At 66.3% G+C, this 55,806-nt stretch carries 53 protein-coding genes (2 of these 53 only partly in view); 15 read left to right on the top strand and 38 right to left on the bottom strand.

The features are described from left to right. The 4 genes in view from ABIC90_RS13795 to mtgA are tightly spaced (at most 49 nt apart) and all read left to right on the top strand, a layout consistent with a single transcriptional unit that may run on beyond the window. A protein-coding gene (locus tag ABIC90_RS13795) for a ribonuclease catalytic domain-containing protein (RefSeq protein ID WP_354354683.1) crosses the window boundary here: on the top strand, window positions 1-1,828 show its 3' portion. It extends 239 nt beyond the left edge of the window; only the last 1,828 of its 2,067 coding nucleotides appear in the window; the start codon falls outside the window, past its left edge; its stop codon occupies window positions 1,826-1,828. Between the two features lie 49 nt (window positions 1,829-1,877). After that, window positions 1,878-2,729 (top strand): energy transducer TonB, encoded by an 852-nt coding sequence (locus tag ABIC90_RS13790; protein WP_354354681.1) that lies wholly within the window; start codon window positions 1,878-1,880, stop codon window positions 2,727-2,729. Between the two features lie 17 nt (window positions 2,730-2,746). After that, window positions 2,747-3,604: a shikimate dehydrogenase gene (gene aroE / locus ABIC90_RS13785; protein WP_354354679.1), complete on the top strand. Its 858-nt coding sequence runs from the start codon at window positions 2,747-2,749 to the stop codon at window positions 3,602-3,604. Continuing rightward, complete coding sequence (gene mtgA, locus ABIC90_RS13780; RefSeq protein WP_354354677.1) at window positions 3,601-4,344, top strand: monofunctional biosynthetic peptidoglycan transglycosylase; 744 nt, start codon at window positions 3,601-3,603, stop codon at window positions 4,342-4,344. Before aroE ends, mtgA begins: the two co-directional genes overlap by 4 nt. Here mtgA and ABIC90_RS13775 read toward each other — a convergent pair. After that, complete coding sequence (locus tag ABIC90_RS13775; RefSeq protein ID WP_354354676.1) at window positions 4,310-4,726, bottom strand: DUF2809 domain-containing protein; 417 nt, start codon at window positions 4,724-4,726, stop codon at window positions 4,310-4,312. The two genes, mtgA and ABIC90_RS13775, sit on opposite strands and share 35 nt — an antisense overlap. An 8-nt stretch (window positions 4,727-4,734) precedes the next feature. On the opposite strand from ABIC90_RS13775, the gene ABIC90_RS13770 reads away from it, so the two are divergent. The 3 genes from ABIC90_RS13770 to ruvC are packed head-to-tail and all read left to right on the top strand — an operon-like array spanning window position 4,735 to window position 7,152. Continuing rightward, window positions 4,735-5,604 (top strand): lysophospholipid acyltransferase family protein, encoded by an 870-nt coding sequence (locus ABIC90_RS13770; protein ID WP_354354675.1) that lies wholly within the window; start codon window positions 4,735-4,737, stop codon window positions 5,602-5,604. Between the two features lie 4 nt (window positions 5,605-5,608). Next, on the top strand, window positions 5,609-6,598 hold the full coding sequence (locus tag ABIC90_RS13765; protein WP_354354674.1) for a phosphatidate cytidylyltransferase: 990 nt from the start codon (window positions 5,609-5,611) through the stop codon (window positions 6,596-6,598). Window positions 6,599-6,603: 5 nt separating this feature from the next. Beyond that, window positions 6,604-7,152 carry a crossover junction endodeoxyribonuclease RuvC gene (gene ruvC / locus ABIC90_RS13760; RefSeq protein WP_354354673.1) on the top strand — a complete coding sequence of 183 codons (549 nt, stop codon included), beginning with the start codon at window positions 6,604-6,606 and terminating at the stop codon, window positions 7,150-7,152. 22 nt (window positions 7,153-7,174) lie between these two features. Here ruvC and ABIC90_RS13755 read toward each other — a convergent pair whose 3' ends face one another. The 21 genes from ABIC90_RS13755 to dksA form a co-directional block, all read right to left on the bottom strand. Beyond that, a complete protein-coding gene (locus ABIC90_RS13755; protein ID WP_172839926.1) occupies window positions 7,175-7,351 on the bottom strand; it encodes a hypothetical protein in 177 nt (58 codons plus the stop codon). 15 nt (window positions 7,352-7,366) lie between these two features. After that, on the bottom strand, window positions 7,367-8,290 hold the full coding sequence (lpxC, locus tag ABIC90_RS13750) for a UDP-3-O-acyl-N-acetylglucosamine deacetylase (RefSeq protein ID WP_354354672.1): 924 nt from the start codon (window positions 8,288-8,290) through the stop codon (window positions 7,367-7,369). Window positions 8,291-8,491: 201 nt separating this feature from the next. Continuing rightward, window positions 8,492-9,712 carry a cell division protein FtsZ gene (gene ftsZ / locus ABIC90_RS13745; RefSeq protein WP_354354671.1) on the bottom strand — a complete coding sequence of 407 codons (1,221 nt, stop codon included), beginning with the start codon at window positions 9,710-9,712 and terminating at the stop codon, window positions 8,492-8,494. A 170-nt stretch (window positions 9,713-9,882) separates the two neighbouring features. Further along, window positions 9,883-11,112, bottom strand: coding sequence for a cell division protein FtsA (gene ftsA, locus ABIC90_RS13740; RefSeq protein ID WP_013539446.1), 1,230 nt, complete (start codon window positions 11,110-11,112; stop codon window positions 9,883-9,885). A gap of 30 nt (window positions 11,113-11,142) precedes the next feature. After that, complete coding sequence (locus tag ABIC90_RS13735) at window positions 11,143-11,931, bottom strand: cell division protein FtsQ/DivIB (protein ID WP_354354670.1); 789 nt, start codon at window positions 11,929-11,931, stop codon at window positions 11,143-11,145. Between the two features lie 2 nt (window positions 11,932-11,933). Continuing rightward, entirely contained in the window at window positions 11,934-12,905 is a 972-nt protein-coding gene (locus ABIC90_RS13730) for a D-alanine--D-alanine ligase (RefSeq protein ID WP_354354669.1), read from the bottom strand. Then, complete coding sequence (murC, locus tag ABIC90_RS13725) at window positions 12,902-14,371, bottom strand: UDP-N-acetylmuramate--L-alanine ligase (protein WP_354354668.1); 1,470 nt, start codon at window positions 14,369-14,371, stop codon at window positions 12,902-12,904. The genes ABIC90_RS13730 and murC overlap by 4 nt, the downstream gene beginning before the upstream one ends. After that, complete coding sequence (gene murG / locus ABIC90_RS13720) at window positions 14,368-15,546, bottom strand: undecaprenyldiphospho-muramoylpentapeptide beta-N-acetylglucosaminyltransferase (protein WP_436318210.1); 1,179 nt, start codon at window positions 15,544-15,546, stop codon at window positions 14,368-14,370. Before murG ends, murC begins: the two co-directional genes overlap by 4 nt. Further along, the gene (gene ftsW, locus ABIC90_RS13715) at window positions 15,509-16,807 is read right to left on the bottom strand and encodes a putative lipid II flippase FtsW (protein ID WP_354354666.1); all 1,299 of its coding nucleotides are present in this window, start codon (window positions 16,805-16,807) and stop codon (window positions 15,509-15,511) included. The genes murG and ftsW overlap by 38 nt, the downstream gene beginning before the upstream one ends. After that, window positions 16,804-18,981 carry a UDP-N-acetylmuramoyl-L-alanine--D-glutamate ligase gene (gene murD, locus ABIC90_RS13710; RefSeq protein ID WP_354354665.1) on the bottom strand — a complete coding sequence of 726 codons (2,178 nt, stop codon included), beginning with the start codon at window positions 18,979-18,981 and terminating at the stop codon, window positions 16,804-16,806. The genes ftsW and murD overlap by 4 nt, the downstream gene beginning before the upstream one ends. Before the next feature lie 10 nt (window positions 18,982-18,991). Further along, the gene (gene mraY / locus ABIC90_RS13705; RefSeq protein WP_354354664.1) at window positions 18,992-20,170 is read right to left on the bottom strand and encodes a phospho-N-acetylmuramoyl-pentapeptide-transferase; all 1,179 of its coding nucleotides are present in this window, start codon (window positions 20,168-20,170) and stop codon (window positions 18,992-18,994) included. A gap of 22 nt (window positions 20,171-20,192) precedes the next feature. Next, the gene (locus ABIC90_RS13700; protein ID WP_354354663.1) at window positions 20,193-21,632 is read right to left on the bottom strand and encodes a UDP-N-acetylmuramoyl-tripeptide--D-alanyl-D-alanine ligase; all 1,440 of its coding nucleotides are present in this window, start codon (window positions 21,630-21,632) and stop codon (window positions 20,193-20,195) included. 55 nt (window positions 21,633-21,687) lie between these two features. Then, window positions 21,688-23,244 (bottom strand): UDP-N-acetylmuramoyl-L-alanyl-D-glutamate--2,6-diaminopimelate ligase, encoded by a 1,557-nt coding sequence (locus ABIC90_RS13695; protein ID WP_354354662.1) that lies wholly within the window; start codon window positions 23,242-23,244, stop codon window positions 21,688-21,690. 2 nt (window positions 23,245-23,246) lie between these two features. Next, window positions 23,247-25,001, bottom strand: coding sequence for a peptidoglycan D,D-transpeptidase FtsI family protein (locus ABIC90_RS13690; protein ID WP_354354661.1), 1,755 nt, complete (start codon window positions 24,999-25,001; stop codon window positions 23,247-23,249). Next, window positions 24,998-25,360: a cell division protein FtsL gene (gene ftsL / locus ABIC90_RS13685; RefSeq protein WP_354354660.1), complete on the bottom strand. Its 363-nt coding sequence runs from the start codon at window positions 25,358-25,360 to the stop codon at window positions 24,998-25,000. The genes ABIC90_RS13690 and ftsL overlap by 4 nt, the downstream gene beginning before the upstream one ends. Window position 25,361: 1 nt before the next feature. Beyond that, entirely contained in the window at window positions 25,362-26,285 is a 924-nt protein-coding gene (rsmH, locus tag ABIC90_RS13680; RefSeq protein ID WP_354354659.1) for a 16S rRNA (cytosine(1402)-N(4))-methyltransferase RsmH, read from the bottom strand. Between the two features lie 8 nt (window positions 26,286-26,293). Continuing rightward, window positions 26,294-26,722 (bottom strand): division/cell wall cluster transcriptional repressor MraZ, encoded by a 429-nt coding sequence (gene mraZ / locus ABIC90_RS13675; protein WP_354354763.1) that lies wholly within the window; start codon window positions 26,720-26,722, stop codon window positions 26,294-26,296. A 272-nt stretch (window positions 26,723-26,994) separates the two neighbouring features. Next, window positions 26,995-28,323, bottom strand: coding sequence for an ATP-dependent protease ATPase subunit HslU (gene hslU / locus ABIC90_RS13670; protein ID WP_354354658.1), 1,329 nt, complete (start codon window positions 28,321-28,323; stop codon window positions 26,995-26,997). 2 nt (window positions 28,324-28,325) lie between these two features. Beyond that, the gene (gene hslV / locus ABIC90_RS13665; protein ID WP_026283873.1) at window positions 28,326-28,871 is read right to left on the bottom strand and encodes an ATP-dependent protease subunit HslV; all 546 of its coding nucleotides are present in this window, start codon (window positions 28,869-28,871) and stop codon (window positions 28,326-28,328) included. Between the two features lie 55 nt (window positions 28,872-28,926). Next, window positions 28,927-30,594, bottom strand: coding sequence for an STAS domain-containing protein (locus ABIC90_RS13660; protein ID WP_354354657.1), 1,668 nt, complete (start codon window positions 30,592-30,594; stop codon window positions 28,927-28,929). Window positions 30,595-30,643: 49 nt separating this feature from the next. Beyond that, window positions 30,644-31,618, bottom strand: coding sequence for an RNA polymerase-binding protein DksA (gene dksA / locus ABIC90_RS13655; protein ID WP_354354656.1), 975 nt, complete (start codon window positions 31,616-31,618; stop codon window positions 30,644-30,646). A 382-nt stretch (window positions 31,619-32,000) separates the two neighbouring features. Between dksA and ABIC90_RS13650 the strand changes: the two genes are divergently transcribed. Further along, window positions 32,001-33,512, top strand: coding sequence for a YdgA family protein (locus tag ABIC90_RS13650; RefSeq protein WP_354354655.1), 1,512 nt, complete (start codon window positions 32,001-32,003; stop codon window positions 33,510-33,512). Between the two features lie 73 nt (window positions 33,513-33,585). Here the strand turns inward: ABIC90_RS13650 and ABIC90_RS13645 are convergent, their stop codons facing one another. The 6 genes from ABIC90_RS13645 to dapF all read right to left on the bottom strand — a co-directional run bounded on the left by ABIC90_RS13645 (window position 33,586) and on the right by dapF (window position 39,145). Further along, window positions 33,586-34,644: a CobW family GTP-binding protein gene (locus tag ABIC90_RS13645; RefSeq protein ID WP_354354654.1), complete on the bottom strand. Its 1,059-nt coding sequence runs from the start codon at window positions 34,642-34,644 to the stop codon at window positions 33,586-33,588. Between the two features lie 95 nt (window positions 34,645-34,739). Beyond that, window positions 34,740-35,972, bottom strand: a complete 1,233-nt coding sequence (locus ABIC90_RS13640) for a class I SAM-dependent rRNA methyltransferase (protein WP_354354653.1) — start codon at window positions 35,970-35,972, stop codon at window positions 34,740-34,742. Between the two features lie 9 nt (window positions 35,973-35,981). Then, window positions 35,982-36,962, bottom strand: coding sequence for a tyrosine recombinase XerC (locus ABIC90_RS13635; RefSeq protein ID WP_354354652.1), 981 nt, complete (start codon window positions 36,960-36,962; stop codon window positions 35,982-35,984). Further along, window positions 36,937-37,572 carry a YdcF family protein gene (locus ABIC90_RS13630; protein ID WP_354354651.1) on the bottom strand — a complete coding sequence of 212 codons (636 nt, stop codon included), beginning with the start codon at window positions 37,570-37,572 and terminating at the stop codon, window positions 36,937-36,939. The genes ABIC90_RS13635 and ABIC90_RS13630 overlap by 26 nt, the downstream gene beginning before the upstream one ends. Continuing rightward, complete coding sequence (locus tag ABIC90_RS13625) at window positions 37,569-38,264, bottom strand: DUF484 family protein (RefSeq protein WP_354354650.1); 696 nt, start codon at window positions 38,262-38,264, stop codon at window positions 37,569-37,571. Before ABIC90_RS13625 ends, ABIC90_RS13630 begins: the two co-directional genes overlap by 4 nt. Further along, a complete protein-coding gene (gene dapF / locus ABIC90_RS13620; protein WP_354354649.1) occupies window positions 38,261-39,145 on the bottom strand; it encodes a diaminopimelate epimerase in 885 nt (294 codons plus the stop codon). The genes ABIC90_RS13625 and dapF overlap by 4 nt, the downstream gene beginning before the upstream one ends. A gap of 132 nt (window positions 39,146-39,277) precedes the next feature. Here dapF and ABIC90_RS13615 point away from each other — a divergent pair, with 132 nt between their 5' ends. Then, window positions 39,278-40,549: a putative Na+/H+ antiporter gene (locus tag ABIC90_RS13615; protein ID WP_354354648.1), complete on the top strand. Its 1,272-nt coding sequence runs from the start codon at window positions 39,278-39,280 to the stop codon at window positions 40,547-40,549. A 34-nt stretch (window positions 40,550-40,583) separates the two neighbouring features. Here ABIC90_RS13615 and ABIC90_RS13610 read toward each other — a convergent pair whose 3' ends face one another. From ABIC90_RS13610 to ABIC90_RS13600, 3 genes are all read right to left on the bottom strand, one after another. Next, a complete protein-coding gene (locus tag ABIC90_RS13610; RefSeq protein ID WP_354354647.1) occupies window positions 40,584-41,333 on the bottom strand; it encodes an anti-sigma factor in 750 nt (249 codons plus the stop codon). Next, complete coding sequence (locus ABIC90_RS13605; RefSeq protein ID WP_354354646.1) at window positions 41,330-41,899, bottom strand: sigma-70 family RNA polymerase sigma factor; 570 nt, start codon at window positions 41,897-41,899, stop codon at window positions 41,330-41,332. Before ABIC90_RS13605 ends, ABIC90_RS13610 begins: the two co-directional genes overlap by 4 nt. A 75-nt stretch (window positions 41,900-41,974) precedes the next feature. Then, window positions 41,975-42,532 (bottom strand): DUF3455 domain-containing protein, encoded by a 558-nt coding sequence (locus ABIC90_RS13600; RefSeq protein WP_354354645.1) that lies wholly within the window; start codon window positions 42,530-42,532, stop codon window positions 41,975-41,977. 250 nt (window positions 42,533-42,782) lie between these two features. Here ABIC90_RS13600 and ABIC90_RS13595 point away from each other — a divergent pair, with 250 nt between their 5' ends. Together ABIC90_RS13595 and ABIC90_RS13590 are read left to right on the top strand one after the other, a co-directional pair. Then, window positions 42,783-43,817 carry a M35 family metallo-endopeptidase gene (locus ABIC90_RS13595; RefSeq protein ID WP_354354644.1) on the top strand — a complete coding sequence of 345 codons (1,035 nt, stop codon included), beginning with the start codon at window positions 42,783-42,785 and terminating at the stop codon, window positions 43,815-43,817. After that, entirely contained in the window at window positions 43,814-44,281 is a 468-nt protein-coding gene (locus ABIC90_RS13590; protein WP_354354643.1) for a hypothetical protein, read from the top strand. The genes ABIC90_RS13595 and ABIC90_RS13590 overlap by 4 nt, the downstream gene beginning before the upstream one ends. On the opposite strand, the gene ABIC90_RS13585 is transcribed toward ABIC90_RS13590, so the two are convergent. From ABIC90_RS13585 to ABIC90_RS13570, 4 genes are all read right to left on the bottom strand, one after another. After that, window positions 44,269-46,452 carry a hypothetical protein gene (locus ABIC90_RS13585; protein WP_354354642.1) on the bottom strand — a complete coding sequence of 728 codons (2,184 nt, stop codon included), beginning with the start codon at window positions 46,450-46,452 and terminating at the stop codon, window positions 44,269-44,271. The genes ABIC90_RS13590 and ABIC90_RS13585 overlap by 13 nt on opposite strands. Before the next feature lie 445 nt (window positions 46,453-46,897). Further along, entirely contained in the window at window positions 46,898-47,215 is a 318-nt protein-coding gene (locus tag ABIC90_RS13580) for a hypothetical protein (protein ID WP_354354641.1), read from the bottom strand. Between the two features lie 298 nt (window positions 47,216-47,513). Continuing rightward, window positions 47,514-49,250: an RNA-directed DNA polymerase gene (locus tag ABIC90_RS13575; RefSeq protein ID WP_354354640.1), complete on the bottom strand. Its 1,737-nt coding sequence runs from the start codon at window positions 49,248-49,250 to the stop codon at window positions 47,514-47,516. Beyond that, entirely contained in the window at window positions 49,247-50,224 is a 978-nt protein-coding gene (locus ABIC90_RS13570) for a hypothetical protein (RefSeq protein ID WP_354354639.1), read from the bottom strand. The genes ABIC90_RS13575 and ABIC90_RS13570 overlap by 4 nt, the downstream gene beginning before the upstream one ends. 257 nt (window positions 50,225-50,481) lie before the next feature. On the opposite strand from ABIC90_RS13570, the gene ABIC90_RS13565 reads away from it, so the two are divergent. The 4 genes from ABIC90_RS13565 (at window position 50,482) to ABIC90_RS13550 (ending at window position 54,261) form a co-directional block, all read left to right on the top strand. After that, window positions 50,482-51,735, top strand: a complete 1,254-nt coding sequence (locus tag ABIC90_RS13565; protein WP_354354638.1) for an MFS transporter — start codon at window positions 50,482-50,484, stop codon at window positions 51,733-51,735. A gap of 31 nt (window positions 51,736-51,766) precedes the next feature. Further along, entirely contained in the window at window positions 51,767-52,591 is an 825-nt protein-coding gene (gene dkgB / locus ABIC90_RS13560; protein ID WP_354354637.1) for a 2,5-didehydrogluconate reductase DkgB, read from the top strand. 127 nt (window positions 52,592-52,718) lie between these two features. After that, window positions 52,719-53,924, top strand: coding sequence for a PAS domain-containing sensor histidine kinase (locus ABIC90_RS13555; protein WP_354354636.1), 1,206 nt, complete (start codon window positions 52,719-52,721; stop codon window positions 53,922-53,924). Window positions 53,925-54,081: 157 nt separating this feature from the next. After that, on the top strand, window positions 54,082-54,261 hold the full coding sequence (locus ABIC90_RS13550) for a hypothetical protein (RefSeq protein WP_354354635.1): 180 nt from the start codon (window positions 54,082-54,084) through the stop codon (window positions 54,259-54,261). Between the two features lie 30 nt (window positions 54,262-54,291). Here ABIC90_RS13550 and ABIC90_RS13545 read toward each other — a convergent pair whose 3' ends face one another. The 3 genes from ABIC90_RS13545 to ABIC90_RS13535 form a co-directional block, all read right to left on the bottom strand. Then, on the bottom strand, window positions 54,292-54,627 hold the full coding sequence (locus tag ABIC90_RS13545; protein ID WP_354354634.1) for a hypothetical protein: 336 nt from the start codon (window positions 54,625-54,627) through the stop codon (window positions 54,292-54,294). Between the two features lie 56 nt (window positions 54,628-54,683). Continuing rightward, window positions 54,684-55,199 carry an RICIN domain-containing protein gene (locus ABIC90_RS13540; RefSeq protein ID WP_354354633.1) on the bottom strand — a complete coding sequence of 172 codons (516 nt, stop codon included), beginning with the start codon at window positions 55,197-55,199 and terminating at the stop codon, window positions 54,684-54,686. 94 nt (window positions 55,200-55,293) lie between these two features. After that, a protein-coding gene (locus ABIC90_RS13535; RefSeq protein ID WP_354354632.1) for a patatin-like phospholipase family protein crosses the window boundary here: on the bottom strand, window positions 55,294-55,806 show its 3' portion. Its footprint extends 519 nt past the window's final position; only the last 513 of its 1,032 coding nucleotides appear in the window; its start codon lies beyond the right edge, outside the window; its stop codon occupies window positions 55,294-55,296.

The following is a 55,806-nucleotide window of genomic DNA, read 5'->3' as shown; positions in this document are numbered from 1 at the left end:
CGCCGACCTGGCCGCCGACTATTTCAGCGACAAGCCGTCGCTGGCCCAGCAGGCCGCCGCGCTGTTCGCGCTGTTCGAGGCGCCGCACTACTTTCGCCGCGCGGGCAAGGGGCGCTTCAAGAAGGCGCCGGCCGAGATCGTGCAGCAGGCGCTCGCCGCCATCGAGAAGAAGAAAGCCGTGCAGGCGCAGATCGTCGAATGGGCCGGGCAGTTGGCCGAGGGCGTGTGCCCGGCGCCGATCCGCGAGCAGCTCTACAAGATCCTGTTCAAGCCCGACAAGAACGCCCCCGAATACAAGGCCGTGGTCGACGCCGCGCGCGCCACGCAGCGTCCGCCGCTCGACCTGCTGGAGCGGGCCGGCGCCATCGATTCGCCCTACCAGTTCCACTGGCGGCGCTTCCTGTTCGAGAACTTCCCCAAGGGCACGGGCTTTCCCGCGCTCACCGCGCCGGCCATCGCCGACGACCTGCCGCTGGCCGCCGAGGTGCAGGCCTTCTCGATCGACGATTCGCAGACCACCGAAATCGACGATGCGCTCTCGGTGCAGGGCCTGGGCACAGGCACCGTCACCGTCGGCATCCACATCGCCGCACCCGCCCTGGCGCTCACGCCCGGCAGTGCCATCGACAACGTGGCGCGTGCGCGCATGTCCACGGTCTACATGCCGGGCTACAAGATCACCATGCTGCCGGCCGAGGTGGTGGACACCTACACGCTGCTCGAAGGCGGCGACCGGCCCGCGGTGTCGCTCTACGCGCGCTTCGACGAAGCCACGCTGGAGCTGCAAGCCACCGAGACCAAACTCGAGCGCGTGCCCATCGTCGCCAACCTGCGCCACGACCAGCTCGACACCGTCGTCACGCAGCCCTGGCTCGAAGACGCCGCATTCACGAGCGACCACACGCCCGACGCCGCCGCGAAGCTGCGCGCCCCGCTCTCCTTCCTGTTCCGCCTGGCCAAGCAGCTGAAGGCGCAGCGCGAAGTGGTGCGCGGCAAGCCCGAGAACTTCAACCGGCCCGACTACAACTTCCGCCTCGTCGGCAACGACGGCAACGAGCCCACCGGCAACGAGCAGGTGCAGATCGGCACGCGCCAGCGTGGCGCACCGCTGGACCTGATCGTGTCCGAGGCCATGATCCTGGCCAACAGCAGCTGGGGCAGCTGGCTCGGCGAACTGGGCGTGCCCGGGCTCTACCGCAGCCAGGCGAGCATGGCGCCCGGCGTCAAGGTGCGCATGGGGACGCGCGCATTGCCGCATGCGGGCCTGGGCGTGAAGAGCTACGCGTGGAGCACCTCGCCGCTGCGCCGCTACACCGACCTGGTGAACCAGTGGCAGATCATCGCGGCCGCCCGCCACGGCAAGACCGCGGCGCTGGCCGCGCCCTTCAAGCCGAAGGACGCCGACCTGTTCTCGATCCTCTCGGGCTTCGATGCGGCCTATGCAACGTACAACGGCTACCAGGGCGGCATGGAACGCTTCTGGACGCTCAAGTACCTGCAGCAGCAAGGCATCACCGAGCTCGAGGCCACGGTCATCAAGGACATCCCCAACGGCGCGCTGGTGCGTGCCGATGCGCTGCCGCTGGTGTTCCCGGTAGCCGGCCAGCAGGAGCGCGGTGCGCGCCTGCGCGTGAAGCTCGGCGAGATCGACGAGATCGCGCTCGACGTGAGCGGCACCGTGCTCGAACGCCTGGACACGCCGAAGGCCGATGCCTCCGCCGAGGACGAGAGCGGCGAGGACGAAGAAGAAGTCGCCGGCCCGATCGCCATTGCCGTCGACCTGAGCGACAGCGAGGCCGCGCCGGAAAACACACCCGCACCTGCATGAACTCCGGCGAGACGTCCGGAGAAGTGCGCCCCCTGGAGGAGTTTCGAGAATGAACTTCAAGGACCTCAGCACGCTGCAGATTGCCCTGGGCGTGTCGGTCATTGCGCATGCCGCGCTGCTGGCGGTGCGCTTCGTCGATCCCGAGTCTTTCAATCGCGCGTTCACCGACACGCCGCTCGAGGTGATCCTGGTCAACAGCAAGACCAAGGAGCGGCCCGATGCGAATGCCAGGCTCATGGCGCAAACCTCGCTCGCCGGCGGCGGCGACCTGGACAAGGGGCGCGCCACCAGCCCGCTGCCACCGTCCAGCTTCACCTCGGTGGGCGACTCCTTCGAGGACGCACGCAAACAGGTCGACGCCCTGCAGGCTGAGCAGATGCAGATGATCACGCAGCTCAAGCGCGAGATCGCCGCCATGCCGGTGCGCGATCCGCGCAAGGCGGGCGATCCGACCGCCGCCGCCGCGCAGGAAGAAAAGCGCCGCCAGATGGTCGAGCTGCTGGCCCAGATCGAGCGCCGCGTGAACGAAGAGAACTCGCGTCCCAAAAAGCGCTACATCAGCCCTTCCACGCGCGAAGTCGCCTTTGCCGTCTATGTGGACACCATGCTGCGCCGCGTCGAGGCACGCGCGGCCGAAAACTTTCCGGAGCTGGCCGGCAAGAAGCTCTACGGCGAACTCAAGATGACGATGACCGTGAACTTCGACGGCAACGTGCTGGACACCGTCATCGACCAGAGTTCGGGCAACATCGCGCTCGACCGCCGGGCGCAGGCCATCGTCGCGAGCACCGGCAACTTCGGCAAGTTCACGCCCGCCATGCGCCGCGAGCAAGCGGACCAGATGGTGATCCAGGGCACCTTCCACTTCGCGCGCGACGGCACGATGGAAATCACGCAATAACGACAAGGGCGCCCACCATGGACCTCTACTGCGTCATGGGCAACCCGGTGGAGCACAGCCGCTCGCCGCGCATCCACGCCCGCTTTGCCGAACTCTGCGGCCACAGGCTCGACTACAGCCGGCGGCTGATTCCGCTCGGCGCTTTCGCCGAAGGCATTGCCGCATTCCGCCGCGAGGCCGCCGAACGCGGCGACACGGCGCGCGGCTGCAACATCACCGTGCCCTTCAAGTTCGAAGCTGCCGCCCTGGCGCAGCACACCAGCGAGCGCGCCCTGCTGGCGCAGGCGGTCAACACGCTGCGCTTCGAGGCCGACGGGGGCATCCACGCCGACAACACCGACGGCGTCGGCCTGGTCAACGACATCGTGCGCAACGCGGGCGTGCCGCTCGCGGGCAAGGAGCTGCTGCTGATCGGTGCCGGCGGTGCCGCGGCCGGCGTGCTCGGCCCGCTGCTCGATGCGGGCGCGGCGCGCATCGTGGTGGCCAATCGCACGGTCGACAAGGCCGTCGCCGTGGTGCGCCGCCATGCCGCGCTGGCGCTGCGCCACGGCGCCACGCTCGAAGCCTGGGCGCTCGACGAGGTGCCGGGCAGCTTCGACGTGGTGGTCAACGCCACCGCCTCCAGCCTCGCCGGCGATGCCGTGCCCGTGAGCGCGCAGGTGCTGCGCCCCGGCGCGCTGGCCGTGGACATGATGTACGGCCCCGCCGCCGCCGGCTTCATGGCCTGGGCGCAAGCGCATGGCGCGGTGCCGCGCGACGGCCTGGGCATGCTGGTCGAACAGGCGGCCGAGTCCTTCGAGATCTGGCGCGGCGTGCGCCCGCCGTCCGCACAGGTGCTGGCCGAATTGCGGGCTTTGCTCGCCACCGGCGCATGAAAGCCGCGCTGCGTCTGATCGCCTGCCTGTTCGTGGCCGGCCTCGCGCTCGAACTGTTCTTCGTGGCGCGCATCGCCGCCATGGCAGTGATCGATCCGCAAAGCACCGCCTTCCAGCGCTCCGAGGCCTGGCAGATTGCGACCCACCAGGGCGGCGAGCGCGGCTGGCGCCAGGAATGGGTGCCGTATGCGCAGATCAACGACACGCTCAAGCGTGCGGTCATCGCCAGCGAAGACGCCGGCTTCGTCGATCACAACGGCGTGGAGTGGGAAGCCATCGAGCGCGCGCGACAACGCAACGCCAAGGCCGAGGAGCTGGCGGCCAAGCGCGCGGCCCGCGCCGTGGCGCGCGGCAAGCCGATGCAGCCGGTGCGCCTGCGCGGCGGCTCCACCATCACGCAGCAACTGGCAAAGAACCTGCTGCTCTCGGGCGAACGCACGATGCTGCGCAAGGGCCAGGAGCTGGTGCTTGCGACGCTGCTCGAGGTGTTCCTCGACAAGCGGCGCATCCTGGAGATCTACCTGAACAACGTCGAATGGGGCGAAGGCGTGTTCGGTGCCGAAGCGGCCTCGCAGTACTACTTCAAGAAGCCGGCTTCGCGCCTGAGCGCCAACGAGGCCGCGCGCCTCGCGGTGATGCTGCCGAGCCCCAAGTTCTTCGAGCGCCGGCCGGGCTCGCCCTACCTCGGCAACAGGTCGGCCACGGTCATGGTGCGGATGTCGTCGGCCGAGCTGCCCTGATCCTGCTGCCTAGCGCTTCGATGGCCAGCACGGCCGCGAAGCCGATGGTGTAGGCCACCACGTCCCACCAGTCGGCCGTGCTCCCTAGCACGATGCGCAAGGCGCGGTTCGGAATATGCAGGTGCCAGGCCGAAGCGAGGAACTGGCCCAGCTCCACCACGTAGCCCACGCCGAGTGCAGCCAATGCCAGCGGCAGCATGCGCGCGGCAACGAAGGTCTTGAAGACGACGTAGACCCACATCACCGCCAGCACATCGCCGAGAAAACTTCGCACCCAGCCCCATCGCGCGCCGACGGTGGCCAGCAGCAAGAGCACAAGGAACAGGGCCACCGCCCACGCCAGAGAAAGAGGATCGAGACGCCATCGCATGGCCCGTATCATCGCGCCCTATGCTGGCTAAGCTCACAGGTTGGTTGTTGTTGGGAATCGTCCGGTTGCTCACTGGCGCGCAGGCGCGCTGGTACGGCTGCCCACCGAAGGCCGAGCAGCGCATCTATTTCGCCAACCACCAGAGCCACGCCGACCTCGTGATGATCTGGGCGGCCCTGCCCGAAGAATTGCGCAGCATCACGCGGCCCATCGCGGCGCGCGACTACTGGGCCAACACGCCGTTCAAGCGCTGGATCACGACCGAGGTGTTCAACGCGGTGTATGTGGAGCGCGCGGCCACGGCGCCCGGCGCACCTGTGACGTCCGCGCCGGTGCAGGCAGAGGCAGCGCCTGCATCCGCTGCAGTCGGTGCGCAGACCGAGCGCATCGAGCCTTCGATGGAGCCCCTGCTGCCCCTCGCGCCGCCCCTTGCCCAGGCGCCTGCGGAGCCGGTGAACGAAATGCAGGGCGTGCTCGACCTGCCCGCGCCGCCACTTCCCCCGCCGCCCGTTGAACCGCCGCCCATTGCAGAGCCGGAGGCGCCAGCCGCGGCCGCAGCGCCCGCCATCGACCCGCTGGCACCGCTGGTCGAGGCGCTGCGCAGCGGCGACTCGATCATCATCTTCCCCGAAGGCACGCGCGGCCACACCGGCGAGCCGCAAAAGTTCAAGTCGGGCCTCTACACGCTCGCGACGATGTTTCCCGACGTGGTGCTCGTGCCGGCCTGGATCGACAACGTGCAGCGCGTCATGCCCAAGGGCGAGATCGTGCCGGTGCCCATTCTTTGCTCCGTCACCTTCGGCGCGCCGCTGCGCGTCGAGGAAGGCGAGGAGCGCCGCCCCTTCCTCGATCGCGCGCGTGCCGCGGTGATCGCATTGCGCGACGTCTGACGACATGAACCAGTTCCTGCGCAGCCTCACCCCGACCCAGCAGGTCGCGGCCCTCTTTCTCATCGTCTTCGGCCTGCTGGTGATCATCAGCACCGCCGCCTTCTTCCTGAGCTTCAGGGAAAAGCGCAACCCGGTGCACGACGCCGCCTGGCAGGCCGAACTCGCGCATTACCGCGCGCTGCTGGGCACCACCTGGTTCATGGTGCTGGTCTTCTGGATCGGCTGGGCGCTGGGCGAAACGGTGGCCACCGTGCTCTTTGCGCTGATCTCGTTCTTCGCGCTGCGCGAATTCATCACGCTCTCGCCCACGCGGCGCGGGGACCACCGCAGCCTGATCCTCGCGTTCTTCGTGGTGCTGCCGATCCAGTTCTGGCTGGTGGCGACCGCGCGCTTCGACCTGTTCACCGTGTTCATCCCGGTCTACGTGTTCCTTGCGATCCCGGTGGCGAGCGCGCTGGCCAACGACCCGAGCCATTTCCTCGAGCGCAACGCCAAGCTGCAGTGGGGCATCATGGTCTGCGTCTACGGCATGAGCCATGTGCCGGCGCTGCTGCTGCTGAGCTTTCCGGGCTACGAGGGCAAGAGCGCGTTCCTCGTGTTCTTCCTGGTGTTCGTGGTGCAGACCTCGGTGCTGGTGCAGCACCTCATCTCGCGGCGCACGCAGCGCACGCCCTTCGCACCCAACGTGAGCCGCAGCTTCAACTGGACCAGCTGGGGCATCGGCATCGCGGTGGCCAGCCTGGTGGGCGCGCTGTTCTCGTTCATCACGCCGTTCAAGTTCGGGCAGGCGCTCGCGGTCTCGGTCATCGCCTGCATCGCGGGCTCGATGGGGCACCTGGTGATGAAGGCGCTCAAGCGCGACCGGGGCATTCCGAACTGGGGCCAGAAGGGCGTGGGCGTGACCGGCGCGAATGGGCTGCTCGATCGCGTCGATGCGCTGTGCTTTGCCGCACCCATCTTCTTCCACTCCATCCGCTGGTACTTCAACGCCTGACAGACATGCGCATCCTCGGCATCGACCCCGGCTTGACGACCACCGGCTTCGGCGTGGTGGATGCCGACGGCCATGCGCTGCGCTACGTGGCCAGCGGCACCATCAGCACCCGGCACCTGGGCACCGGCAACCTGCCGGCGCGCCTGAAGGTGCTGTTCGACGGCATCGCGGAAGTCGCGGCGCGCTACCAGCCCGATGCGTCGGCGGTCGAGATCATCTTCGTCAACGTCAACCCGCAGTCGACGCTGTTGCTCGGGCAGGCGCGCGGCGCATGCGTGACCTCATTGGTGAACTGCAAGCTGTCGGTGGCCGAATACACGGCGCTGCAGATGAAGAAGGCGGTGGCGGGCCACGGCCAGGCCGCCAAGGCGCAGGTGCAGGAGATGGTCAAGCGCCTGCTCGACCTGCCGGGCCTGCCGGGCGCGGATGCGGCGGATGCGCTGGGCATTGCGATCACGCATGCGCAGGTGGGGCGGTCGATGGCGCGGCTCGCGCAGGCGGCGGAACTCTCCAGGAGCCACGCCGGCACCTACCGGCAAGGGCGTTCGCGCTGAGGCCTCCGGAAAAAGAAAAGCCTCAGGCAACGCGCTCCGCGATCAACACCGCGAAGAAGCCGAATGCCGCGAGCAGCGTCCACTTGAGCACGATCCAGCCGAAGCGGCGGTACTTGACCTGCCCCGTGCCCGCGTAGAACGCAAAGGACACGCCGGCCACCAGCAACAGCAGCAGGATGGCCCAGCGAAAAAGAAGCATCTTTGGAGCGCCGGCCTACCAGGCCCGCGCCACTTCGCCGAAACCGCGCGGTGCGCGCTTTTCGTCCTCGAAGGTCACGACCTCGTAGGCGTCGCTGTTGGCCAGCAGTTCGCGCAGCAGCTTGTTGTTGAGCGCATGGCCCGAGCGGAACGCGGTGTAGGCCGCCAGCAGCGGCTTGCCGATGATGTAGAGGTCGCCCATCGCATCGAGGATCTTGTGCTTCACGAACTCGTCGTCGTAGCGCAGGCCGCCGGCATTGAGCACCTTGGTGTCGTCCATCACGATGGCGTTGTCCAGGCCACCGCCGAGGGCCAGGCCCTTGCTGCGCATGTACTCGACTTCCTTGGTGAAGCCGAAGGTGCGCGCGCGCGCGATGTCGCGGCTGTACGAATCGGTGCCCAGGTCGAACTCCACGCGCTGGCCGGTGGAGTTGACCACGCGGTGGTCGAAGTCGATCTCGAAGCTCAGCTTGTAGCCGTGGTAGGGCTCCAGGCTCGCCCACTTCTCGTTGGCGCCCTCGCCTTCGCGCACCTCGACCTTGCGGGTCACGCGGATGAAGCGGCGCGGCGCCTTCTGCAGTTCGATGCCCGCGCTTTGCAGCAGGAACACGAAGGACGATGCCGACCCGTCGAGGATCGGCACTTCATCGGCCGTGATGTCGATGTAGAGGTTGTCGATGCCCAGGCCCGCGCAGGCCGACATCAGATGCTCGACCGTCTGCACCTTCGCGCCGCCGGTCGAGACCGTGGATGCGAGGCGCGTGTCGGTCACCGCTTCGGCAGTCATGCGGATCTCGGCCGGCTCGGGCAGGTCGACGCGGCGGAACACGATGCCCGTGTCGGCCGGTGCCGGCCTGAGGGTCAGTTCCACGCGTTGCCCGCTGTGCAGCCCCACGCCCACGGCGCGGCTGATCGACTTGAGGGTTCGTTGTTGCAGCACGCCGGGGATTTTAGGCGCGCCACGGCTGTGGAGGCCTATTCCCCTCGCTATGGCAGCGATAGACATGAGGTCTGTGCAGTCACTGCGATGGACGCAAAGGGCACGAAGTGAACGCAGCGCCTAGAGCCGGCGGAAGTCCCTTTCAGGTCTTCCCCGTACCCCTTGCGAACCTTCGTGCCCTGAGCGTCCGGTCGCATTCCGTCAATCGGCTTGACGGCGCAGGAAAGCCGGGATCTCGAAATCGTCCATGCCACCCGACGACAGCGCATCCACCTTGGCCGCGGCCATGGTGCGGTTGGTGCGCCACACGCTGGGAACCGCCATGCCGTCGTAGTTCGGCTGGCTGCCGCCGACCGAGTGGCCGCCGGCGTGGCCGACGCCGCCCATGGTGGGCACGTTGAACGGGATGTTGTCGGTGCCGGTGCGAATGACTTCCAGCGTCGGTGCCTGGCGGCGTGCGTCCGCGCGCGAGAGGCCCGTGGCCACCACCGTCACGCGCATCTCGTCGCCCAGGCTTTCGTCGTAGGCGGCGCCGTAGATCACATGCGCATCGGGCGAGGCGTAGGCGCGGATGGTGTTCATCGCGAGCTTCGACTCGTTCAGCTTCAGCGAACCCTTGGAGGCCGTCACCAGCACCAGCACACCCTTGGCACCGGAGAGGTCGATGCCTTCGAGCAGCGGGCAGGCCACGGCCTGTTCGGCGGCGATGCGCGCGCGGTCGGGGCCCGCGGCCGCAGCCGTGCCCATCATGGCCTTGCCCGGCTCGCCCATCACGGTGCGCACGTCTTCGAAGTCGACGTTCACGCCGCCGTACTCGTTGATGATTTCCGAGATGCCGCCCACGGCGTTCTTGAGCACGTCGTTGGCGTGAGCGAAGGCCTCGTCCTGGGTGATGTCGTCGCCCAGCACATCGAGCAGCTTTTCGTTGAGCACCACGATCAGCGAATCGACATTGGCTTCGAGTTCGGCCAGGCCGTCGTCCGCGTTCTTCATGCGGCGGCCGCCTTCCCAGTCGAAGGGCTTGGTCACCACGCCCACGGTGAGGATGCCCATTTCCTTGGCGATGCGTGCGATCACCGGCGCCGCGCCGGTGCCCGTGCCGCCGCCCATGCCGGCGGTGATGAACAGCATGTGCGCGCCGTCGATGGCCGCGCGGATCTCGTCCACGGCGGCTTCGGCGGCTTCACGACCCTTGTCGGGCTTGCTGCCAGCGCCCAGGCCACTGGTGCCCAGCTGGATGATCTTGTTCGCGCTGCTGCGGGTGAGCGCTTGCGCATCGGTGTTCGCGCACACGAACTGCACGCCCTGCACGCCGCGCTCCATCATGTGGGCGACCGCATTGCCGCCGCCGCCGCCGACACCGATCACCTTGATCTGCGTGCCTTGGTTGAATTCTTCGACTTCGATCATTTCGATGGTCATTTGTAGCTCCTTGAATTTGCAGTTGCCGTTGTGTATCTGTGAATGTTCTTGAGTACCGTGCCGCGTTCAACGAGTGTGTCGTCGCGATGGTGGACCTGTGCGTCGCCATCGTTCGTTGAAGTGCAACGGCGGACTGCCGCGTGCGAGCCAGAGTGGGGAGCGATGCATGGTCAGAAGTTCCCCACGATGAAGTCCTTGAAACGTCCGAACGCAGTCTTTACCGACCCGTTCTTCTGTGCGACCTTGAAACCACGCATGCGTGCGAAGCGTGCCTCTTCGAGCAGCCCCATGACGGTAGCCGCACGGGGCTGCGCCACCATGTCGGACAACGCGCTCGAATACTTCGGGATGCCTCGGCGCACGGGCTTGAGGAAGATGTCTTCACCGAGCTCGACCATGCCCGGCATCACAGCGCTGCCGCCGGTGAGCACCACGCCCGAAGAGAGCACCTCTTCGTAGCCCGACTCGCGCACCACCTGCTGCACCAGCGAGAAGATTTCCTCGATGCGCGGCTCGATCACGCCGGCCAGCGCCTGCTTGCTCAGCATGCGCGGACCGCGATCGCCCAGGCCCGGCACTTCCACCTGCTGGTCGGGATCGGCCAGCAGTTGCTTGGCGTAGCCGCTCTCGACCTTGATGTCTTCCGCGTCCTTGGTGGGCGTGCGCAGCGCCATCGCGATGTCGCTGGTGATCAGGTCGCCCGCGATCGGGATCACCGCCGTGTGGCGGATCGCGCCGTTGGTGAAGATCGCCACGTCGGTGGTGCCCGCGCCGATGTCCACCAGCACCACGCCCAGTTCGCGTTCGTCCTCGGTCAGCACCGCCTGGCTGGAGGCCAGCGGGTTCAGCATGAGCTGGTCGACTTCCAGGCCGCAGCGGCGCACGCACTTGATGATGTTCTCGGCCGCGCTCTGCGCGCCGGTCACGATGTGCACCTTGGCTTCGAGGCGCATGCCGCTCATGCCGATCGGCTCCTTCACGTCCTGGCCGTCGATCACGAATTCCTGCGGCTCCACCAGCAAGAGGCGCTGGTCGCTCGAGATGTTGATCGCGCGCGCGGTCTCCACCACGCGGGCCACGTCGGCGGGCGTCACTTCCTTGTCCTTCACCGCGACCATGCCGCTCGAATTGATGCCGCGGATGTGGCTGCCGGTGATGCCGGTGTAGACGCGGCTGATCTTGCAGTCGGCCATCAGCTCGGCTTCTTTCAACGCCTGCTGGATGCTCTGCACGGTGGCGTCGATGTTCACCACCACGCCGCGCTTCAAGCCGTTGCTCGGCGCGATGCCCAGGCCCGCTAGCTTGAGCTCGCCGCCGGGCAGCACCTCGGCCACCACCACCATCACCTTGGCGGTGCCGATATCGAGTCCTACGACCAGGTCTTTGTATTCTTTAGGCATTGAAATATGTCCTCGATTCCTCGATGAGCGCTACTTGATTTTTCTTGGGGCCTCGGGCGAGACCGTGGTGACGCCGCGCAGCCGCAATGCATACGCTTCGTTGTGGCGCAGATCGGCGCCTTCGACATCGGCCACCGTGCGGTGGTACTGGCCCGCGACCTGGGTCACGGACTTGAGAAAACGCTGCAGCCGCGCCGACACTTCCTCGCTCTGGCCTCTGCCCAGTTCCAGCTGCGCGCCGCTGTCCAGCACCACCTTCCAGCTGCCCCGGCTCGACAGCGTGAGCTCGTCGATGCCGAAGTCGTAAGGCTCGAACTGCGGCGCGAGCACGCGGTACATGCCCAGCACCTGGCCGGCCTGCTCGATCGGGCCGTCCAGGCGCGGCAGCTTGTCGTCCACTTCGGCCACGTTCGCTTCGAACACGTCGCCGAAGCCGTTGATCAGCTTCGAGCCCGCTTCGTCGCCCCATGTGGCCACCGGCACCTGCTCGGTCAGCGTCACGCGCAGCTTGTTGGGGAACTCGCGCCGCACCACCGCGCTGCGCACCCACGGCACCGATTCGAAGGCGGTGCGCGCACGCGCAAGATCGATGGTGAAGAAGTTGCCCGAGAGTTGCGGCGCCACATTGGCCCGCAGCGTGACCGCGTTGTTGTGCGTGACCTCGCCGTCCACCTTGATGCCGGCGAGCGGGAAGAAAGGCTGGCGCAGCACCCACCACGCACCCGCCGCCAGCAGCATGACCGCCACCACCACGAACGCAAGGTTCGCGACGATGTTCATGAGCTTGACGTCGAAGGGTGCCTGGATGCTGTCGGCCATGGCTATTGCGCTCCTCCCCTGGCATCCAGCGAAGCGGAGGCCAGCACGCGCAGGCACAGCTCTTCGTAGGGAATGCCCGCCGCGCGCGCCGACATCGGCACCAGCGAATGGCTGGTCATGCCGGGCGAGGTATTCATCTCGAGCAGGAAGGGCTTGCGGTCGCTGGCGCGGATCATCACGTCGGCGCGGCCCCAGCCGCGGCAGCCGAGCGTGTGGTACGCGGCCAGCGTGATGCGCTGGATCTCGTGCTCCTCGGCCGCGGGCAAGCCGCTTGGGCACCGGTACTGCACGACGTCGGTGAAGTACTTGTTCTGGTAGTCGTAGGCGCCTTCGGGCGCGGCGATGCGCACCACCGGCAGCGCGCGCGCATCGAGCCCGTGGCCGAGCACGGCACAGGTCACTTCCTCGCCTTCGATGAATTCCTCGCAGAGCACGTCGGCGTCGTACTTCGCCGAGAGCGCGACGGCGTCCTGCATCTGCGAGTAACCCTCGACCTTGGTGACGCCGATGGACGAGCCCTCGCGCGGCGGCTTCACGATCAGCGGCAGGCCCAGCACGTCGGGCACCACCATGATCTGCTCGCGGCTTTGCTGGTCGAAGGCCAGGCGCACGTACTTGGGCGTGGGCAAGCCGTCGGCCTGCCAGATGCGCTTGGTCATGACTTTGTCCATCGCCACGCTCGAGGCCATGACGCCCGAGCCGGTGTAGGGAATGCCCAGCAGCTCGAGCGCGCCCTGCACCGTGCCGTCTTCGCCATGGCGGCCATGCAGCGCGACGAAGCAGCGCGCGAAGCCGTCGCGCCTGAGCTCCACCAGTTCGCGTTCGGACGGGTCGAAGGCGTGCGCATCGACGCCGCGCGAGCGCAGGGCTTCGAGCACGCCGTTGCCGGACATCAGCGAGACCTCGCGTTCGGCCGAACTGCCGCCGAACAGCACGGCGACCTTGCCGAAGAGTTTTGGATCCTGAAGGCTCACGAGGCCCTCCCCTTGCGCGAGACGCGCTCCGATGTTGATGAAGAAGGCGTGGCTGCGGCGGTCGCAAGGTTCGCGAGCGCGACCACCTTGCCCGGCACCGCGCCGATGGACCCCGCGCCCATGCAGAGCACCACGTCGCCCGGCAATGCGTTGTCCAGGATGGCTTGGGGCATCGCGGCGATGTCGTCGACGAACACCGGCTCCACCTTGCCGGCCACGCGCAGCGCACGGGCCAGCGTGCGGCCGTCGGCCGCGACGATGGGTGCTTCGCCGGCGGCATATACCTCGCCGAGCAGCACCGAATCGGCCGTGCCGATGACCTTCACGAAGTCCTCGAAGCAGTCGCGCGTGCGGGTGTAGCGGTGCGGCTGGAAAGCCAGCACCAGCCGGCGCCCCGGGAACGCACCGCGTGCGGCCGCGATGGTCGCTGCCATCTCGACCGGGTGGTGGCCGTAGTCGTCGATGACGGTGAAGCTGCCCGCATCGCCCGGCACGCTCACTTCGCCGTAGCTCTGGAAGCGCCGGCCCACGCCCTTGAAGCCGGCCAGGCCGCGCTGCACCGCCTCGTCGGCGATGCCCAGCTCGACCGCTACCGCGATCACCGACAGCGCATTGCGCACGTTGTGCTCGCCCGGCAGGTTCAGCACGATGGGCAGGTCGGGCAGCGTCACGCCGTTGCGGCGCTGCGCGGTGAAATGCATCTGGGCGCCGACCGCGCGCACGTCCACCGCGCGCACCTGGGCGTCTTCGCCGAAGCCGTAGCTGGTGACCGGGCAGGTGACCTCGGCCACGATCTCGCGCACCGCCGGGTCGTCGGTGCAAAGGATGGCCACGCCATAGAACGGCATGCGGTGCAAAAAGTCAACGAACGCCTTCTTGAGGTTGGCGAAGTCGTGCCCGTAGGTCTCCATGTGGTCGGCGTCGATGTTCGTGACCACCGCCATCACGGGCAGCAGGTTCAGGAACGAGGCGTCCGACTCGTCGGCCTCGACCACGATGTAGTCGCCGCTGCCCAACTGTGCATTGGCACCGGCGCTGTTCAGGCGCCCGCCGATCACGAAGGTCGGGTCCAGCCCCGCCGCATCGAGCACGCTCGCCACCAGGCTGGTGGTGGTGGTCTTGCCGTGCGTGCCCGCAATGGCGATGCCCTGTTTCAGGCGCATCAGCTCGGCCAGCATCAGCGCGCGCGGCACCACCGGAATGCGCTTCTCGCGCGCGGCCAGCACTTCGGGGTTGTCCGACTGCACCGCGGTAGAGGTGACGACCGCGTCCGCGCCCTCGATGTGCGCGGCCGCGTGGCCCACGAAGGTGCCGATGCCCAGCCCGGCGAGCCGGCGCAGCGTGGCGCTGTCCGACAGGTCGGAGCCGCTGATGCGGTAGCCCAGGTTGAACAGCACCTCGGCGATGCCGCTCATGCCCGAACCGCCGATGCCCACGAAATGGATGTGACGAATCGCGTGCTTCATTTCACCAACTCCTCGCAGGCACGGACGACCGCTGCCACAGCGTCGGTCTTCTGCATGGTCTTGGCCTTGGCGGCCTTGTCGATCAGCGCGGTGCGCTCGGTTTTCTGTAGCAAGTCGGCCAGCAATTCAGGTGTGAGGTCGCTCTGTTGCACCAGCCAGCCGCCGCCCGCGTCCACGAGGAAGCGGGCATTGGTGGTCTGGTGGTCGTCGACCGCGGAAGGAAAAGGCACGAACAGCGCTGCTGCGCCGACGGCCGCGATTTCGGTGACGGTGCTGGCCCCGGCGCGCGCGACGATGATGTCGGCGTCGGCGTAGGCCTGCGCGGTGTCTTCGATGAAGGGCGTGAGTTCGCCTTCGACGCCCGCCGCCGTGTAGTTGGCGCGCAGTTCATCGATCTGCTTGGCGCCGCTCTGGTGCAGCACCTGCGGACGCGTCTCGGGTGCGATGCGGGCCAGCGCCTGCGGCACCACGGTGTTGAGGCCGCGCGCCCCCAGGCTGCCGCCCACCACCAGCAGCCTGAGCGGGCCGGTGCGGCCCGCGAAGCGCGTGGCCGGGTCGGGCTGCGAAGTGAACGCCGCGCGCAGCGGGTTGCCCACCCACTGCGCCTTCTTCAGCACGTTCGGGAATGCGGTGAACACGCGGTCGGCCACGCCCGCCAGCACCTTGTTGGCCAGGCCCGCGACCGAGTTCTGCTCGTGCAGCACCAGTGGCTTGTTGAGCAGCACGCCCATCATCCCGCCCGGAAAGGTGATGTAGCCGCCCAGGCCCACGAGCACGTCGGGCTTCACGCGGCGCACCACCTGAAAGGCCTGCCAGAAGGCGCGCAGCAGCTTCAAGGGCAGCAGCAACAGCGTGACCGGCCCCTTGCCGCGCACACCGCCGAACTGCACCGGCTCGAAGGCAAAGCCGCGCGGCGGCACGAGCTTCTCTTCCATGCTGCCGGGCGCGCCCAACCAGTGCACGCGCCAGCCGCGCTCGCGCAATGCCTCGGCCACGGCAAGGCCCGGGAAGATGTGGCCGCCGGTGCCGCCGGCCATGACGAGCGCAGTGCGGCCGGTCATACGCGCCCTCCGCGCATCAGCGGCGCATTCGCGCCGCAGCGCTTCGCGCTGACGCGGTTTTGACGAAACCACGTTCTCATACGCGGCCTCCGCGCATGAGAACGCGGTTTTCATAGTCAATGCGCAAAACAATCGCCAGCGCCACCAGGTTCATCAGAATGGCCGAGCCCCCGAAGCTCATCAGCGGCAAGGTCAGCCCCTTGGTCGGCAGCGCGCCGAGGTTCACGCCCATGTTGATGAAGGCCTGGAAGCCGATCCACACACCCACGCCCTGGGCCACGAGACCCGAGAACACGCGGTCCAGCGCAATGGCCTGGCGGCCGATGTGCATGACGCGGCGGGTGAGCCAGAGGAACATGCCGATGATCAGCAGCACGCCGACCAGGCCGAATTCCTCGCCGATCACGGCGAGCAGGAAGTCGGTGTGCGCCTCGGGCAGCCAGTGCAGCTTTTCGACGCTGCCACCCAGGCCCACGCCGAAGATCTCGCCGCGCCCGATGGCGATCAGCGAGTGCGAGAGCTGGTAGCCCTTGCCCAGCGCATGCTCCTCGCTCCACGGATCGAGGTAGGCAAAGATGCGCTCGCGGCGCCACGAGCTGCTCGCCACGATGGTGCCGAAGGCCACCACCACCAGCGTTGCGATCACGAAGAACATGCGCGCGTTCACGCCGCCCAGGAACAGGATGCCCATCGCGATCACGGCGATCACCATGAACGCGCCCATGTCGGGCTCGGCCATCACCAGCATGCCGACCACCACCACCGCAACGCCCATCGGCAGCACGGCGCGGAAGAAGCGCTCCTTGATTTCCATCTTGCGCACCATGTAGCTGGCGGCGTAGAGCACCATGGCGAGCTTGGCGAGTTCGGAGGGCTGGAAGCGCATGAAGCCCAGCGGCAACCAGCGGCGCGCGCCGTTGACGTTGATGCCGATGTGCGGAATGAGCACCGCCACCAGCAGCAGCAGCGAGGCCACGAAAAGCCAGGGCGCGGCACGCTCCCAGGTCTTCATGGGAATCTGGAACGCCAGCAGCGCGGCGATGAATGCGATGGCCACCGAGGCCGCGTGCCGCGTGAGGAAGAACAGGGCGCCGTAGCCGGCGCGCGCGAAGCGCGGGTTGTCGGGCAACGCGATGGAGGCCGAGTACACCATCACCAGGCCCCAGGTCAGCAGCGCGACCGTCACCCACACCAGCGCCTGGTCGAAGCCCAGCACGCGCATCGGCGTGGCCTTGGTCTGCGAGATGCCGGCGCCGCCCAGGCGCACCGGCAGGTGCACCGGCAGCGAATCGATGCCGCTGCGGGCGCGCCTGAACCAGCCGCCAAAGCGGCTCGGGCGGGTGTTCGGCGTGGCGCCGGCAACAGAGGTGTTCACAGCGTGTCCTCCGAAGAGGGACCGGCGAGGGATTCGCGCGGTTCGTCCTCGAGCGCCAGCACGGCCTCGCGGAACACCTCGGCGCGGTGCTCGTAGTCGTTGAACATGTCGAAGCTCGCACAGGCCGGTGACAGCAGCACGGCATCGCCGGGGTTGGCGCGCGCCGCGGCGAGCTTCACCGCTTCGGTCAGCGTGGTGGCGTGCATCAGCGAGACGCCGGTGTTCGCCAGCGCGGCCTCGATCAGCGGCGCATCGCGGCCGATCAGCACCACGGCGCGCGCGTGGCGGGCCACGGGGTCGGCGAGCGGATCGAAGTCCTGGCCCTTGCCCTCACCGCCCAGGATGACGACCACGCGGCGGTCCTCGCCCAGGCCGTTCAGCGCGGCGACGGTCGCACCCACGTTGGTGCCCTTGCTGTCGTCGAAGTACTCGATGCCGTCGATCAACGCGATCGGCTCCACACGGTGCGGCTCGCCCCGGTATTCGCGCAAGCCGTAGAGCATGGGGCCCAGCGGGCAATCGGCGGCGCTGGCGAGCGCGAGCGCGGCCAGTGCGTTCATGGCGTTGTGGCGGCCGCGGATGCGCAGTGCGTCGGCGGGCATGAGGCGCTGGAAGAAGATTTCTTCTTCCACCACCGCGCCGCGCTTGCGCTTCTGCGTTTCGTCGGCTTCGAGGGCACGCACCAGCCAGGCAACGCCGTTGATGCGCTCGATGCCGTAGTCGCCGGGGCGCAGCGGCATTGCGCCGCCGAAGGTGACATGCGCGCGGATCAGCGGGCGCTGCAGCTTCACACGCACGGGCGGCGGCAGCATGGCCATCACGCCGGCGTCGTCGCGGTTGAGCACCAGCAGGCCGTGCGCGCCGAAGATGCGCGCCTTCGCGGCCGCATAGGCAGGCATATCGCCATGCCAGTCGAGGTGGTCCTGAGTCAGGTTGAGCACGGCTGCGGCGGTCGGCTCGAAGCCCTGCACGCCGTCCAGCTGGAAGCTGGAGAGTTCGAGCACCCAGACGTCGGGCAGCGTCTCGGCATCGATGTGCGCGGCCAGGGTGTCGAGCAGCGTCGGGCCGATGTTGCCGGCCACGGCCACGGTCTTGCCGGCGCGCTCGACCAGCTGGCCGGTGAGCGCGGTGACGGTGGTCTTGCCGTTGGTGCCGGTGACGGCCAGCACTGCAGGGGTGTAGCCCTTGGGGGCCGGGGGCTCCTCGATGGGCACCAGCGGAAGTTGGGCGGTCGGTTCTTCTTCCACCGCGGCGGAGGCCGGGTTGGTGGCGGAGATCTCGGCGATCTTGGCAACGAAGTCGGCGGCCTCGCGCGCAGCCGTGGGAACGTAGGGCTTGCCGGTGGCGGGCAAACGCGAGCCGGTGGCGGGCAAAACCGCAGGCGCCGTCGCTCCGGGCGCGGCATCGGTGGCTGCCGCGGCTTCTGCAGCCGGTACTGCGTCTTCCGTGGGCGACGAAACCGGAACGCTCAACGAAGGATCGCGCGGCATCGCTTCTGCCATCGCGGAAGCTGCAGGTTCGGTCGGTTCGGCAGCGTCCGTGCTTTCGGCTGCTGGAACGGGCCCGGCGGCTTGCGCAGGCACTTCAGCCGGTTCGGCGACTTCGGCAATTTCGGTCGTCTCGGCAGGCGCAACCGCTTCGGCTTCGACCTGTTCTTCTGTCGCTGCCGACACTTCCGGTGCGGAGGGGACTTCCACCGCCTCCACGGGTGCGGCTTCCGCCGGTTCGACCGTCAAGGCCAGCTCTGCCTGCGCTTCGGGCAGTGGGGTTTCTGCAGGGACTTCTGCAACGGGCTCAGCTTCGGCAACTTCCACCGGAGGCACTTCGACCGTCCGCAAATCCAGCAGCGCGCGCGCGAAGAGATCCAGCTCGCCACCAACCGTGAGCCCCACGGCGCGTGCCGCATCGACAACCGGCGCAATGGTCGCGGGCGACAACCCTGGCGAGCGATACACCGCACGAATGGGTGTGCCCTCGACCAGCGCGGCCGAGAACGGCCCGCCGACGAAGCGCACATCGGGCAACTCCGCCTGCAGTGTCGCCAGCGCGGCGGGCGCCTCGCGCGTGTCCGCCACGGTCACGATCGCTCCGTGGCGCGCGCACCAGCGCGTCATCGCCAGCCCGGACGCACCGAGGCCGAGGATGAGGACGGGGAGATCTTTCAGGTGGCGCATCGGTTGTTTCTCAGCGCAGCTTCAGCGTCGAAAGACCCACGAGGCACAAAAGCATCGTGATGATCCAGAAGCGCACGACCACTTGCGTCTCGCGCCAGCCGCTCTTCTCGAAGTGGTGGTGCAGCGGCGCCATCTTGAGCACGCGGCGGCCTTCGCCGTAGCGCTTCTTGGTGTACTTGAAGTACATGACCTGCGCCATCACCGAGATCGCCTCGACCACGAAGATGCCGCCCATGATGAAGAACACGATCTCCTGGCGCACGATGACCGCGATGGTGCCCAGCGCGCCGCCGAGCGCGAGCGCGCCCACGTCGCCCATGAAGACCTGCGCCGGATGGGTGTTGAACCAGAGAAACGCCAGGCCCGCGCCGGCCATCGCCGAGCAGAACACCAGCAGCTCGCCAGAGCCCGGGATGTTGGGGAACAGCAGGTACTTGGAATACACCGCGCTGCCCGTGACGTAGGCGAACACGCCCAGCGCCGAGCCCACCATCACCACCGGCATGATCGCCAGGCCGTCCAGGCCGTCGGTCAGGTTGACCGCGTTGCTCGCGCCCACGATCACGAGGTACGTGAGGATCACGAAACCGATGCCGCCCAGCGGATAGCTCACTTCCTTGAAGAAGGGCACCAGGAGGTTGATCTTGGGCGGAAAGTCCAGGTCGAAGCCCGACTGCACCCAGGCAAAGAACAGCTGCAGCACGCGCCAGTTGGAGCTTTCGGAGATGCTGAAGAGCAGGTAGAAGCCCGCAAGCAGGCCCACCACCGATTGCCAGAAGTACTTTTCGCGCGAGCGCATGCCTTCGGGGTCCTTGCGCACCACCTTGCGCCAGTCGTCCACCCAGCCGATGGCGCCGAAGCCCATGGTCACCCACAGCACGATCCACACGAAGCGGTTCGAAATATCGAACCACAGCAGCGTGGCGAAGGCGATGGAAAACAGCACCAGCACGCCGCCCATGGTGGGGGTGCCGCTCTTGGTGAGGTGCGTCTCCATGCCGTAGCCGCGAATCGGCTGGCCGATCTTGAGCGCGGCGAGGCGGCGGATCACGTACGGGCCGGCCACCAGGCCGACGATGAGCGCGGTCAACGCGGCCATCAGCGCGCGGAACGTGAGGTATTGAAAAACGCGCAAAAACCCGAATTCGGGCGACAGCGTTTGCAACCATTGGGCCAAGCTCAGCAGCATATTTTTTTGCCCAGCTCATGCGTCATGACTGGCCTCCTTTTGTCGTTGTCGTTGTCGTTTGCGACAAGTCACCGATGGCCTGGACCACGCGTTCCATCTTCATGAAGCGCGATCCCTTGACCAGCACGCTGCCCACCAGCGGCAGGCGCGCAAGCACGGCCGCGTGGAGCGCCTCGTAGTCGCCGAAGTGGCGGCCGTCGGCCTCGTTGGCGAAGGCCGCGACGGTGTGCGCGGTTTCTGCGCCCAGCGTGTACACGGCCTCGATGCCGCGCGCCCGTGCATGGGCGCCGACCTCGGCATGGAACTCCGGTGCGCGGTCGCCCACCTCGCCCATGTCGCCGAGCACCAGCAGGCGCGGGCCGGGCAGGCCGGCGAGCACGTCGATGGCGGCGATCACGGAATCGGGGTTGGCGTTGTAGCTGTCGTCCACCAGCGTGAGCGTGTGCTTGTTCGACAGCAAGATCTCGCTGGCCTTGGAGCGGCCCTTGACCGGCTCGAAGGCGCAAAGGCCCGCGGCGATGGTCTCCAGCGACACGCCCGCGGCGAGTGCGCAGGCCGTGGCTGCCAGCGCATTGCCCACGTTGTGGCGGCCGGCAATGTGCAGTTGCGCATCGAAGGCGCCCAGCGGCGTGCGGATGCGCACCGCCCAGGTACCCTGCGTCCATTGGGCGCTGTCGAGTGCGATGTCGGCATCCGCGTGCTCGCCGAAGGTCATGCAGCGGCGTGCGCCGTTCTGGCGCGCCATGTCGTTCCACAGCGAGGTGAAGGTGTCGCCGTACGGAAAGACCGCGGTGCCGTCGTCGGGCAGCGCCGCGAACACCGCGGCGTTCTCGATGGCCACCGCCTCGACGCTGGCCATGAATTCCTGGTGCTCGCGCTGCGCGTTGTTGACCAGCGCGATGGTCGGACGGGAAATGGCGGCCAGCCGCGCAATTTCGCCCGGATGGTTCATGCCCAGTTCGAGCACCGCGATCTGGTGCCGGGCGCGCAGGCGCAGCAGCGTGAGCGGCACGCCGATCTCGTTGTTGAAGTTGCCGGCGGTGGCGAGCGTGCGGTCGGCGCGGAAGGCGACGAGGATCGCCGCGATCATCTGCGTGACCGTCGTCTTGCCGTTGCTGCCGGTGACCGCGATCAGCGGCAGCTCGAACTGCGCGCGCCAGCCCGCACCGAGCGCACCGAGCGCGGCCAGCGAGTCGGACACTTCCAGGCCCGCGAGGCCTGCAGCTTCGAGGCCGTGGTGGGCAATGGCGGCAATCGCGCCCTGTTCCCGGGCCTGGTCCAGGAAATCGTTGGCGTCGAAACGCTCGCCCTTGAGCGCGACGAAGAGGTCGCCCTTGGCCAGCGTGCGGGTGTCGGTGTGGACGCGCGCAATGACCGTGGCCGGATCACCCACGAGGCGCGAGGCGGGAACCCACTGCTGCGCCTGCGCGAGCGTCATGTTCAGCGGTGTCAGATCGGTCATTCGGACACCTTCGCGCTTCGCACTGCGGTATTCGTCTTGGGAACGGCCCGGCGACTCATGCCGCACCTCGCTTTGCCAGCGCATCCAGCGCGTGGCTTCTGTCGGAAAACGCAATGCGCTGTCCGCCGATTTCCTGCCAGGCCTCGTGGCCCTTGCCGGCGATCAGCACCACGTCCTGCGGCGCGGCCTGCGCGATCGTGTCGGCAATGGCTGCGGCGCGGTCGGCCTGGACCTGCGCGGCCTCGGGGCGCGAAAAACCGCGCAGCACCTGGCTGATGATCGCGTCGGGCTTTTCGCTGCGCGGGTTGTCGCTGGTCACCACCACGTGGTCGGCCTGACGCTCCGCCACGGCGGCCATCATCGGGCGCTTGATCGGATCGCGGTCGCCGCCGCAGCCGAACACGCACCACAGGGTGCCGCCGCGCTGCTGCGCGAGCGGGCGCAGGCCGGCCAGCGCTTTGTCGAGCGCGTCGGGTGTGTGGGCATAGTCGACCACCGCCAGCGGCGCGGGGCCCGCCACGCTCACGCGCTCCATGCGACCGGGCACGCTGCTGAGGTTGGCGCAGGCCGCCACCGCGCGCGAGAGCGACAGCCCCAGCGCGCGCAGCGTGCCGAGCACGCCCAGCAGATTGGCCACGTTGTACTGGCCGATGAGGCCGGTGGAGAGCCGCTCGACCGAGACCGAGCCCTGCTCGGCCACCGAGAACTTCAGCCCCTGTGCGTCGTAGCCGATGTCGCGCGCCACCAGGCGTGCTGGCTTGCCATCGGCCGACACCGTCCAGACGTCGAGCGCGCCGATGCCGGCATCGACCAGGTTCGCGCACAGACTCGCGCCGTGCATGTCGTCGATGTTGATCACCGCGGCGCGCAGGCCCGGCCAGCGGAACAGCTCGGCCTTGGCTTGCCAGTAGGCGTCCATGCTGCCGTGGTAGTCGAGGTGGTCCTGCGTGAAGTTGGTGAACACGGCCACCGCGATGCGCGCGCCGTCCAGCCGGCGCTCGGCGATGCCGATCGACGAAGCCTCGATGGCGCAGGCGCCGAAGCCACGCTCGACCAGCGCGCGCAGTTCGCGCTGCATCATCACGGGGTCGGGTGTGGTGAGGCCGGTGTAGACCAGGTCGGGCGGCACGCCGATGCCCAGCGTGCCCATCACGGCGCAAGGCGACGGCGCGCTGCGCTCCATCGTGGCGTCGGGCCGCATCGCGCGAACACCGCCGGCCGCGCGCAGCGTGGAAAGCGATTCGGCCAGCCACCACGCGGTGGAGGTCTTGCCGTTGGTGCCGGTCACGGCCAGCACGTCGAGCAGGTCCGAAGGGTTGTCGTAGAAGGCCGAGGCGATCGGGCCGGTGGCGGCCTTCAGGCCGGGGTAGCTCGCAATGCGGTCGTCGGCGGCGTCGAAGCCGAACGCGTCGATGCCCTCCTGCTCGACCAGGCACGCCACCGCACCTTGTGCCAGCGCCGCCGCCACATGCTTGCGCCCGTCGGTCGCGGCGCCGGGCCAGGCGATGAAGCCGTCGCCCGCGCCCACGGGGCGGCTGTCGGCGTGCAGCGCACCCTGCACGCGCGCCTTGAGCCAGAGCGCGGCCTGTTGGGGGGATGTGAGTGTCAGCATGCTCAGAAGCTCTCGTCCACGCCCTGCGTCATCACCAGGGGTTTGACCGCGAGGTCGGGCGCGACATTCATCATGCGCAGGGTCTGCTGCACGACTTCGCTGAACACGGGCGCCGCGGCGACGCCGCCGAAATACTGGCCGTCGCTGGGCTCGTCGATCATCACCGCGACGATGATGCGCGGCTTCTCGATGGGCGCCATGCCGGTGAACCAGGCGCGGTACTTGTTGCTCGCGTAGCCCTTGCCGACCTGCTTGTGGGCCGTGCCCGACTTGCCGCCGACCGAGTAGCCCACCGTCTGTGCGCGCGTGCCGGTGCCGCCCGGGCCTGCGGCCATCTGCAGCATCTTGCGCACGGCCAGCGCATTGGAAGGCGAGAACACCCGCACGCCGACCGGCGGCTCGGTGTTTTTCAGGATGGTGAGCGGAATGATCGAACCGTCGTGCGCGAACGCGGTGTACGAATGCGCCATCTGGAACAGCGAGGCCGACAGGCCGTAGCCGTAGGCCATGGTGGCCTGCTCGACCGGCTTCCAGGTCTTCCACGGACGCAGGCGCCCGGTGACCGCGCCGGGGAACTGGATCTGCGGCTTCTGGCCGTAGCCAAGCGCGGTGTAGGTGTCCCACATTTCGTGGGGCGTCATCTTCTGCGCGATCTTGAGCGCGCCGACATTGCTCGACTTCTGGATCACGCCCTCGACCGTGAGCGTGCCGTAGTTGTGCGTATCGCTGATCGTGAAGCCGCCCAGCTGGTAGCGGCCGGGGCCGGTTTCGATCAGGGTCGAGGGCCTCACGCGGCCGGCTTCCAGCGCCATGGCGGCGGTGATGGGCTTCATCGTCGAGCCGGGCTCGAAGGTGTCGGTGACGGCGCGGTTGCGCAACTGCTCGCCGGTGAGGTTCTGGCGCTTGTCGGGCACGTAGCTCGGGTAGTTGGCCAGCGCCAGCACTTCGCCGGTGATGGAGTCGAGCACCACCACGCTGCCGGCCTTGGCACGGCGTGCCGTCACGGCGTCGCGCAGCTTCTGGTAGGCGAAGAACTGCACCTTGCTGTCGACGCTCAGCTGGATGTCCTTGCCGTCCAGCGGCGGCACGATGTCGCCCACGCCCTCGACCACGCGGCCCAGGCGGTCCTTGATGACGCGGCGCGAGCCCGCCTTGCCGGCGAGGTCGCCGTTGAATGCGAGCTCGATGCCTTCCTGGCCGCTGTCTTCCACGTTGGTGAAGCCCACCACGTGCGCCGCGGCCTCGCCCTCGGGATACTGGCGTTTGTATTCCTTGCGCTGGTAGATGCCCTTGAGGTTCATCGCGGCGATCTGCTTGGCGATGGGCTCGTCGACCTGGCGCTTGATCCAGACGAAGGTCTTGTCCTCGTCCTGCAGCTTCTTGTCGAAATCCTTCTGCGACATCTCGAGCAGCTTGGCCACCTGCTTGAGCTTGGCCTTGACCTCGGGGTCGTCGCGCTCGATGTCTTCGGGAATGGCCCAGATGCTGGGCGCCACCACGCTGGAGGCCAGGATGAGTCCGTTGCGGTCGAGGATGCGGCCGCGGTTGGCCGGCAGCTCCAGCGTGCGCGCAAAGCGCACTTCGCCCTGCCGCTGGAAGAAGCTGTTGTTGAAGACTTGCACGTACGCGGCGCGCCCCGCCAGCATGACAAAGCCCAGCGCGATGCCCGCGACGATGAACTTGCTGCGCCACACCGGCGTCTTGCTCGCGAGCAAGGGGCTGGTGGTGTAGCGCACGCTGCGGTCGCGGCGGCTCATCGCGTACCTCTTGCAGCGGTGGAGCCCGGCTTGGCCGACGTGGCCGGCTTGGGCGGGGTCACCGGCGGCAGCGGCGCGACGGCCGGGATCACCGAGCCATCCGGACGCACGTACTGCGTGATGGCCGGCGTGGTGGTGCGCATCTGCAGCTGCTCCTTGGCGAGCTTCTCGACGCGCAGCGGCGTGGCCTGCGCGCGCTTCTCGACCTGCAGGCGGTCGTGATCGGTTTCGAGGCGGCGCGCTTCCTGCTGCGCGCGGTCGAGCTCGGTGTAGAGCTGGCGCGAGCGGTACTGCGTATGGACGAGATAGAGCGACGTCGCGATGACGGCCATCAGCAGAAGGAGGTTGAGCCGGGCCATGTCAGTTGGCCCCGGTGCGTTCGGCGACCCGCAGGATCGCGCTGCGCGAACGCGGATTACCGCGCACTTCGTCTTCGGACGGCTTGATGCGCTCCAGCGCGTTGAGCTTCATCACCTTGGGCGCGGCAAAGGGCGCGCGACGGTCGTAGACCTCCTTCGAGTGCTTGGCGATGAACTGCTTGACGATGCGGTCTTCCAGCGAATGGAAGCTGATCACCGCGAGCCGGCCGCCGGGTCGCAGCACGGACAGGCTCGCGTCTAGCGCCTGTTGCAGCTCTTCAAGCTCGGCGTTGATGAAAATCCGAAAAGCCTGAAATGTGCGCGTTGCAGGGTTCTGGCCCTGCTCGCGGGTTTTGACCGTGCCAGCCACGAGCTCGGCCAGTTCGGTGGTGGTTGAAATTGGGCCCCGTTCTTGTCGGCGAGCAACAATCGCCTTTGCAATCTGAACAGCAAACCGTTCTTCGCCATAGTCACGGATCACCTCTGCAATCTGCTGAAGTTCGGCCGTTGCCAGCCAATCGGCCACGCTCTCGCCGCGCGTGGTGTCCATGCGCATGTCGAGCGGGCCGTCGAATCGAAAACTGAAACCGCGCACCGGGTTGTCGATCTGCGGCGAACTCACGCCCAGGTCCATCAACAAGCCGTTGACGCTCGCGTCGGGCAATTCGCCCAGCGAGCGGAATCCCTGGTGACGGATGGAAAAACGCGCATCCGAGATGCGCGCTGCTTCGGCCACCGCTTCCGCATCCTTGTCGAATGCGATCAGCCTGCCTTCCGGCGCCAGCCGCGCGAGGATCGCGCGCGCATGCCCTCCACGGCCGAACGTCGCATCGACGTAGGTGCCGGTGGCCGCCGCGCTGCCGGAAAGAAGGGCTTCCACCGCTTCGTTCAGCAAGACGGTCGTATGGGTCCATGGGGTGTTCACGTGGGTCCTCAGAACGCGAAGTCCTGAAACACATCCGGCATCTCGCCCTGGGTGGCCTCGGCCTCCTTGGCCTCGTAGGTGGCCTTGTCCCAGAGCTCGAAGTGGTTGCCCATGCCCAGCAGCAGCGTGTCGCGCACGATGCCGGTGGCGGCGCGCAGCTCGGGCGACACCAGGATGCGGCCGGTGCCGTCCATCTCGACGTCCATCGCGTTGCCCAGGAACACGCGCTTCCACCACTGCGCCGACATCGGCAGCGCGCCGATGCGCTCGCGAAACTTTTCCCATTCGGGACGGGGAAACACCATGAGGCACCCGTGCGGATGCTTGGTGATCGTGAGCTGGCCGCCTGCCGTCGCGCTCAGGACGTCACGGTGCCGGGTCGGCACGGAGAGCCGCCCCTTGGCATCCAGACTGAGCGATGAAGCGCCTTGAAACACGACCACGAACCCCTGTGTTGGGAGGTGCTGCACTGCCCGAAAGGGGCACTGTCCGCACTATTTCCCACTTAACTGCACTTTTTTGCACTGTAGCAGGAAACACTGGGCACGCAACTGGCCGTTGGTGGTATTTTTTGTAATGGAATCAACGACTTAGCGTCGATTCCGAAACCTCGGAATCGACGAATTGCGTTGAAAATGAAGTACTTAGCTCACGCAATGAAAGTAATGCGTGAAGCATTCCCCCGTTACAGGGGGAATGAGAAGCGGCTTCAGAGGATGAAGCGCGAAAGGTCTTCGTCGTGACTTAGTGCCGCAAGGCGCTGGTCGACGTAGGCGGCATCGATGCGGATCGACTGGCCTTCAAGGCGGGTGGCGTCGAAGCTTACCTCATCCAGCAGGCGCTCCATCACGGTCGACAAACGGCGCGCGCCGATGTTCTCGGTGCGCTCGTTCACCTCGAACGCAATGCTCGCCAGGCGGGTCACGCCGTCGGGCTGGAAGTCGAGCGTCACGCCCTCGGTCGCGAGCAACGCCTGGTACTGCTTCACCAGCGATGCGCGGGTCTGCGTGAGGATGCTTTCGAAGTCGGCGATGGACAGCGACTGCAGCTCCACTCGGATCGGAAAGCGCCCCTGCAGCTCGGGAATCAGGTCGCTCGGCTTGCTCAGGTGGAACGCGCCGCTCGCGATGAACAGCATGTGGTCGGTGCGCACCACGCCGTACTTGGTGGTCACGGCCGTGCCCTCCACCAGCGGCAGCAGGTCGCGCTGCACCCCCTGGCGCGACACGTCGGAGCCCTGCGCCTCGCTGCGCGTGGCGACCTTGTCGATCTCGTCGATGAAGACGATGCCGTTCTGCTCGGCATTGGTGATGGCCTGCGCGCGGATCTCGTCCTCGTTGACCAGCTTGGCAGCTTCCTCGTCGATCAGCAGGCGCAGCGCCTCGGCGATCTTGAGCTTGCGCGTCTTGCGCTTGCCGCCGCCCATCTGGCCGAACATGCCGCGCAGTTGCTCGGTCATCTCCTCCATGCCGGCGGGGCCCATGATCTCCAGCGGGGTGCGCGTTTCGGCCAGGTCGAGTTCGATTTCCTTGTCGTCGAGCTGGTGCTCGCGGAGCTTCTTGCGGAAGGCCTGGCGCGTGGGGTTGGGGCCGTCCAGCGCCAGCGTTGCGCCGTCTGCGCCGCGCGCCGGGGGCAGCAGCACGTCGAGGATGCGGTCTTCGGCGGCGTCTTCCGCCCGCGCGCGCACCTTGGCGCTTTCCGATTCGCGGGTCTGCTTGACGGCGATTTCGGCGAGGTCGCGGATGATCGAATCGACGTCCTTGCCCACATAGCCCACCTCGGTGAACTTGGTCGCCTCGACCTTGATGAAGGGCGCATCCGCCAGGCGCGCGAGGCGGCGGGCGATCTCGGTCTTGCCCACGCCCGTGGGGCCGATCATGAGGATGTTCTTGGGGGTGATCTCGCTGCGCAGCTTCTCGTCGACCTGCTGGCGGCGCCAGCGGTTGCGCAAGGCGATGGCCACGGCGCGCTTGGCAGCCGGCTGCCCGACGATGTGGTTGTCGAGCTCGGAGACGATTTCCTGGGGGGTCATGGACATGGTCAGAGCGCTTCCACCGTGTGGTTCATGTTCGTGTAAATGCAGATTTCTCCGGCGATCGCCAGCGATTTGCGCACGATCTGCTCGGCAGTGAGGTCTGTGTTGTCGATCAGCGCCTTGGCCGCCGACTGGGCATAGGCGCCGCCCGAGCCGATGGCGATCACGCCGTCTTCCGGTTCCAGCACGTCGCCGTTGCCGGTGATGATGAGCGAGGTGGTGGCGTCCGCCACGGCCAGCATGGCTTCGAGCTTGCGCAGCACGCGGTCGGTGCGCCAGTCCTTGGTGAGCTCGACCGCAGCGCGGGTCAGGTGGCCCTGGTGCTTTTCGAGCTTGGCCTCGAAACGCTCGAAGAGCGTGAAAGCGTCGGCGGTGGCGCCGGCAAAGCCGGCCAGCACCTTGCCGTGATAGAGCCGGCGCACTTTGCGCGCCGTTCCTTTGATGACGATATTGCCGAGAGTGACCTGCCCGTCCCCGCCGATGGCGACCTGGTCGCCTTGGGGGGTCTTGCGGCGCACGCTCACGATGGTGGTGCCGTGAAACTGTTCCATCGAAGCCATCTGGGGATGCCCCAAGGCAATGCAACCCCGGACCGCGGCGGGTGTTTCAGTTCTTTCGAACGGCTACGGTGGCGTGGTCGGCGATGCCCACCAGGCCGAACAGGGCGGCAATCAGCCGGTGCGCGTCGACGAACTGCACCCGCTCGCCGTTGGCGTCCCGCGCCCGCACCCAGCTGAGCAGCGTGCCGGCGGCGGCCAGGTCCATGCGCAGCAGCGCCGCGCACGAAATGACGGGCGCCGTGGTGTGGCGCAGGTCGGTGTCCAGACGCTGCCAGGACGACAGCGATTCGCCCCGCAAATCGCCCGCCAGCGCGGCAAAGCCGGTGTCGTGCGTGGGAAAGCTCTCGGACTCGGCGCTCGACAGCAGCGACCACACCGAGCTGTGCCGGCTGGGCGCCGGTGCGGCGAGCGCGGTGCACTCGCCTTGCGGGTCCTGCCACGACGGCGGCGACACCTCGTAGGTGATGCAGTAGTTGAGCGCCACCAGCTCGAAATCGTCGGGCAGGTGCATCACGCGCAAAGCGGCCAGATGCAGCTGCCACCAGACGTCGTCGGTGCCGCGTTCGTTGTTGGGCGCCGCCTCGGCCAGCACCGCCAGCAGTTGCGCGGTGCCGATGAAGCGCAGCTTGACCGGCGAATCGGCCCAGTACGTGAGCAGCACGCGCAAGGGCGCGGCGGCCTCGAACTCGATGGCGGTGAGGGCGCGCCAATCCAGCGTCCAGACCGATCCGGCCTGCGACAGCGCGCGGGTGAGGCCCATCAGCCCGTCGCGGGACAGGCGCGCGGGGCTGTTCCAGTCGGCCAGCACGCCGGCCTCGGCGCCCTGCCCGGCCTCTTCGCTGGCGGTGACCGCCTTCACGCTGCGGGCCAGCTCCTCGAACGAAACCCAGTCCGGCCCCATGCGCTTCATGCGCTGCGCGTAGCGCATGCGGGCGGCCGCGAACTTGGCGGCGTCGCCGGTCGCGCGGTACAGGTCGAACAGGGTGCGCCAGCGGTTCTCGTCGCGCTCGGCCACGGCATCGCCTTCGCCCTCGGCGGCCGGCGGCGCATCGGCCGCCAAGGCCTGCAGCAGGATGGCCTCGGCGCCGGCATCGTCGCCGTGCGCAAAGCGGATCACGGCTTCTTCCATGGCGCCGTCGTGCGCGAGCCGGGAAGACAGCAGCGGCGGCGCGACGGCAGCAGCAGGCGCCGCAACGGAAGCAGCCGGTACGGCAGCCACCGCAGGTGCGGGCGCGCGGCGCGCCGGGGCCGGCTGCAGCAGGTCGTCCACATGAACCGGCGGCAGCGTCTCGGCGCCGGCATCGGGAGGCGGGTTGACCAGCGTTTCGCCGTTCGGTCCCCGGCCCTTCCACCACTGCTGCGACATCTGCTCTTCGATCTCGTCGATCTTCTTGAGCGTGAGCGCGCGGCCCTCGGATTTTTCCGAGGAGCTGTTCATGTTGAAGGACGAGGGCGTGGCCGTGGCCTCGAAGGCATGCGCGGCCGCCTCGCGCTGGCGCAGCTTGCGCAGCATGTCGAACTCCCGCCGGCGAACGAAATCGTTGCGCTGGCGCCGCTCGATCATCTCCTTGAGCATTTCCCGGCTGTAGGCCTGGTCGGGCAGCGAGGAATCCGAGGTCGTGGGGGGCGCGTCCAGCTCCGACCAGTCCTTGAGCGGATTGCGGACAAATTTGGCCACCTTGGAAAAAAGGCGGCCTGAATCTTCCTTTGACATTCGGCGAAGGCTATCGGACGGACGGGTTCTTATCTACCGTGGATCCGCTTCAATCCCCGAACATTTTTTGCTTGAGCTCGCGGCGTTGCTGCGCTTCGAGCGACAGCGTGGCGGTCGGGCGGGCCAGCAGGCGGCCGACGCCGATGGGCTCGCCGGTTTCGTCGCAGTAGCCATAGTCGCCGGCGTCGATGCGCTGGATCGACTGCTCGATCTTCTTGAGCAGCTTGCGTTCGCGGTCGCGCGTGCGCAGCTCGAGGGCGTGCTCTTCCTCGATGGTGGCGCGGTCGGCCGGATCGGGCACCACCACCGTGTCTTCACGCAGGTGCTCGGTGGTTTCGCCGGCGTTTTCCAGGATGCCGCGCTTGAGTTCGACCAGCTTCAGGCGAAAGAACGCCATCTGCTTTTCGTTCATGTACTCGGTGTCGGGCATCGCGATGACTTCCTGGTCGGTCAACTCGGCGGGCGACTTGGTCTTCCAGTTGTTGGCGAGCTTCGGGTCTTTCTTGACGGCCAGCGGCGGCGGCGGCACCAGCGCGGTGGAAGGCGCTTGCGAGAAGCTGGACTTGGCGGCCGTCGATGCCACGGATTGCGGCATCGAGGGCACGGTCAGTTGCGACAGCCGGGACACGCGGCCCCCACGCGCGGCGGGTGCGGGCGTGGCGGTTTGAACGGGTATCGAGGGTGTCGCCGGGGCGGAAGAGGAGGCGGCAGCCGTTTTTTTCATGGGGGTCGGGGAAGCGGTGGAAGCGGCGGCCGGTCGGCCGACGGGTTTGGATGACGCTGGGCCCGTGCCTGCCGTCTTGGTTGCGGTTGCAGGTTGGGCGGGCTTGACGGACTTCGTTGTCGCGGCACTTGCGGCCTTGGCCGGTGGTGCTGCGGGCTTTTTGGACGCGCTTTTCTCCTTCGTTGCAGGGGCTTTCGCCGCGGCGGAAACCTTCTTCGTCGCAGGTACGGCCTTCGCAGCCGGCGCCTTCTTTGCGGCGGGCTTGGAGGCTGGCGTGGCCTTTGCGGCGGGTTTCTTCACGGTGACTGGCTCCTTGGACGAACTGGAACGCGCTTTCACTGGGTGTCTCCTCCCATGGGAACCTCTCGCAGCTTTCGTGCCGCGCGGGCTCCACGTTGTCGGGGTGCTCGCCGGTTGCGCGAACCCCGGGGTTATACCCCCGAAAGCCCTGCAGAAATCCGCGGCGCCCCATGCCGGAAGCCACATCTCGTCCATCGAACGGGGTATGGCCACCGGAACAGGCGCGCGATTGTATAGAGAACTCGAATACGCGGGCGATGTGTGTGCCTGACGTTCGGCTCCGTTAGCATCGGCCGGCGTCGCCTGAGGGGGCGATGCGGGCCCGGCCATGTCCTTCATGCAGCGCGGGCCCATCCGATCATTCGATAAAAGAAAGCAAGCCTTGAGCAAGAAAGCAGTTTTGGGAGTCCTGGCCGCGGCCATCGCCGTCGCGTACGGAGGGAGCACCTGGTGGGCCGGCACGAAGGTCAAGTCGTCCTACGACAACGCGTTCGCCGAGCTGCCCAAGCAGACCGCGCTGGTGCGCGTGATCGAGCGCCAGTACGAGCGCGGCTTCATGGGCGCCACCAGCACCGTGACCCTGGAAATCGGCTGCGCCGCCGAGGCAGCAGCAGCCCCGGCCGCGGCCCAGACGCCCGCCGCCAAGCCCGCGGAGGGTGAAGAAGAGGCGCAAGCCGCCGACGAGGAGGAAGAAGAAGCCGAAAGCACGCCGCCCAAGCCGGTGCGCATCACCTTCCGCGACACCATCCGCCACGGCCCGATCGCCGGCGGCAGCTTTGCGGCCGCCACCATCGACAGCGAGCTGGTGCTCGACATCAAGGCCCAGGCCCAGGCCGAGAAGCTCTTCGGCAAGGCCAAGCCCGTGACCGCCCACACCAAGGTCGGCTTCGACGGCGCCTACGCCAGCGACATCGTCGTCGCCCCGGCCAGGTTTGCCGAAGAGGGCAAGGGCGAGCTCGCGTGGCAAGGCGCCAAGGCCCGCGTCGAAGTGAACGCGGCGCGCACCCAGGTGCGCTACGACATGACGATGCCCGGCATGGACGTCAACGACCCGGCCAAGGGCCTGCAACTGAAGATGGGCAGCTTCACCGCCAAGGCCGACATGGACAGCAGCGCCGGCTGGATCCTGGCCACCGGCAAGACCGAAGGCCGCCTCGAAGCCCTCGAGTTCTCCGCCACCAAGGGCCTGGGCGCCACCGACGCCGATGCACCGGCCGGCGCGCAGAAGCCCGTGAAGCTGCTGCTGCAGAACATCGACCTCATCGGCCAGGCCAGCCTCAAGGACGGCCTCTACGCTTCCGACGGCACGCTCAAGGGCAAGGGAAAGATCGGCGAAACCGCCATCGACAGCTTCGAGATGACCAGCGGCGCGCGCCGCATCCACGCCGCCGGCTACAAGAAGCTGGCCGACGCCTGGCTGCAGTCCAGCGCCGCGGGCGGCTGCGGCAAGAGCAGCAAGGCCTCGAAGGCCGCGATGCAGGCGCTGGCCGACCAGCTGGCGCCCGACCTCAAGGCCATGGCCAAGTACAGCCCCGAATTCGGCCTGGACAAGATGGCGGTCGAAATCGGCGGCAAGCGCGGCGAACTCGGCTACACGGCCAGCATGGCCGGCGTGACCGACGAAGACCTGCAGGAGCCGGGCATGGCGCTGCTGATGAAGCGCGGCGTGCTCAAGGCCCATGCGCGGCTGCCGATGCAGTGGCTGGAAACCATTGCCGCCATCGGCGCCGAGAGCGGCCAGACGCCGCCGCCCGAAATGCTGGCCGGGCTGGTCGAGCAAGGCGAAGAAAAGGGCTTCGTGAAGCGCGAGGGCGACGACGTGACGGCGCAGCTCGAATTCAGCGAAGGCAACCTGAAGGTCAACGGCAAGCCGCTGAACGCCATGGGCCAATAAGCCCGGCCCCCACAAAAAAGCGCTGCACCCTTCCAGGTGCAGCGCTTTTTTTCAGCAATCGATGAAGTTCAGGTCAGACCAGGCACTGCTCCAGGCCCTGCTCCAGAATCTCGCGCGGCAGCTCGATGCCGATGAACACCATGCGGCTCTGGCGCACTTCGTCCTTGCCCCACTCCGGGCCCAGGTCGCTGCCCATCAGCTGGTGCACGCCCTGGAAGATCACCTTGCGCTCGGTGCCCTTCATGCTCAGCACGCCCTTGTAGCGCAGCATGCGCGGGCCGTAGATGTTGACGATCGCACCCAGAAAGTCTTCGAGCTTGGCCGGGTCGAAAGGCCGGTCGGCCTTGTAGACGAAGCTCTTCACGTCGTCGTCCGTGTGATGGTGGTGGCCGTGCCCTTCGTGCTTGTGCGAGGGGTGGTCGCAGGCCTCGCCATGCGCGTGGTCATGGTCGTGATGGTCGTGGCCGTGGTCGTCTTCCTTGAGGAAGTCGGGGTCGATGTCCAGCTTGGCGTTCAGGTTGAAGCCGCGCAGGTCGAAGATGTCCTTGAGCGGCACATCGCCGAAATGCGCCTTCTGCTGCGGCGCGCGCGGGTTCATGTGCTTGAGGCGATGAATCAGCGCCTCGGTTTCCTCGGCCGACACCAGCTCGCTCTTGCTGATGAAGATCTGGTCGGCAAAGCCCACCTGGCGGCGTGCCTCCTGGCGGTCGTTGAGCTGCTGCGGCGCGTGCTTGGCATCCACCAGCGTGAGGATCGAATCGAGCAGGTAGCTCTCGGCGATCTCGTCGTCCATGAAGAAGGTCTGCGCCACCGGGCCGGGGTCTGCCAGGCCGGTGGTCTCGATCACCACGCGGTCGAAATCGAGCAGGCCCTGGCGCTTCTTGGCGGCCAGCAGCTGCAGCGCTTCGCGCAGGTCTTCGCGGATGGTGCAGCAGACGCAGCCGTTGCTCATCTGCACGATCTGCTCCTTCGATTCGGTCACCAGGATGTCGCTGTCGATGTTCTCTTCGCCGAACTCGTTCTCGATGACCGCGATCTTCTGGCCGTGGGCCTCGGTGAGGATGCGCTTGAGCAGCGTGGTTTTGCCCGAGCCTAGAAAGCCGGTCAGGATGGTCGCGGGAATGAGGGCCATGGAAAGTGCTCCGAATGCGGAAAACAAAAAAAGCGGTAAGCCGGGGGATCGGCGGGCAGTTTAGCCAATGCCACTGAGTTGCGTTGGCGAAGGGGTCAAGCGGGCTTGCGCACCACCACCAGCCCCTTGAGGTACTCCCCTTCAGGAAACTCGATGGTCATCGGATGGTCGGGCGCCGCGCCCAGCCGTTCGCTGATGTAACCGTCCACGTTCGCATCCAGCCCCGCCGAGGCGACGATCTTGTGGAACAGGTCGGCACCGATGCCGCCCGAGCACGAAAAAGTCAGCAGCACGCCGCCCGGCTCCAGGATCTTGAGCGCAAGGCGGTTGATGTCCTTGTAGGCGCGCGCCGCGCGTTCGGCGTGCGCCACCGTGGGCGCGAACTTGGGCGGGTCGAGCACGATCGCGTCGAAGGTGCGGCCCTGTTCGACGAACTCGCGCAGCACCGTGTTGACGTTGGCGTCCAGAAACTCGGTGGTCACGCCCGAGCCTTCCCCGCCGAAACCGTTGAGCGCCACGTTGGCGCGCGCCAGGTTCAGCGCCGGCAGCGACGAATCGACCGACACCAGCTCGGCCCCGTCCAGCGCGCCCGCGGCCTTGAGCCCCGCCAGCGCCGCGACGGTGAAGCCGCCCGTGTAGCAAAAGCAGTTCAGCACGCGCCTGAAGCGCCGGTGCTTCGCCAGCTCGGCAAAGCGCTGGCGGCTGTCGCGCTGGTCGAGATAGAAGCCGGTCTTGTGGCCGGTTGCGATGTCGAGCGAGAGCTGCCAGTCGTGCTCGCGGATCGTGATCGCGGTGGCGCCCTCCCCGCGCAGCCAGCCGGTGACCGGCTTGAGGCCTTCGCGCTCGCGGCCGCTCGCGTCGGAGCGCTCGTAAAGCCGGGTGAGGCCCGTGGCTTCGAGCAAGGCATCGGCAATCACGTTTTTCCAGCGCTCCACGCCGGCCGACAGAAACTGTGCCACCAGAACCCCGTCAGGCCCGCTGCCGTAGCGGTCGACGATCAGCCCCGGCAGGCCGTCGGCTTCGCCGTGAATCAGCCGCACGCCGTCGCTCTGCAGGTCGAACAGGCCGCGGGCATTGACCGCGCGGGCGCACACCGACGCCAGAAACGCCGCATCGATGCGCTGCGTTTCGACAAAGCTCCAGGCCCGCGCGCGAATCTTCGATTCGGCGCTGAACGCGGCCCAGGCCAGGAAGGCGCCTTCGTGCGATTCCACGCGCACCGTTTCGCCGGAGTCGGCGCCGCCGCGTGCGATGGCGGATTCGAAGACCCAGGGATGTCGGCGCAGGAGCGAGCGCTCCTTGCCGGGTTTGAGGCGAAGGGTTTTCATGTTTGTTGTTTACTTGTCGTTCTCGGGCTTGGCTTTCGCGCGCGGATGCGCGGCGTCATAGGCCTTTGCCAGGTGCTGGAAATCCAGCCGCGTATAGATCTGCGTGGTTGCGATGCTCGAATGCCCCAGCAGCTCCTGCACCGCGCGCAGGTCGCTGCTCGACTGCAGCACATGGCTCGCAAAGGAGTGCCGCAGCATGTGCGGATGCACCGGCGCCGCGAGCCCGGCCTTCAGGCTGCGCTCGCGCAGCAGCTTCCACACCGCCTGCGAGGACATCCGCACGCCCTTGGCGCTGACGAAGAGCGCCGGCGCCGCGCGCTCGCCGCGCACCTCCAGCCACTCCTGCAGCGCCTCGGCCGCCTTGGCGCCCACCGGCACGATGCGGCGCTTGCCACCCTTGCCGAGCACGTTGGCTTCCATGGCGTCCAGGTCGATCCAGCCCAGGGCCGTGTTGCCGGCTTGCGCATCGAGCCCCGTGAGCTCGCTCACCCGCAGCCCGCAGCCGTAGAGCACTTCGACGATGGCGCGGTCGCGCGCCTCCAGCCACGGGTCGGCTTCTTCGTCGTGCAGTTCGGCCAGGCGCACCGCGTCGTCCACGCCCAGCGCCTTGGGCAGCGGGCGGCCGGCCTTGGGCGCATGCACGTCCTGCACCGGGTTGAAGCCGATCAGCCCCTCGTTGCCCAGCCAGCGGTAAAAGCTGCGCCAGCACGACAGCACCAGCGCAATGCCGCGCGGCTCGCGGCCGGCGCTGTGCAGCTTGGCCATCCAGCGGCGGATATGGGCGGTCTGCACGCGGTCGAGCGGCAACCCGGCCTCGGCCGCGTTTTCCTTGAGCGCCTGCAGGTGAAAGGCATAGAGCTCGACCGTGCGCGCCGCGAGCCGGCGCTCCACGCGCACATGCGCGAGGTATTTGTCGATCCAGCCCGCGGAGGCCGACGCTGCGGCTTCGGCCGACCCCGGGGATTCAGAAGAGGAAGCCACGGAAGGCATTGTTCACGATGGCCGCGGGCTCGCGCAATGCGCCCTTGGACAACGGACCGAGCGCGCGCCAGCACGATGTGGGCGCCGCGGCGTACTGCACATCGAAGCTCCGGTCGAAACCGCTCATGCGCACCAGCCGCTCGATGCGCCACAGGTGGTAGGGCTCCGACACGATCACCACGCTGCGCACCCCTGCCGCCAGCAGCAGCGGGCGCGACAGCGAAAGATTCAGCCGCGTGGACGTCGAGGCCGACTCCATCACCATCGGCCCTGCAAAGCCCGCCGCTTGCGCATGCTGCCGCATCACGAAGGCCTCGGTGCGGCCGTCTTCGGAATCGACGCCGCCGGAGAACACGAACTGCTTGACCAACCCGGCCTTCGCCAGCGCCAGCGCGGTATCGACCCGACCGGTCAGACAGGGGTGCGGCTTGCCGTCGAGAAAGGCGCGGCTGCCCAGCACCAGCGCCGCGTCGGCCGGGCGCTTGGGCGCCTGCGCCAGCACTGCTTCGGCATGCCACCAGATGGCCACGCCGATGGCCGCATAGGCCAGCGCCACGAACAGCGTCGCGCCGAAAAGCGCCACCTGCCAGGGCCGGCGCACCCAGCGCGGCCGGCTCAAGGACGCAGCCGCGAGAGTCCGCCCGAGGCCAGTTCGGCGATGCGCTCCAGAAAGTCGGTGCCCATCTCGCCGTTGAAGCGCTGCGCGTCGGGCGACGCCAGCACCAGGAGGCCGAAGGCCGGCGATTCGGCATCGGCGCGCAGCGGAATCAGCGCAATCGACATGGCCGCCGCCGGCTCCGGCAGCCAGTTGGCCGCCTCGAAGCCCGCGTTGAGCCCGCAGTAGGGCGAGGTCAGCGAGGTGGCCAGCGCCTTCACGTCGTCGCTCACCCACTGGGCATAGGCTTCGTTCAGGTATTCGCTGCTGCAACCCCACACCTTGATCGCCGTTTGCGGCACCAGGAACAGCGACTGCAGGTCCACCGCGATGCGGTACGGCAGGCTGCGCGGGTCGCGCGTGGTGAGCAAGCCGTTGGTCCAGCGCTGCAGGCGGTCGGCGATGACGACGTTTTCGGTGCCGTGGCGCACCATGTCCATCAGGCGATGCTCCAGCGCCTTGATCTTTTCGCGCAGCATCTCGGCCTGCCGCTCCTGCAGGCTCACGGCGCGGTTGCCGTGCGGGCTGGTCAGCTGCACCTGCGCCAGCAACTGGGCATGGCGCTCGAAGAAGTCGGGCGTGTTCGCCAGGTAGTTGGCGATGTCGTCTTCGGTGATCGGATTCATGGCGTTGTTGTCTTTGGTGAATTGGGTCATGGCTTTTCCGAAATTTCGGGCACGTCGATGTCGCCCTCGAACACCGTGGTGGCCGGCCCCGTCATGAGCACCGGTTGGCCCTCGCCTTGCCATTCGATCGTGAGAATGCCGCCGTGTGTTTGCACATCGACCCGGCGGTCCAGCAGCCCGAGCCGTATGCCCGCCACCACCGCCGCGCAGGCGCCCGTGCCGCAGGCCAGCGTTTCGCCGGCGCCGCGCTCGTACACGCGCAGCTTGATGCGCGCGCGGTCCACCACCTGCATGAAGCCCGCGTTCACCCGCTGCGGAAAGCGCGGGTGGTGCTCGATCTGCGGGCCCTGCTCGGCCACGGGGGCGGTGTCGGCGTTATCGACCACCTGCACCGCGTGCGGGTTGCCCATGGACAGCACCGCGACCGCGACGATGGCGCTGCCGGCCCGGGTGCCCAGCGCCAGGTGCCACTTTTCCCAAGCGCCGTCGGGTTGCGCATCGAGCCCGGCGGTGTCGAAGGGCACGCGCGCGGTCTCGAAGATCGGTGCGCCCATATCGACCGTCACGCGGCCGTCGGCGCCCATGCGCGGCTCGATGATGCCCGCCAGCGTCTGCACGCGCACCTGGGCCTTGTCGGTGAGCTTGCGCTCCTGCACAAAGCGCATGAAGCAGCGCGCGCCGTTGCCGCACTGCTCCACCTCGCCGCCGTCGGCGTTGTGAATGACGTACTGAAAGTCGATGCCCTCGCCGGGCGACGGCCGCACCGTGAGGATCTGGTCGGCCCCCACGCCGAAATGGCGGTCGGCCAGAAAACGGTATTGCGCGGCACTGAGGCCGAGCGTGCCGCGCGTTTCGTCCAGCACGACGAAATCGTTGCCGGCCCCCTGCATCTTGGTAAAGCGGATTCGCATCGGGGGATTATCGCCACCGATAGCGCCCGATGCCCACCGACTAAGATCCAACCCGGGTGGCGCGCCAATTCGGGCGTTCCAGGATTTGCGCAGGTCGGGCCGCCTCGCTGCACAGTCACGACCAGGAGTCTCATGACCGACACCCCGATCCAGTGGATCGCCGCAGCCATCTTTGCCGTGGCCCTGCTGCACACCTTCAGCGCCAAGCAGTTCGAGCGCCTTTCGCATCGTTATCCGCGCCACGCCGGCCTTTTTCATCTCTTGGGCGAAGTCGAGGTCGTCTTCGGTTTCTGGGCCATCGTGCTGGTCATGGTGATGGCGTTGGTGGGCAGCGGCAGCGCCGCGCTCGACTACGCCGAGTCGCGCAACTACACCGAACCCCTCTTCGTCTTCGTGGTGATGGTCATCGCCGCCTCGCGCCCCGTGCTGCGCACCGTGATGTCGCTGGTGAACACCGTGGCGCACCTGGTGCCCGTGCGCACGCCGCTGGCCACCGCCTGGCTCGGGCTGGCTGCCGTGCCGCTGCTCGGCTCGCTCATCACCGAGCCCGCCGCCATGACGATCGCGGCCCTCATGCTCGCGCCGCAGATCTTCAGGCCGCGGGTGCCCGAAGGCGTCAAGTACCTGGCGCTGGGCGTGCTGTTCGTCAACGTGTCCATCGGCGGCACCCTCACCTCCTACGCCGCGCCGCCCGTGCTGATGGTGGCCGCCACCTGGCAATGGGACAGCGCCTTCATGCTCGCCAACTTCGGCTGGAAGGCGGCGCTGGCCGTGCTGCTGAACGCCACCTTCGCCACCTACATGCTGCGCAACCACCTGCAGCCCGCAGAGGCGGGCGACGACGGCCAGCCCGACGGATCCGACGAAGCCCGCGTGCCGCTGTCGGTGGTGGCCGTGCATCTGGGGCTCCTGGCCGGCGTGGTGCTGTTCGCCCACCACCCGGTGGTGTTTCTCAGCCTGTTTTTGATGTTTCTCGGGTTCTCCCAGGCCTACGAGCGCCACCAGAGCCCGCTGATCCTGAAAGAAGCGCTGCTGGTCGGGTTTTTTCTTGCGGGCCTGGTCGTGCTGGGCGGCATGCAGCAGTGGTGGCTGCAGCCCATCGTGTCGGGGCTCTCGCCGGTTGCGCTGTTTTTGGGTGCGCTCGGCCTCACGGCCATTACCGACAACGCGGCGCTCACCTACCTGGGCTCGCTCATCGTCGGCATTTCCGACGAGTCCAAGTACATGCTGGTGGCCGGCGCGGTGGCCGGCGGCGGCCTCACGGTGATTGCCAACGCCCCCAACCCGGCGGGCGTGGCGCTGCTCAAGCGGGGCTTTGCCGACGAAACCATCGGCGCGGGCGGCCTGCTGCTCGGCGCCCTGGCACCGACCGCCGTGGCCGCGGCGGCCTTCATGTTTCTCTGAGTCGCCGCCTGCCGCGCCCCGGCGGCGGGTAGGTCTACGAAGTGACCTTGACCGCCCGCCCGATGAACAGGATCGGCCCGGTCGGCCGGTCGATCGGCGAGCCGTTCTCGGGCTCCAGCGTCAGCTCGAACAGCTGGTTGGGCTCCAGCGGCGGCAGCTTGTCGATGGGAATGCGCAGCGTCTGGCCCTGCTGCTTGACCAGGCCCAGCGACACCGGCCCGCGCCACTGGTCGGCCTTGGTCCAGAACTGCAGCGTCTTCTGCGGCGGCACCTCGAAGGTGCCCAGCGGCACCAAGTCGAGCTGGCGCGCCGACGTGGTCTGGATGACCCAGCCCGGCGCCTTGTTCTCCGGCGCCACCAGCACCACCATGTACTGCGTGACCGGCGGCGCGGCCACCCGGGTGACCAGCACCGCCCCCATCACCGCCGCAACTGCAAAACTGCCCGCGGCCAGCCCGCGCCACAGCTGAAGGCTGTTCCACCAGCCGACCACCCCGGCGGCCTGCGCCTTCGAGGCCTTGCCCAGTTCGTCCACGCTGCGCTCGATGCGCGCCCAGAGCGAGGGCGACGGCTCCGCCGGCGGGGCCAGCGCGGTGAGCGGATGCAGCCGGGCCTCCCACGCGCGCACGGCTTCGCGCAAGGCGACTTCGCCGTCGTTGCGCAGGCGCGCCTCGACAGCCGCGCGCGCACCGGCCGAGAGCGTGCCCAGCACGTACTCGCCGGCCAGCCCGTCGATGTCGTTGATGTCGTCTTTGTTGTCCGGTTGTTCGTTGGCGGTGCTCATGCCATGCACTCCCGCAGCGCGCGCATGCCGCGCTGGATCCAGGCCTTGACCGTGCCCAGCGGCGTCTGCAGCCGCTCGGCGATTTCGCCATGCGAGCAGCCTTCGACATACGCATACAGGATGCAATCGCGCCGTGCCGGCTCCAGCCCCGAGAGGCAGCCGTGCAGCTTGCCCAGGTCGGCGCGCAATTCAAAAGGGTCGCCATCGGCCGCATAGGCCGCCAGCGATGCCTGGTCGTCCACCGCAACGGCCGCGTCTTCGTCCAGGCTCACTTGCCGTGCGCCGTTGCGCACCATGTTCAGCGCCGCGTTGCGCACCACGCTGTACACCCAGCCCCGGCCCTCGCCGAGCGCCGGATTGAAGCTCGCCGCCCGCTGCCAGATGCTGATGAAGGCATCGTGCAGCACGTCTTCAGCCTGCTGGCGCTGGCGCACGATGCGCAGCGCCACGCCCATCAGGTAGCGGCTTTCGCGCTTGTAGAGCTGTTGCAGGGCCATACGGTCGCCGCGGGCGCAAGCCATGAGAGCGGCGTCGTAGTCGAAGGGGGCGGTGGATGTGGGGGGCAAAGCAGGCGGCGGGTGGTGGGCGGCTCCGATGGTAGTGGAGCCGGCGCGCCCGCCGCGAATTTCACCCCCGGATCATCAGGACGCCTTGTAGAAGATGTAGTCGGCCTGGTACTTCACGATCTGCTTCTGGCCCTTGGTGGCCGGCGTGCAGGGCACCGACGTCGGAGCCACGCCGCCGATGAGGGCCACGCGCTGGATGTAGGTCACGCCCGTCATCGCGCCCGAGCCCATCGCCGGGTTGGCCTTGACCAGCTGGTACGGCAGGCTGGTCGGGCCCGAGGGCGCAACGGCCAGCTGCGTGGCGGTCAGCTTGGAGCCGTCGTTCGCTTCCCAGGTGGCCGGCGGGCCGTAGTACTTGCCGACCTGCTTGCCGCTGCGGTCGTTCAGCTTTGCGTCGGGGCCGGCGAACACCCACTCGGTCTGGCCGGGGGCGTTGGCCTTGTCGCGGCATTCGTACGTGATCTCGCCCACGCCGACCGTTTCCATGGCCACCTTGTTGCCGGCGGGCACCTGGATGGTCGGCGGCAGGCTCGACTGGTTGAAGGTGGGGGCCATCGACATGGAGCCGCAGGCGGTGAGCACGGCGGCGGCGGAGATGGCGCCGAGAACGGCGATCGAACGGGAGGTGTGCATGAAATTACTCCTGGGTTGTAGAGGGTCAGCAGCTCCTCGCTGCTGAAGGATCTACACACCAGATGCGCGTTTGGATGCAGGGGATGCAAACTTTTTTTGCCCCCCGACCTGATGGGTCTGCGCAACAAGCCGTCGCGAAACGTCGAAACCCGCGGCCAACGTGACAAATTTTTGGCCGGTTCACACTGGGCCACAGTGTCATCAGCCGCCGCCTTCTAGAACCCCCAGACCACAACTGGGAGGTTCCAAGATGATGCGAAAAATTCTCGTGGTCGGCGATCCGCCGGCCCCTGGCGGCCGCGTGCTGCCCTACGACGGGCCGCTGTTCAACCTGTATGGCCATCGGGTCGCGTTGATCGGCGGCAGGGCTTACTGCGAGGGGTGCAACAGCGTCGGCATCATCGCCAAGGTCGGCGGGCGGCGCCGCCCCCGGTTCATATCGGAGGTCGCGCTGGAGGGCGATGTGGTGATTTGCCATTGCCCGGTGCCGCAACCGCTGGTTTCTGTGTTGCAGCAGACGGCGATATATGACGATGACGACGCACACGCGGCTGGAGTCGTTTTCACGGGCACGGAACTGGCCGCGAAAGTTGCGCCCGACCCCGGACTCGAGATGGCCGCGTTCAAGAAGGCAGTGGACGCTGCCGTCACGCATCCGCCGGAGGCCGAACAGACCGAGAACATCTGCCCGAACATGACCAACAAGGAGTTCGCAGCAATGGCGCTGAAGTTGCGCGATACGGCGGTCGACTACATCACAAGGCAACGGCTCCCGGAGTTGAATCGCTGGGACAAACAGGCCCAAGCCCGTGTGAAGACATGGTTCGGCATCGCCGATCAATCCACGCGCGAGCATCTGCAGAAAGGCTTGGCATCCTGCGTGCGTGTGCTGAACGGTTTGGAGGCCAAGAACTTTGTCCGCTTCACCGAAGGCGGCAAACTGGCAATGTGCGTCATGGGCAGCGCTTCGGGTACTGTTGCCGCGGTATGCAAGCCCGACACCGCCACTCACACGATCGCCATCGCGCTCGACTTCTGCACCTTCAAGTGGGACAACAAGATCCACTTCGAGACGCATGAAGTGTTGGATGGCGACTCCCGACTACTGACGTTGCTTCACGAAGTCACTCACTTTGACGACACTTTCAGTTCCAGCGACGAGTGGTACGGAACGAGGATTTCAAGAATCAATGCAGCAGATCCAAAAAACCGAGCCAAAGCAAGAATGAATGCGGACAGCATCGCCGCGTACATCCTGGGCGTCACGCACGAAGGCCTCGCATGAAGAAATACCTCCGCACCGGCATCGCCATTGCCTGCATCCTCGCGCCCGCATGGGCCACCGCATGCTCATTCAGCGGCCTCGAACACGAGGTGCAGTTCGCGCCCGCCAGCACACACCTCGAATCCCGCGAGCTCATCGCCCTGACGAACTGGTTTGTGGTCCAGCGAGACCCGAACAGGGCGACCGGGGGCGTCTACCGCGCCAGCATCTTCGCCAGCGCCATCAAAGACGATGTCGATTCATCACGAAAGGCGCAGCGCCGCCTTGCCGAGGTGGCCGACCTTCTGAAGACGCTGGGCACCGGCGCCTCGTTCGAAGTGCAAACCCACGTCGAGGTGTTCGAAAGCCGGTCGATCAGGCATCCCGAGCGCCTTGACGTTCTGAACGCAACGGTCCAGCCCGCATGCGCAAAAACAGGCTCATGCTGCAAATGGACCGAGGGTCCAGCCCCTCAATACAAATAAACCGCCCCCGCATAAGGCACCGAGTTGTCCGCCTGATTCCCCCCGATGCCCGTCGAATTGCTCGCTTCCCTGGCCGCGCCCACCGCGAGCGTCTTGCCGTCCGCGGACAGCGCGAGCCCGTAGCCGAAGACGTCGCCGTTGTCCGGGTTCGGCGCCTTCACGAAGGTCTTCAGCGTCCAGGTGGCGCCGGGCTTCTCGTACAACATGACCGCGCCCGTGGTGATGCCCGCCACCGGCGTCATGTCGCCGTTCACGCCGGCCGATGGCGCGCCGTCGAGGAAGCTGGCAATGGCGATCAGCGAGCCGTCGGCGGACGCCGCCGTGCCGGTACCGCCGAAGCGGCTCTCCTGCCGGGGAAAGGGCGCGGAGATTCGTTGCTCCAGCTGGTAGCCCGCGCCGACCCGGCGATACACGTACAGCGCGCCGGCCACCGTGTAGCCCGCGTCGTTCTCGCGGGTCGCGCCCACCAACACCACCTCGCCGTTGCCCGACATGGCGACCGAGCCGCCGAACCAGGCGTTGGCCGAGGGCGTGGGCGATTCGAAGCGCGTGTTCAGCGTCCAGGTGCCGGGGCCGGCGGCCCTGGTGTACACGTAGGCGGCGCCGGCGTCGGCGATGCCGCCCACGTTCTCGTACTGCGAGCCCACCGCGATGGTGTTGCCGTCCTGCGAAATGGTGGCAAAGGCGCCGAAGAGCGAGCCGTCCTGGCCGCTCGGTGCGTCGACGCGCTGCTCGATCGCCCAGACGCCCGCCGTCTTTCGGTACACATAGAAGTTGCCCGGCCCCGGACTGCCGTATTCGGACACCGTGGCCACCGTGCCGTCGCTCGACACGCTCAGGAACGCGCCGAAATCGCCCCGGCTGCGAGGCGCCGGTGAGGTCCACGTCTCGCTGTGCGCCCAGCCTTGCGGCCCGCGCGCATACACCTCGACCTGCCCGCCCGCGAGGTCGCCGGTCTGGAAGCGCCCCGCGAGCAAGGTGCCCTCGCCCGACAGGCTGAGGCTCCCCGGCGCCGACCCGGGCCACACCAGCGTCTGCACCCAGCGCCAGGTGCCCGCGTCGTTGTTGTACATGTGGACCGCGTTCGCCCGCACGTCGCCGATGGCCATCACCAGCCCGTCGGGCGTGAACGCGACGGCGTTTCTGTTCTGGCCCAAGGTGGACGGGCCGGCAAGGTCCGTCGGCCGCTTGAAGTACCCGATGGCCAGCGTGGCGTCGGGCAGCACCGGGGCCGACCAAGCGCTGCAGCCGTTGGCGTTGCAGGCCTGCAGCGCATAGCGGTAGGCCGCGGGCGGCGCGGTCAGCACCAGGTTCTGCAGCGCATAGCTGGTGGTGCCGGCGAGGTTGTCGGCCAGCACGCTGAAGCTGCCGCTGTTCGTCGGGTCTTCGCCGAGCCGGTAGTAGGCGGCGCTGGCGACGGCCGCCCAGTTGAAGAGAAAGGCCTTGGGCGCATAGCCCACCGACGGCGGCGCGGGCACGGCGGGCGGCAGGGCCGTGGGGTCGGCCACGCAGACGGCGGCGATGGTGCTGACGGGCGCGGTGGCGATGCCGCTTGCATTGGTCAGCGTGCACAGCTGGCCGGCCGGCTGGGTGCGCACGGTCACGTCGTAGGCCGCGCCGTGCGGCAGCGCCTGGGCAAAGCCGAAGCCGCCGTTGGCCGACACGCTCAGTTCGTCGGCGCCGTTGTTGTTGTTGCGCAGCACCAGCGTGCCCGGGGCGGACAGGCCGCTGACGGTGCCGCCGATGGCGTAGGTTTGCACGGCGCAGACGACGCGCACGTCGCTCACGTTGGCGCCGGCCACGGTGCCTTGGGCCGCGCTGACGGCGCAGGTCTGGCCCTCGGGCTGCTGCGCCACGGTGACGCTGTAAGGGTTGCCGCCGACCACGCCGGTGGCGAAGACAAAGGCGCCATCGGCCGTGAGCTGGAGCTCGTCTTTGTCGTTGTTGCGCAGGACGACGGTGCCGGCAAGGCCGCTGACGGTGCCGCCGATGGTGAAGCTGGTGGCTGTAGCAGGCGGCGGCGGAGGCGGTGGGGAGACGATGGGCAGGAAGCCCGGGCTTCCACCACCGCCGCCGCCTCCTCCTCCGCCGCAGGCCGTGATGAGCAGGGCTGCGAGTGCGGCGCCGATGGTGCGGAGGGCGCGTTGGGCCGGGAGGTGTTTGGTTCGCACCGAATGCTGTTGTTGTTCCATCTGTGCAACCCTTTTGTGAATTTTTGTCGCTGGCGATGGTAGGGCTGCGGGCGGGCTGGGGCCATACCCGAGAACAGGTAGCTTGCGTGGGGCGCGCTCGTTGCCAGCGCCTGTTGTTCAGGGCGCAACCACGCCGACGGGGTGCCTTGCTCCGCGAATGTCCCCCGCCCTTCGGGCTCCTCCTGATTTCGCTGCGCAAGACACCCCATCGGCGTGATCGGTTTGGGCGCAGCTGGGGGTGATCGACGGAATACGGGCGCGGGTGGTGAGCGGGACGTGCGGGTGCGCGATGCGGTCGGGGCAGGCGGGCGAGCGGGCCGGACCTGGCGGGGGAAGAAAACGTCGGGTGAAGGAAGGAAGAAGGCCGCCGGAGTCACCTTGCCGGCGGCCCGGCGCTTACTTATTTATCTACTTACCGGCTTACCTATGTCGCCGAGGGCAGGCTGCTGCCGCCTTGCAACACGCGGCGCACATCGGCGGCGGCTGAGTTGACGGCGTCGATGCGCGCCACGAGCGCTTCGTTGAGCAGGCTCAGCAAGGCACTGAGTTCGCTGCGCGTGGGGATGAGCGATTCGCTGTCGTCAGGGGCACCGGGTTCGATGAGCTTTTCGAACGCGCTGTAGGCGCGCAGCACTTCGTTGAGGCTGTCGGCGTCGTCGCAAGTTTGGATTGCGAGGTCGTCGAGGGTGGGGGATGTGGAACCAGCGCTTGATTGCGCGGGTGTGGATGCGGATTCAGCCATGTACGGCCTCCCAGAACTTCGGTTTGCAACAACCGCCGCACCCGCTTCCAAACGGTGGCGGCAGCTCGAACGGGTTGGAAGACCGGGAAGCTCTGACGAGAACCGGCAAGGCTCGCGCCTTCCCGTTCGAGCCGCCAAAAACTGGAGGCGCAAACAGAAAAGCCGCAGACCATGTTGCGGTGACTGCAGCTTTCGTCGCAGAACTTCGACGGGCTTCCAAACCCGGTCGCGATTTTTTACGCGACGGTGCAGTATATCTGCACCGGCCGCGGAGCCACAGCACACGAAGCAACCCTGTCTATGTAGACGGATATTGGTTAATTTGCTCAATAGCGTCTAGCGCAATATCTTCCGCTGGGTCAAAAGCTGTAGAAAGAATCTTTGAATGTCGTGGAATTTCAGAAATTCCGTGCAAACAAGCAATTTCTTGAATAAACAAATCGTCGCTGCGCATGAGATCTCGATCGGCGCCTTTTTGCGCGAATTGCAGCAACTTGTTTCCTCCGTCATCAAGTTTGGCAACATCACCTCGCACACCGTTCATTTGGAATATCGCCAATGCCTCGCGATTTGAGCTAGAAGAAGGAGGATTTAGGAGTTTGGCGTCGTAGTGCATCGTTCTCATCGGCTGGGCAGCAGCTTGTGCTGCATTAGTTCCGAAACGCATGATGTTGTCGAGAGAGCCCGTTCCAACGGCGTTGGCAACGGCACTATGCAACTGCATTCCGTCAATTGAGTTTACCGCATGCCCTATAGATACGAGCTCACTGGGAGGTGAAAGATATGTAAGTTGCCCTAGGCGATAACGAAGCTTTGAGATTTGACTCTTCTTCTCGAGCAGAGTGAATCCATCTACGCGCCGAACAATATCCCAAACTTCATTTTGATACTTCTCTCGCAAGGTTTTTGCTCGACTCAATATACTTTGCTCCGAGACATTTCTGACGCTCGATTGAAACCACTTGAGCTGAAGTAATTCTTGAAATTTCGTCAGGTAGCTTTTCTCGCGAACTGCGGCCCCATAGTCTGGAACTGGAATACGGTAACCGTTCTGGAAAAAACTCTGCTCAAGGGTTTCGCGATTGTTAGGATATAAAAGCAAAAATCTTTTCAGATCTCCAATTAACCCAGCCCACGATTCCGCACCTTTTTCCTCGGAATAATCGCCTTCGCGGGCAAGCCAGTCCTTCGCACTAATATTGATAGATTTAGGAGAATCCGAGGGGTGAAGATCAAGCCCCAACTTCTCCAACTCTACTCGAAGAATTTCCTTAGAGGCATTAATTTCATTTGAACTTCCGACTAGAGTCACGTCATCTACATATCTAGTATATTTTGCAATGCCGGCCATCATTAGCTCATCCACTCGGCGCAAAACCAAATTTCCGATCAAATGACTGAATGCCGGCCCAGTCAAAAGATGTCCGCCTGACCCACTAGACGCAATTGCATGATCGCTAAGAATGCGATCCCCCAGTTCGCAGTATTTTTTTAAAATTTTCGTTGACTTACAAGCCGAATGCCAAGCCTGCCGAGCAATCGCTATTTTAATTGAAGGATAAAATTTCCTAATATCCAAAAATTCAACCCTTGCCTCTGGCCTTTCCCGACAAGCATCTAAGATTGCTGAATGGCGAGCTCGGAGTCCGTGCATATATGGTTTAAATATGCCTGACGTCTCAAGCTCTTCGGGTTGCTGATAACTAAAAACATTTCTCCCGGGAAGAAAATTGCCGCCCGCTCCACCACAGGCATCGATTAACGCTGACTCTGCCAATGCTTCATTAGCCCCTGGCAATAACAACTCCCTTAGACCAACGCCTCCATTTGCATCAATTTCTTTAAAATGCTGAACTGGGAAATATGCTGGCGCGCTCCTTCTAATAACCAAATCTACAGCAACCTCACGAATCCAATGATCAGAGCGAGCCGCCGAATTTTCTAGGTAATAACGCAATCCAAGATACGTAATTACGTCCCTTTTTCGATATTGATTGATTGCACGGGCGGCCAACTTTCCGGATTTCATCTTCATAGACTATTTTTCGTAAGATCAATTGGCATCACAGCCAACCTAACAGCAGCAAAATTCCCAGGCTGTAGGGGCAGAGAAAATTTGGCTGATGATCGAAAGGCAGGTCCATCTGCATTTTTATTTGCATCGACGATGCCGAATTTCGACAGGGTATTGTTAAAAAAACTTAACAGAAAGGAGAAGAATCCACCATTACCCGTTGCTCGATTCATATCCGGCTCAATCCAAATCGCGAAACTTTTTTCTCCAGAAGCATACCGAAAAAGCTCGTCCAATTGAGGCCGAGCGTCTTTTTGTCTTTTTTCTCTTACCAAAAATCCATTGAAATTTGCAACCACCAATAATTTCGCCGGGGCCACACTTCCTTTAATTACACAATTTTTAATCAAAGTAGTTGTACTTACCGGGTCCGTAACATCCCAGCTTACGAAATTTAACTCAACAGTAATCGCCTGTTCCTCGAGAAAATCCAGAACTGAGGCGAACATATCTTTGGCGTGATTAACCGCATAATTTGAAAATTCACCTGCAATGAGATGCACCTTCAATGGCACTCTTGGTAAAACGCTTGCCTTCCGAAGTTCAGCAATAGTCGTCAAAAAAGACAATGTTGCGGCACCAGCACCACAAGGAGCATCAGTCAATGCCAGGGCAGCTCCTGCGGTTGATCTTATGAAATTATTGGAGGTAGAACCAATTTCATTTTTTGGATCAAGCACGGCGAGCATGGCGCGGGCAGCGGACCCATCAAAAGCTTGTGCAAAATGTTCGTCAGCGCTTTCTTGTGTCAGCCCACCCACTGGGCCTTTATCTCGATTAGCACTCAATTCTCGAAGATTCTTCTGATCTACTAAATTTACATATGCAATTGCCAAAGGCTCGGGTAGGGTTAGCCTGTCCGTATTTTTATTCCAAAGGTAATCCGGCAGAAGATCAGGATCTAACAATCGGGCATCGAATTTGGTCATTGTCAAGCCAAGTTATTTAATTCGCGAAGATATCGAATCGTCACTGATTCTTGACCTAGACAGTACTTAATGCAACCGCCAATTGCTCTCGGCAGAAAACTTGGAGCTCCACGCGTTCTAGGTTTGCGTAATTTCAACAACCAAAAAGACACCGTTACCCCTATCTGACTCTTGCTCCTGGAGCAACTATCTTCTGCCTACCTTCCCATTTATCCGCAAAGGTATCCGCAAGACACTCCTCCTAACCCATCCAGGAGTGCCTCATGCCCATCGCCCTACTCGCGCTGACCCTCAGCGCCTTCGCCATCGGAACGACCGAGTTCGTCATCGTTGGCCTCATCCCCACGGTCGCCGCTGACCTCGCCATCAGCCTGCCTTCGGCGGGCCTGCTGGTCAGCCTCTACGCCCTGGGCGTCGCCATCGGCGCGCCGGTGCTCACTGCCCTCACGAGCAAGCTGCCGCGCAAGGCGCTGCTGCTCGGGCTGATGGCGCTGTTCACGCTCGGCAATCTGCTGGCGTGGAAGGCGCCCAGTTATGAATCGCTGGTGGCCGCGCGCATCCTCACGGGGCTGGCGCACGGGGTGTTCTTCTCCATCGGCTCGACCATTGCCACGGGCCTGGTGCCCAAGGACAAGGCGGCCAGCGCCATCGCGATCATGTTCACCGGGCTCACGGTGGCGCTGGTCACCGGCGTGCCGCTGGGAACGTTCATCGGGCAGCACTTCGGCTGGCGCGAAACCTTCCTGGCGGTGTCGGCGCTGGGCGTTGTCGCCTTTGTCGGCAGCTGGATCTTTGTGCCCTCCAACATCCGCCACACGCCGCCGGCCTCGCTGGCGCAGCAAGCCAAGGTGCTGGCCGAGCCGCGCCTGTTGCTGGTGTATGCCAAGACGGCCATCGGCTACGGCGGCTCGTTCATTCCGTTCACCTTTCTGGCGCCGATCCTCACCGACGTGTCGGGCTTCAGCGCGGGCGCGGTGGGCTGGGTGATGCTGGTGTACGGCGTGTCGGTGGCGGCGGGCAACATCTGGGGCGGCAAGCTGGCCGATCGGCTGGGGCCCATTCCGGCGCTGAAGATCATCTTTGCGCTGCTGGCCGTGGTGCTGCTGGTGTTCAACTTCGCGGCGCCGCACAAGTGGCTGGCGCTGGTGGCGGTGCTGATGTGGGGCGCGGTAGCGTTCGGCAACGTGCCGGGGCTGCAGGTGTATGTGGTCAAGCAGGCCGAGCGCTTCACGCCGCAGGCGGTGGACGTGGCCTCGGGCCTGAACATCGCAGCCTTCAATCTGGGCATTGCCCTGGCAGCCTGGGCCGGCGGCCTGATCGTGACGCACCTGGGCCTCATGCACACGCCATGGATCGGCGCGCTGGTGGTGCTGGTGTCGCTGGGCCTCACGCACTGGAGCGGAAAGCTTGACGCAAACCCCCAGTCTTCGCGCACTTCGTGTCGCTCCGCCAACCCCCTTGCAGGGGGCAACGCCAGCGGCCCGGCAAAGCCGGTTCCGCGGCATTCCTCGAATTGAATCCACCCCAACTCTTCCAAGGACCAACACCATGACAACGACCAACAACCCCAACACCATCCCCGCCTTCGGCCTCGGCACCTTCCGCCTCAAGGGCCAGGTGGTGATCGACTCGGTGAAGAACGGCCTGGACGTGGGCTACCGCGCCATCGACACCGCGCAGATCTACGGCAACGAAGCCGAGGTGGGCCAGGCCATCGCCGAAAGCGGCGTGGCGCGTAGCGAGCTCTTCATCACCACCAAGATCTGGACGGACAACTACGCCAAAGACAAGCTGGTGCCCAGCCTGAAAGACAGCCTCGCCAAGCTGCGCACAGACCATGTGGACCTCACGCTGATCCACTGGCCCTCGCCCGGCAATGCGGTGCCGGTGGCCGAGTTCATGGGCGCGCTGGCCGAGGCCAAGGCGCAAGGGCTCACCCGGCACATCGGCGTGTCGAACTTCAACATCGCGCTCATGCAGGAGGCCATTGCCGCCGTGGGCGCAGAGAACATCGCCACCAACCAGGTCGAGCTGCACCCGTACCTGCAGAACCGCAAGGTGGCGGAGTTCGCGAAGAGCCAAGGCATTCGCATCACCTCGTACATGACGCTGGCCTACGGCAAGGTGATTGCCGACCCGGTGATCGAGGCGATTGCGAAGGCGCACGACGCAAGCACCGCGCAGGTCACGCTGGCGTGGGCGATGCAGCTGGGGTATGCGGTGATTCCTTCGTCCACGAAGCGGGCGAACCTCGAAGGCAACCTGAAGGCGCGGCAGTTGACGCTGACGGACGCCGAGATGGCGCAGATGGCGGCGCTGGAGCGCGGCGAGCGGCTGACGGACCCGGCCGGGCTGTCGCCGGCGTGGGATTGACGTCTCGATTGAGGTTGAACGTGCGCTGATTCCGCACGCCTCGCGCTCGAAGTGGCGAACTTGTCCCACACGGTGTCGGCCCCATCCCACCACTGCGCGAGGTGGCCGCTTTGCGGACGATGCCGCGATGACAACATCCGGCGAACCGCGCCCCGAACCGCGCCCAGAGGACGGCCCCGACAAAAGCCCGCTCGAGGGAACGGCCGCGCCAGCAGCCGTCGATGTGGCAACGGCCGCGGTGCTGCTTTGGCAGCAGTCGCCTGACATCGCCTTCGTGGTGCTCGACACCGAGGGCGTCATCACCGCCTGGCAGGGCGCCTCGAAGGCGCTCTTCGGCTATGCCGAGAGCGACATCGTGGGCCAGCCCATCGACGTGCTTTTTGTGGAGGAAGACCGCGCCATGGGCCTTCCGCTGCTGGAGCGCCGCGTGGCCGTGTCCGCGCACCGCTCCGAGGACGACCGCTGGCACCGGCGCAAGGACGGCGCCCGCATCTGGGTGGCGGGCAGCATGGTCGCCCTGTACGACCCGGCGCAAGCGGGGCAGCACATCGGCTTCGTGAAGGTGATGGCCGACCGCACCAACCTGCGCGCGCAGATCGAGACCACCGAGAACCGGCTCCAGACCGCCCACCAGACGCTGCAGGAGCGCGATGCGTTCTTCGGGCGCCTGGTGCACGAGGTGCGCAATGCGTTGGGGCCGATCCGCATTGCCACCGAGCTGGTGGCGCGCAAGGCGCTGCCCGCCGAAGAGGTGGCATCGCGCATCGACATCGTCAAGCGCCAGGTCACGCTGATGGAACGGATGATGAACGACCTGGCCGAGGTGGTGCGCTTCGGCGCGGGCAAGCTGCGGCTGGAGAAGACGGGGTTCGACCTGGGTGCGGAGGTGGTCGCCATCGCCGACGTGGTGCGCGCGGACGCCGCGGCCAAGCAGCAGGCGCTTTCGGTGCTGGTGCCGTCCGCGCGCATACCGATCGTGGCGGACCGCCAGCGCCTGCACCAGATCGTTTTCAACCTGCTGCACAACGCGATCAAGTACACGCCGGCCGGCGGAAAGATCTGGCTGCGCTGCACGGTGGAAATCGATCACGCGGTCATCCGGGTGGAAGACACGGGCATCGGCATCGACGCCGCCCTGCTGCCGGTGATCTTCGACCTGTTCACGCAAGAAGACCCGCACCGATCGGACGGCGGCTTCGGCGTGGGGCTGTCGCTGGTAAGGGACCTGGTGCACGCGCACGGCGGGTTCGTGGAGGTGCGCTGCGACGGCAAAGGCCATGGCAGCGAGTTCGCGGTGCGGCTGCCGCTCGCGGTGCCTGAAGCGGCTGCGTGACGGCGGCGCTTTCCGGGGCCATGCCTGCGCGCCTGCGGGTCATTGACACATCGCTCCGGCGAGCGGCATCCTTCTTGCACCGTCTGTGTGGGCCAGGACGGCAAAAAAATCAAACCTGCTCGATCACGCGGCACCTCAGACTTTCTGCTGACCCACCATGCTCAAGATCCTTCTCGGCATCGCCGCAAGTCCCTTGATCGCCGTCGTCCTGTTCTGCATCGGCTTGCTCGGTGCCGCCGCGCACCTGGTCGCGATGCCGGCGCTGTTCTTGTGGGAGCGCCACCTCGAGCGCAAGCCGCCAAGGCCGCCGCGCGGGCCGGAGGATTCAGCCAGCTGAGGCGTCGTTGCGCATCCAGCGATTGATTGATCAGCCGGCGACGCAACGCAGCGCGTTCAACGCATCGCACTCGGCCTTCAACTCGGCCGCAACCTTCTCGGGCGCCGCGTACAGCTCGACGATGTCGCGCTCGCCGACGCAGTGGCCATCGAGGCGCACATAGATGCGCTTGAAGTCGCCACCGAGTGCCCTGCCCACATCGTGCAGGCACTCGGCGAGGGTGGCGAAGCCACTGTTCCTGTAAGAGCTCGGCGGTATCACGCCCTTGGAGCGCGGCGCTCGCACGGCGTAAGCGAACAAGGCGCCCTCGCCACGCAGCTCGACGACGGGCTGCAGGATGGGCTGGGCGTTCGCTTTGCTTTTCATGGGCGGAGTTTATTTAAAACCCGCCGCGTGGCCGTCTCGCCTGCCAGGACAGCACACTAGGGCAGCGGCAGGAGCGGCACGAACCCCCATGCCTGTTTCTCGAACTCGTTGAAGCTGATCGGGCCGGCCATCGCTGGCGCCGCGGACTGGTCGCTGGAAAGCTGGATGACCATGGGCGTCTGCGAATTGCTCGAATGGGCTTTGCTCTGGATGTACCAGTAGCCGAGTTTCTCGGTGGACAGGAGGCACCAGAGCTGGTACTCGGACGGCTGCGTGTCCTTCGGCATCATGAACAGGGGCCTGGGCTCGAGCGGCAGGTTCGGCTCGATCGGCGTATACGGCTCGAGCGTGACGACGAAGTCGGTGCTCATCTGCGTCTGCAGGTACCACCACCCCGGGTTCTCCGGGCCTGCGGCAACGAACATCCATTGCTGGTTGCTGCTGTTCGGCGAATTGCGCGAATAGCCGATGACCTTGGTGCCCGCTGCGGCGTTGTTCTGGAACACATCGAGCACGTAATGGCTTCCGGCCAGGTGCCGGATGGCGTAGGGGCCAAGGTCCAGCGGACCCATGGTCGGGGTTGCTGGCGAAACATCTTTTTGAAGGATCGACATCGTTGCTCCTTGAGAGGAATACGTACGTTCGTGGAATGCAGAGAAACAGCGCTCAGGCGCGCGCGGCGCTGCGCTGGGCGTCGCCCAGGAGGGGGTCGTCGACGACGATGCTCGTCCTCCAGTAGGCCTTGATCAATGCCTCCGCCTCGGAGGTGTCCGCGGTCCAGCCCTTGTCCTGCAGCAGCTGGATGGCCTCGGGGTACGTCGTGTTCTCCGGAATGAAGAAGGGCAGCCTCGGGTTGAGGTTGACGTAGCGATCCCCCAGCAGAAAACCGGCCAGCGTCGGCATGAGGTTGCAGGAGGTTCCGTTCAGGCTCATGTCCAGGACCGGCCCGGGCGTGGACTGGTTCATGAGGAACGGCGGCGTGTTGTTGAACGGGTTGCCGTCGCCCGTCATCCACTGGTTGGCCCCCCACTTGTGGGTGTCGCTCGCAATCCAGTCGTGCATGAGGCCGGTGCCGATGGTGATGGCCGTGATGTCCTCCAGCTTGTGCCCTGCCTGCACGGCCAGCGCGATGGCCGCCACCGTCGGATCGTGGTTGAAGAAGGCGCCGTCGACATTGCC

It is taken from the genome of Variovorax boronicumulans, from assembly GCF_040544675.1.
Lineage (GTDB): Bacteria > Pseudomonadota > Gammaproteobacteria > Burkholderiales > Burkholderiaceae_C > Variovorax > Variovorax boronicumulans_D.
This window is presented reverse-complemented; position numbering and strand designations above follow the sequence as displayed.

Coding starts and splice junctions, on each gene's coding strand:
- ABIC90_RS13595 (WP_354354644.1), top strand. CDS start 42,783: ATGATGCGAAAAATTCTCGTGGTCGGCGATCCGCCGGCCCCTGGCGGC.
- ftsZ (WP_354354671.1), bottom strand. CDS start 9,712: ATGACCATCGAAATGATCGAAGTCGAAGAATTCAACCAAGGCACGCAG.
- mraY (WP_354354664.1), bottom strand. CDS start 20,170: ATGCTGCTGAGCTTGGCCCAATGGTTGCAAACGCTGTCGCCCGAATTC.
- ABIC90_RS13545 (WP_354354634.1), bottom strand. CDS start 54,627: ATGAAAAGCAAAGCGAACGCCCAGCCCATCCTGCAGCCCGTCGTCGAG.
- hslV (WP_026283873.1), bottom strand. CDS start 28,871: ATGGAACAGTTTCACGGCACCACCATCGTGAGCGTGCGCCGCAAGACC.
- ruvC (WP_354354673.1), top strand. CDS start 6,604: ATGCGCATCCTCGGCATCGACCCCGGCTTGACGACCACCGGCTTCGGC.
- ABIC90_RS13790 (WP_354354681.1), top strand. CDS start 1,878: ATGAACTTCAAGGACCTCAGCACGCTGCAGATTGCCCTGGGCGTGTCG.
- dapF (WP_354354649.1), bottom strand. CDS start 39,145: ATGCGAATCCGCTTTACCAAGATGCAGGGGGCCGGCAACGATTTCGTC.
- ABIC90_RS13580 (WP_354354641.1), bottom strand. CDS start 47,215: ATGGCTGAATCCGCATCCACACCCGCGCAATCAAGCGCTGGTTCCACA.
- aroE (WP_354354679.1), top strand. CDS start 2,747: ATGGACCTCTACTGCGTCATGGGCAACCCGGTGGAGCACAGCCGCTCG.
- ABIC90_RS13770 (WP_354354675.1), top strand. CDS start 4,735: ATGCTGGCTAAGCTCACAGGTTGGTTGTTGTTGGGAATCGTCCGGTTG.
- ABIC90_RS13540 (WP_354354633.1), bottom strand. CDS start 55,199: ATGGGTCCGCTGGACCTTGGCCCCTACGCCATCCGGCACCTGGCCGGA.
- ABIC90_RS13575 (WP_354354640.1), bottom strand. CDS start 49,250: ATGAAGATGAAATCCGGAAAGTTGGCCGCCCGTGCAATCAATCAATAT.
- murD (WP_354354665.1), bottom strand. CDS start 18,981: ATGCGCCACCTGAAAGATCTCCCCGTCCTCATCCTCGGCCTCGGTGCG.
- ABIC90_RS13765 (WP_354354674.1), top strand. CDS start 5,609: ATGAACCAGTTCCTGCGCAGCCTCACCCCGACCCAGCAGGTCGCGGCC.
- ABIC90_RS13635 (WP_354354652.1), bottom strand. CDS start 36,962: ATGCCTTCCGTGGCTTCCTCTTCTGAATCCCCGGGGTCGGCCGAAGCC.
- ABIC90_RS13625 (WP_354354650.1), bottom strand. CDS start 38,264: ATGACCCAATTCACCAAAGACAACAACGCCATGAATCCGATCACCGAA.
- mtgA (WP_354354677.1), top strand. CDS start 3,601: ATGAAAGCCGCGCTGCGTCTGATCGCCTGCCTGTTCGTGGCCGGCCTC.
- ABIC90_RS13610 (WP_354354647.1), bottom strand. CDS start 41,333: ATGAGCACCGCCAACGAACAACCGGACAACAAAGACGACATCAACGAC.
- dkgB (WP_354354637.1), top strand. CDS start 51,767: ATGACAACGACCAACAACCCCAACACCATCCCCGCCTTCGGCCTCGGC.
- ABIC90_RS13755 (WP_172839926.1), bottom strand. CDS start 7,351: ATGCTTCTTTTTCGCTGGGCCATCCTGCTGCTGTTGCTGGTGGCCGGC.
- ftsL (WP_354354660.1), bottom strand. CDS start 25,360: ATGGCCCGGCTCAACCTCCTTCTGCTGATGGCCGTCATCGCGACGTCG.
- ABIC90_RS13735 (WP_354354670.1), bottom strand. CDS start 11,931: ATGGCCGACAGCATCCAGGCACCCTTCGACGTCAAGCTCATGAACATC.
- ABIC90_RS13690 (WP_354354661.1), bottom strand. CDS start 25,001: ATGAGCCGCCGCGACCGCAGCGTGCGCTACACCACCAGCCCCTTGCTC.
- ABIC90_RS13645 (WP_354354654.1), bottom strand. CDS start 34,644: ATGGCCCTCATTCCCGCGACCATCCTGACCGGCTTTCTAGGCTCGGGC.
- ABIC90_RS13660 (WP_354354657.1), bottom strand. CDS start 30,594: ATGTCAAAGGAAGATTCAGGCCGCCTTTTTTCCAAGGTGGCCAAATTT.
- ftsA (WP_013539446.1), bottom strand. CDS start 11,112: ATGCCTAAAGAATACAAAGACCTGGTCGTAGGACTCGATATCGGCACC.
- ABIC90_RS13700 (WP_354354663.1), bottom strand. CDS start 21,632: ATGACCGATCTGACACCGCTGAACATGACGCTCGCGCAGGCGCAGCAG.
- ABIC90_RS13565 (WP_354354638.1), top strand. CDS start 50,482: ATGCCCATCGCCCTACTCGCGCTGACCCTCAGCGCCTTCGCCATCGGA.
- ABIC90_RS13695 (WP_354354662.1), bottom strand. CDS start 23,244: ATGCTGACACTCACATCCCCCCAACAGGCCGCGCTCTGGCTCAAGGCG.
- ABIC90_RS13555 (WP_354354636.1), top strand. CDS start 52,719: ATGACAACATCCGGCGAACCGCGCCCCGAACCGCGCCCAGAGGACGGC.
- murG (WP_436318210.1), bottom strand. CDS start 15,546: ATGAAAACCGCGTTCTCATGCGCGGAGGCCGCGTATGAGAACGTGGTT.
- hslU (WP_354354658.1), bottom strand. CDS start 28,323: ATGTCCATGACCCCCCAGGAAATCGTCTCCGAGCTCGACAACCACATC.
- ABIC90_RS13775 (WP_354354676.1), bottom strand. CDS start 4,726: ATGATACGGGCCATGCGATGGCGTCTCGATCCTCTTTCTCTGGCGTGG.
- ABIC90_RS13590 (WP_354354643.1), top strand. CDS start 43,814: ATGAAGAAATACCTCCGCACCGGCATCGCCATTGCCTGCATCCTCGCG.
- ABIC90_RS13640 (WP_354354653.1), bottom strand. CDS start 35,972: ATGAAAACCCTTCGCCTCAAACCCGGCAAGGAGCGCTCGCTCCTGCGC.
- ABIC90_RS13600 (WP_354354645.1), bottom strand. CDS start 42,532: ATGCACACCTCCCGTTCGATCGCCGTTCTCGGCGCCATCTCCGCCGCC.
- ABIC90_RS13615 (WP_354354648.1), top strand. CDS start 39,278: ATGACCGACACCCCGATCCAGTGGATCGCCGCAGCCATCTTTGCCGTG.
- ABIC90_RS13550 (WP_354354635.1), top strand. CDS start 54,082: ATGCTCAAGATCCTTCTCGGCATCGCCGCAAGTCCCTTGATCGCCGTC.
- murC (WP_354354668.1), bottom strand. CDS start 14,371: ATGAAGCACGCGATTCGTCACATCCATTTCGTGGGCATCGGCGGTTCG.